This is a genomic window from Shinella sp. SUS2, from assembly GCF_001262505.1.
Lineage (GTDB): Bacteria > Pseudomonadota > Alphaproteobacteria > Rhizobiales > Rhizobiaceae > Shinella.
This window is the reverse complement of sequence record NZ_KQ410731.1, coordinates 227,058-282,127: the sequence shown is the minus strand read 5'-3', so window position 1 is coordinate 282,127 and position 55,070 is coordinate 227,058. Positions and strand designations below refer to the sequence as shown.

50 protein-coding genes and 1 other RNA gene (1 of these 51 only partly in view) are annotated in these 55,070 nt (G+C 64.8%); 21 read left to right on the top strand and 30 right to left on the bottom strand.

Translation table 11 applies throughout. The features are described from left to right. The first annotated feature begins 46 nt into the window (after window positions 1-46). Entirely contained in the window at window positions 47-991 is a 945-nt protein-coding gene (locus AKG11_RS16150; RefSeq protein WP_050744596.1) for a bifunctional helix-turn-helix transcriptional regulator/GNAT family N-acetyltransferase, read from the top strand. A 10-nt stretch (window positions 992-1,001) separates the two neighbouring features. On the opposite strand, the gene AKG11_RS16145 is transcribed toward AKG11_RS16150, so the two are convergent. Then, the gene (locus AKG11_RS16145) at window positions 1,002-2,246 is read right to left on the bottom strand and encodes an FAD-dependent oxidoreductase (RefSeq protein ID WP_050744595.1); all 1,245 of its coding nucleotides are present in this window, start codon (window positions 2,244-2,246) and stop codon (window positions 1,002-1,004) included. 43 nt (window positions 2,247-2,289) lie between these two features. Next, a complete protein-coding gene (locus AKG11_RS16140; protein WP_050744594.1) occupies window positions 2,290-2,697 on the bottom strand; it encodes a winged helix-turn-helix transcriptional regulator in 408 nt (135 codons plus the stop codon). A 168-nt stretch (window positions 2,698-2,865) separates the two neighbouring features. On the opposite strand from AKG11_RS16140, the gene AKG11_RS16135 reads away from it, so the two are divergent. Then, window positions 2,866-3,753 carry an NmrA family NAD(P)-binding protein gene (locus AKG11_RS16135; RefSeq protein WP_050744593.1) on the top strand — a complete coding sequence of 296 codons (888 nt, stop codon included), beginning with the start codon at window positions 2,866-2,868 and terminating at the stop codon, window positions 3,751-3,753. Between the two features lie 43 nt (window positions 3,754-3,796). Here the strand turns inward: AKG11_RS16135 and AKG11_RS16130 are convergent, their stop codons facing one another. Then, complete coding sequence (locus AKG11_RS16130) at window positions 3,797-4,549, bottom strand: pyridoxine 5'-phosphate synthase (RefSeq protein WP_023513502.1); 753 nt, start codon at window positions 4,547-4,549, stop codon at window positions 3,797-3,799. Between the two features lie 249 nt (window positions 4,550-4,798). On the opposite strand from AKG11_RS16130, the gene AKG11_RS16125 reads away from it, so the two are divergent. Continuing rightward, a complete protein-coding gene (locus AKG11_RS16125) occupies window positions 4,799-5,896 on the top strand; it encodes a hypothetical protein (RefSeq protein WP_156334105.1) in 1,098 nt (365 codons plus the stop codon). A 328-nt stretch (window positions 5,897-6,224) separates the two neighbouring features. Then, window positions 6,225-6,902, top strand: coding sequence for a MerR family transcriptional regulator (locus AKG11_RS16120; protein ID WP_050744608.1), 678 nt, complete (start codon window positions 6,225-6,227; stop codon window positions 6,900-6,902). 79 nt (window positions 6,903-6,981) lie between these two features. Here the strand turns inward: AKG11_RS16120 and AKG11_RS16115 are convergent, their stop codons facing one another. Next, entirely contained in the window at window positions 6,982-8,109 is a 1,128-nt protein-coding gene (locus AKG11_RS16115; RefSeq protein ID WP_023513703.1) for an ATP-dependent DNA helicase, read from the bottom strand. Between the two features lie 189 nt (window positions 8,110-8,298). Here AKG11_RS16115 and AKG11_RS16110 point away from each other — a divergent pair, with 189 nt between their 5' ends. Further along, window positions 8,299-9,345: an AbrB family transcriptional regulator gene (locus AKG11_RS16110; protein ID WP_050744591.1), complete on the top strand. Its 1,047-nt coding sequence runs from the start codon at window positions 8,299-8,301 to the stop codon at window positions 9,343-9,345. Between the two features lie 6 nt (window positions 9,346-9,351). Here the strand turns inward: AKG11_RS16110 and AKG11_RS16105 are convergent, their stop codons facing one another. From AKG11_RS16105 to AKG11_RS16085, 5 genes are all read right to left on the bottom strand, one after another. Continuing rightward, on the bottom strand, window positions 9,352-9,720 hold the full coding sequence (locus tag AKG11_RS16105; protein WP_050744590.1) for a hypothetical protein: 369 nt from the start codon (window positions 9,718-9,720) through the stop codon (window positions 9,352-9,354). Between the two features lie 98 nt (window positions 9,721-9,818). Beyond that, on the bottom strand, window positions 9,819-10,181 hold the full coding sequence (locus AKG11_RS16100; protein ID WP_023513700.1) for a nitrile hydratase accessory protein: 363 nt from the start codon (window positions 10,179-10,181) through the stop codon (window positions 9,819-9,821). Beyond that, entirely contained in the window at window positions 10,168-10,827 is a 660-nt protein-coding gene (gene nthB / locus AKG11_RS16095) for a nitrile hydratase subunit beta (protein ID WP_050744589.1), read from the bottom strand. Before nthB ends, AKG11_RS16100 begins: the two co-directional genes overlap by 14 nt. Continuing rightward, on the bottom strand, window positions 10,824-11,450 hold the full coding sequence (gene nthA, locus AKG11_RS16090; protein ID WP_050744588.1) for a nitrile hydratase subunit alpha: 627 nt from the start codon (window positions 11,448-11,450) through the stop codon (window positions 10,824-10,826). Before nthA ends, nthB begins: the two co-directional genes overlap by 4 nt. 35 nt (window positions 11,451-11,485) lie before the next feature. Next, entirely contained in the window at window positions 11,486-12,079 is a 594-nt protein-coding gene (locus tag AKG11_RS16085) for a LysE family translocator (RefSeq protein WP_023513697.1), read from the bottom strand. Between the two features lie 126 nt (window positions 12,080-12,205). Here AKG11_RS16085 and AKG11_RS16080 point away from each other — a divergent pair, with 126 nt between their 5' ends. Next, window positions 12,206-13,051 (top strand): aldo/keto reductase, encoded by an 846-nt coding sequence (locus AKG11_RS16080; protein WP_050744587.1) that lies wholly within the window; start codon window positions 12,206-12,208, stop codon window positions 13,049-13,051. Window positions 13,052-13,141: 90 nt separating this feature from the next. Here AKG11_RS16080 and ilvN read toward each other — a convergent pair whose 3' ends face one another. Continuing rightward, window positions 13,142-13,714: an acetolactate synthase small subunit gene (gene ilvN / locus AKG11_RS16075; RefSeq protein ID WP_023515971.1), complete on the bottom strand. Its 573-nt coding sequence runs from the start codon at window positions 13,712-13,714 to the stop codon at window positions 13,142-13,144. Between the two features lie 19 nt (window positions 13,715-13,733). Then, the gene (locus tag AKG11_RS16070) at window positions 13,734-15,512 is read right to left on the bottom strand and encodes an acetolactate synthase 3 large subunit (protein ID WP_050744586.1); all 1,779 of its coding nucleotides are present in this window, start codon (window positions 15,510-15,512) and stop codon (window positions 13,734-13,736) included. Window positions 15,513-15,857: 345 nt separating this feature from the next. Here AKG11_RS16070 and AKG11_RS16065 point away from each other — a divergent pair, with 345 nt between their 5' ends. After that, window positions 15,858-17,906 (top strand): ATP-binding protein, encoded by a 2,049-nt coding sequence (locus AKG11_RS16065; protein ID WP_050744585.1) that lies wholly within the window; start codon window positions 15,858-15,860, stop codon window positions 17,904-17,906. 64 nt (window positions 17,907-17,970) lie between these two features. On the opposite strand, the gene miaA is transcribed toward AKG11_RS16065, so the two are convergent. After that, a complete protein-coding gene (gene miaA, locus AKG11_RS16060) occupies window positions 17,971-18,900 on the bottom strand; it encodes a tRNA (adenosine(37)-N6)-dimethylallyltransferase MiaA (protein WP_050744584.1) in 930 nt (309 codons plus the stop codon). Between miaA and serB the strand changes: the two genes are divergently transcribed. Then, window positions 18,899-19,789 (top strand): phosphoserine phosphatase SerB, encoded by an 891-nt coding sequence (gene serB / locus AKG11_RS16055; RefSeq protein WP_050744583.1) that lies wholly within the window; start codon window positions 18,899-18,901, stop codon window positions 19,787-19,789. The genes miaA and serB overlap by 2 nt on opposite strands. Next, the gene (locus AKG11_RS16050) at window positions 19,789-20,343 is read left to right on the top strand and encodes a GNAT family N-acetyltransferase (RefSeq protein WP_050744582.1); all 555 of its coding nucleotides are present in this window, start codon (window positions 19,789-19,791) and stop codon (window positions 20,341-20,343) included. The genes serB and AKG11_RS16050 overlap by 1 nt, the downstream gene beginning before the upstream one ends. A gap of 91 nt (window positions 20,344-20,434) precedes the next feature. On the opposite strand, the gene AKG11_RS16045 is transcribed toward AKG11_RS16050, so the two are convergent. The 7 genes from AKG11_RS16045 to AKG11_RS16015 all read right to left on the bottom strand — a co-directional run bounded on the left by AKG11_RS16045 (window position 20,435) and on the right by AKG11_RS16015 (window position 26,219). Next, a complete protein-coding gene (locus AKG11_RS16045) occupies window positions 20,435-21,946 on the bottom strand; it encodes a DegQ family serine endoprotease (protein ID WP_371260098.1) in 1,512 nt (503 codons plus the stop codon). Window positions 21,947-22,084: 138 nt separating this feature from the next. Next, window positions 22,085-22,273: a DUF2065 domain-containing protein gene (locus AKG11_RS16040; RefSeq protein WP_023514440.1), complete on the bottom strand. Its 189-nt coding sequence runs from the start codon at window positions 22,271-22,273 to the stop codon at window positions 22,085-22,087. Window positions 22,274-22,280: 7 nt separating this feature from the next. Next, window positions 22,281-23,207: a protease modulator HflC gene (gene hflC, locus AKG11_RS16035; protein ID WP_024270541.1), complete on the bottom strand. Its 927-nt coding sequence runs from the start codon at window positions 23,205-23,207 to the stop codon at window positions 22,281-22,283. Further along, window positions 23,207-24,334 (bottom strand): FtsH protease activity modulator HflK, encoded by a 1,128-nt coding sequence (hflK, locus tag AKG11_RS16030; protein ID WP_023516053.1) that lies wholly within the window; start codon window positions 24,332-24,334, stop codon window positions 23,207-23,209. The genes hflC and hflK overlap by 1 nt, the downstream gene beginning before the upstream one ends. 154 nt (window positions 24,335-24,488) lie before the next feature. Further along, window positions 24,489-25,010, bottom strand: coding sequence for a dihydrofolate reductase (locus AKG11_RS16025; protein WP_050744581.1), 522 nt, complete (start codon window positions 25,008-25,010; stop codon window positions 24,489-24,491). A 15-nt stretch (window positions 25,011-25,025) separates the two neighbouring features. Next, complete coding sequence (locus AKG11_RS16020; RefSeq protein WP_023516051.1) at window positions 25,026-25,820, bottom strand: thymidylate synthase; 795 nt, start codon at window positions 25,818-25,820, stop codon at window positions 25,026-25,028. 87 nt (window positions 25,821-25,907) lie between these two features. Next, the gene (locus tag AKG11_RS16015; RefSeq protein WP_023516050.1) at window positions 25,908-26,219 is read right to left on the bottom strand and encodes a DUF2853 family protein; all 312 of its coding nucleotides are present in this window, start codon (window positions 26,217-26,219) and stop codon (window positions 25,908-25,910) included. Window positions 26,220-26,457: 238 nt separating this feature from the next. On the opposite strand from AKG11_RS16015, the gene AKG11_RS16010 reads away from it, so the two are divergent. The 5 genes from AKG11_RS16010 (at window position 26,458) to AKG11_RS15995 (ending at window position 29,490) form a co-directional block, all read left to right on the top strand. Then, the gene (locus AKG11_RS16010) at window positions 26,458-27,789 is read left to right on the top strand and encodes a putative bifunctional diguanylate cyclase/phosphodiesterase (RefSeq protein ID WP_050744580.1); all 1,332 of its coding nucleotides are present in this window, start codon (window positions 26,458-26,460) and stop codon (window positions 27,787-27,789) included. Window positions 27,790-27,821: 32 nt separating this feature from the next. Next, window positions 27,822-28,182: a transfer-messenger RNA gene (gene ssrA / locus AKG11_RS33740) on the top strand. 206 nt (window positions 28,183-28,388) lie between these two features. Beyond that, the gene (locus AKG11_RS16005) at window positions 28,389-28,910 is read left to right on the top strand and encodes an SspB family protein (RefSeq protein ID WP_024270540.1); all 522 of its coding nucleotides are present in this window, start codon (window positions 28,389-28,391) and stop codon (window positions 28,908-28,910) included. 9 nt (window positions 28,911-28,919) lie between these two features. After that, the gene (locus AKG11_RS16000) at window positions 28,920-29,129 is read left to right on the top strand and encodes a DUF4169 family protein (protein WP_023514230.1); all 210 of its coding nucleotides are present in this window, start codon (window positions 28,920-28,922) and stop codon (window positions 29,127-29,129) included. 136 nt (window positions 29,130-29,265) lie between these two features. Further along, window positions 29,266-29,490, top strand: coding sequence for a ribbon-helix-helix domain-containing protein (locus AKG11_RS15995; protein ID WP_050744579.1), 225 nt, complete (start codon window positions 29,266-29,268; stop codon window positions 29,488-29,490). 116 nt (window positions 29,491-29,606) lie between these two features. Here AKG11_RS15995 and AKG11_RS15990 read toward each other — a convergent pair whose 3' ends face one another. The 4 genes from AKG11_RS15990 to AKG11_RS15975 form a co-directional block, all read right to left on the bottom strand. Beyond that, the gene (locus AKG11_RS15990; RefSeq protein ID WP_050744578.1) at window positions 29,607-33,404 is read right to left on the bottom strand and encodes an AsmA family protein; all 3,798 of its coding nucleotides are present in this window, start codon (window positions 33,402-33,404) and stop codon (window positions 29,607-29,609) included. Between the two features lie 42 nt (window positions 33,405-33,446). Then, window positions 33,447-34,868 carry an FAD-binding oxidoreductase gene (locus AKG11_RS15985; protein ID WP_050744577.1) on the bottom strand — a complete coding sequence of 474 codons (1,422 nt, stop codon included), beginning with the start codon at window positions 34,866-34,868 and terminating at the stop codon, window positions 33,447-33,449. A 264-nt stretch (window positions 34,869-35,132) separates the two neighbouring features. After that, on the bottom strand, window positions 35,133-38,309 hold the full coding sequence (locus AKG11_RS15980) for an efflux RND transporter permease subunit (RefSeq protein ID WP_050744576.1): 3,177 nt from the start codon (window positions 38,307-38,309) through the stop codon (window positions 35,133-35,135). Further along, a complete protein-coding gene (locus tag AKG11_RS15975; RefSeq protein WP_023514225.1) occupies window positions 38,309-39,484 on the bottom strand; it encodes an efflux RND transporter periplasmic adaptor subunit in 1,176 nt (391 codons plus the stop codon). The genes AKG11_RS15980 and AKG11_RS15975 overlap by 1 nt, the downstream gene beginning before the upstream one ends. A 299-nt stretch (window positions 39,485-39,783) precedes the next feature. Here AKG11_RS15975 and AKG11_RS15970 point away from each other — a divergent pair, with 299 nt between their 5' ends. The 3 genes from AKG11_RS15970 to AKG11_RS15960 all read left to right on the top strand — a co-directional run bounded on the left by AKG11_RS15970 (window position 39,784) and on the right by AKG11_RS15960 (window position 43,629). Further along, window positions 39,784-40,605: a cyclase family protein gene (locus AKG11_RS15970; RefSeq protein WP_050744575.1), complete on the top strand. Its 822-nt coding sequence runs from the start codon at window positions 39,784-39,786 to the stop codon at window positions 40,603-40,605. A gap of 48 nt (window positions 40,606-40,653) precedes the next feature. Then, complete coding sequence (locus AKG11_RS15965; protein WP_050744574.1) at window positions 40,654-41,067, top strand: carboxymuconolactone decarboxylase family protein; 414 nt, start codon at window positions 40,654-40,656, stop codon at window positions 41,065-41,067. Window positions 41,068-41,169: 102 nt separating this feature from the next. After that, complete coding sequence (locus tag AKG11_RS15960) at window positions 41,170-43,629, top strand: ATP-dependent helicase (protein ID WP_023514221.1); 2,460 nt, start codon at window positions 41,170-41,172, stop codon at window positions 43,627-43,629. Window positions 43,630-43,661: 32 nt separating this feature from the next. Here the strand turns inward: AKG11_RS15960 and AKG11_RS15955 are convergent, their stop codons facing one another. The 5 genes from AKG11_RS15955 to AKG11_RS15935 form a co-directional block, all read right to left on the bottom strand. Next, the gene (locus AKG11_RS15955; protein ID WP_050744606.1) at window positions 43,662-45,338 is read right to left on the bottom strand and encodes a methyl-accepting chemotaxis protein; all 1,677 of its coding nucleotides are present in this window, start codon (window positions 45,336-45,338) and stop codon (window positions 43,662-43,664) included. Between the two features lie 255 nt (window positions 45,339-45,593). After that, on the bottom strand, window positions 45,594-46,790 hold the full coding sequence (locus tag AKG11_RS15950; RefSeq protein WP_082342453.1) for a DUF2778 domain-containing protein: 1,197 nt from the start codon (window positions 46,788-46,790) through the stop codon (window positions 45,594-45,596). Between the two features lie 252 nt (window positions 46,791-47,042). After that, complete coding sequence (locus tag AKG11_RS15945) at window positions 47,043-48,461, bottom strand: amidase (protein WP_245290217.1); 1,419 nt, start codon at window positions 48,459-48,461, stop codon at window positions 47,043-47,045. A gap of 64 nt (window positions 48,462-48,525) precedes the next feature. Next, on the bottom strand, window positions 48,526-49,017 hold the full coding sequence (locus tag AKG11_RS15940) for an anthrone oxygenase family protein (protein WP_050744571.1): 492 nt from the start codon (window positions 49,015-49,017) through the stop codon (window positions 48,526-48,528). A 2-nt stretch (window positions 49,018-49,019) separates the two neighbouring features. Continuing rightward, window positions 49,020-49,844: an NAD(P)H-binding protein gene (locus AKG11_RS15935; protein ID WP_050744570.1), complete on the bottom strand. Its 825-nt coding sequence runs from the start codon at window positions 49,842-49,844 to the stop codon at window positions 49,020-49,022. Window positions 49,845-49,950: 106 nt separating this feature from the next. Here AKG11_RS15935 and AKG11_RS15930 point away from each other — a divergent pair, with 106 nt between their 5' ends. After that, complete coding sequence (locus AKG11_RS15930; protein ID WP_023512222.1) at window positions 49,951-50,559, top strand: TetR/AcrR family transcriptional regulator; 609 nt, start codon at window positions 49,951-49,953, stop codon at window positions 50,557-50,559. Window positions 50,560-50,563: 4 nt separating this feature from the next. Here the strand turns inward: AKG11_RS15930 and AKG11_RS15925 are convergent, their stop codons facing one another. Beyond that, window positions 50,564-51,649, bottom strand: coding sequence for a hypothetical protein (locus AKG11_RS15925; protein WP_050744569.1), 1,086 nt, complete (start codon window positions 51,647-51,649; stop codon window positions 50,564-50,566). A gap of 180 nt (window positions 51,650-51,829) precedes the next feature. Here AKG11_RS15925 and AKG11_RS15920 point away from each other — a divergent pair, with 180 nt between their 5' ends. From AKG11_RS15920 to AKG11_RS15910, 3 genes are all read left to right on the top strand, one after another. Next, complete coding sequence (locus AKG11_RS15920) at window positions 51,830-52,618, top strand: DUF1194 domain-containing protein (protein WP_037407173.1); 789 nt, start codon at window positions 51,830-51,832, stop codon at window positions 52,616-52,618. A 99-nt stretch (window positions 52,619-52,717) separates the two neighbouring features. After that, the gene (locus AKG11_RS15915) at window positions 52,718-52,948 is read left to right on the top strand and encodes a hypothetical protein (RefSeq protein WP_023512225.1); all 231 of its coding nucleotides are present in this window, start codon (window positions 52,718-52,720) and stop codon (window positions 52,946-52,948) included. Window positions 52,949-53,112: 164 nt separating this feature from the next. After that, window positions 53,113-54,312 carry an aromatic ring-hydroxylating oxygenase subunit alpha gene (locus AKG11_RS15910; RefSeq protein ID WP_050744568.1) on the top strand — a complete coding sequence of 400 codons (1,200 nt, stop codon included), beginning with the start codon at window positions 53,113-53,115 and terminating at the stop codon, window positions 54,310-54,312. 96 nt (window positions 54,313-54,408) lie between these two features. On the opposite strand, the gene AKG11_RS15905 is transcribed toward AKG11_RS15910, so the two are convergent. Continuing rightward, window positions 54,409-55,070 carry the end of an aminotransferase gene (locus AKG11_RS15905; protein ID WP_050744567.1) on the bottom strand. Its footprint extends 763 nt past the window's final position, so 662 of the gene's 1,425 nt are visible here — the last part of the coding sequence; its start codon lies off the right edge, out of view; the stop codon is at window positions 54,409-54,411.

Below are 55,070 nucleotides of genomic sequence, written 5' to 3'. Positions count from 1 at the left end.
CGCTAAGTCAAATAAATAGCAACGATGGTGATCGAAGGAGATCATCATGACGGCTGTTACCCATGAGGAAGCCAGTGCGGACACGATCGAAGCGGTCCGCGCTTTCAACCGCTTCTATACGAACCGTATCGGCGTGCTCGACCGCGCCTATCTCGACACGCCCTATACGCTGACCGAAGCGCGCGTCATCTACGAGCTCGCCAATGGCGGCGCTACCTCCGCCTCGCAGCTGACGACGGAGCTGTCGCTCGACCCCGCCTATGTCAGCCGCATGTTGAAGAGCTTCGCCGGCACCGGTGTCATCGACATCCGCAAGGACCCTACCGATGGCCGCGGACGGCTGCTGAGCCTGACAGAGAGCGGCCGGACAGTGGCAGCCGACCTCGCCACGCGGTCGCGGGCGAGCATCGCAACCCTGATCTCGCCGCTTGACGCCACCGCACGGCGCCGGTTGACGACGGCGCTCCGTGACGTCACGACCCTGCTCGCCGGGAAAAACCCTCCAGCCCCGATCGAAATCCGCCCCCACCGGGCCGGCGATATGGGCAGGGTGATTGCCAGCCAGGCGCAGAGCTATGCCGAGACCTATGGCTGGAACGAGGAGTACGAGGCGCTGGTCGCCGAGATCTGCGCGAAGTTCCTGCGCGATTTCGACCCGGCCTTTGAACATTGCTGGATCGCCGAGCGGGATGGCGCCCTCGTCGGCAGCGTCTTCCTGGTGAAGGCGAGCGAAACGACGGCCAAGCTGCGCCTGCTGCATGTCGACGGGGCGGCGCGCGGCCACGGGCTTGGCACACGACTGGTGACGGATTGCATCCGTTTTGCGCAGGGCGCCGGCTACAGGCGGCTGGAGCTCTGGACGAACGACATTCTGACCGCCGCCCGCCGCATCTATCAGACGGCCGGTTTCACGCTGGAGAACGAGGAGCCGCACCACAGCTTTGGCCAGGATCTCATGGGGCAGACCTGGGCGCTCGACCTTGCCGGCTGACAGGAGCCGGTCACGCCTCCTGCAACGCGCGCTCCAGCCAGCGGCATTCCTGAAGCCCGGCCAGTGTGAAGGGGTCGGCGAGCGTGCCGGAAACGATGGCCGCAAGGAGCTGCGGTGCCGGCGGTATTTTCGCGACCGTCGCCACCAGCCGGTCGCGCAGCCAGGCGATCGCCCGGGAATCCGACTGATAGAAGGGCGTGAACACGTAGGAGAGCAGCTGGAACAGCCGCACATGGTTGCGCCGGGCAGCCGCGTAGGCCGCCAGCCCCTCCTCCACGGAGGCGGCCGTAGACAGGGCATGCGCCAGCGCCGCCGCATCGAGCAGCGCCATGTTCGCCCCCTGCCCGAGCTGCGGGCTGGTCGAATGGGCGCTGTCGCCGATGAAGGCGATGCCGTCGGCCACGGGCGGCAGCGTGGTGCGGTGGGCATAGCGGGCGAGCGTCAGCTGGTCCCAGTCCTTGATCTGGTCGAGGAAAGGTGCGGTCTGCGGCCAGTAATCGAGGATGCGCGCCTTCCAGCGGGCAAGACCGGCCTGCTGCACCGCGTCCGCATCGGCCACCTTCAGGCTCCAGAAGAAGGCGACCTTGCGCCCCTCGCCCGGGTGCCCCCGCCCGACCGGCAGCACGCCGATCATCACCCTGGCCGCGTCATAGCGCTGCGCGAGAGCCCGAGCATCATGCGGTATGCCGTCACAATCGAGCGTCGCCCAGAAGGCACCCCAGGGCAGTTCGCGCACATCGGGCGCCACGACGGACGCGGCGGCAAGCTGCGAACGGGCGCCCGTCGCGTCGATCACCAGGTCATAGTCGCCGACGATCTCGCCCTCGGGGTCGTGCAGGGCGGTACGGGCCTGCCGCGTCTCGGCCTTGGCAAGCGCGATGCCGGTGCGGACCGGCAGGCCTGCTGCTGTCACCGCATCATGCAGCGTCGTAAAGAGTGCCGCCCGATGCACCGCAAGGCCATAGCGGCCGCCGGCCAGCGCATCATAGCGCACATCGAGCACCGTGCGGCCGCTCCGCGCATCGGCACCGTGCAGCCGGTCGATGCGGTTGCCCAGCGCATGAATGGTCGGGGAAAGGCCGAGCGCATCGAGCACGGTGAGCCCGGTCGGCTGCATCAGGAGGCCGGAACCGACGGGCGACGGCTGCTCGAAGCGCTCGATCAGTTCCACCCGGTGGCCCGCCCGCGCCAGAAACAGCGCCGCCGCAAGCCCCGCGGGCCCGGCGCCGGCGATACCGATATCGAGTGGCTTCATGGCCCTTTTCCCGCATGCAGCGTCCGGCGCAGCGGCCGAAGCGTCAGTCCTGAGCCGCGTCGTAGGCCTGTCGGGCGGTCCGGATCGCGGCGTGGTTCTCGGTAGACCACTGCACGAGGGAGCGCAGAAGCGCAAGGAAGGAATGGCCGAGCGGCGTCAGGCAATATTCGACGCTCGGCGGCTGGGTGGGATAGACGGTGCGGGTGAGATAACCGTCGCGCTGCAGATCGCGCAGCGTCTGGGTCAGCATGCGCTGCGAAATATCGGGAATGAGGCGGCGCAGCTGCGAAAAGCGGCGCGGCCCGTCGGCAAGGCCGAGAACCATCAGCGACGTCCACTTGCCCCCGACACTGTCCAGCACGTCGCGTACCGGACAATCGTCCATCGACATTGCAACACCATCGACCAGAAACACGCGCTCGCCCTCTGCGCGATCAACGATCTTGTTCATAGCCGGTTCCCTTCAGGTAACCACCGCATAAAAAACTGCCTTCTTTACAGCTCCTAACAGATTACCAGATAAGAGCAAGTCTCAATAAGAGAGCAACACGCAGCAGGTCCCGGGCGTCTCCCCGCCACGCCTGCAGGACCGGCCGCAAGGCCCCAGAAAGGCAAAGACATGACCGACACAGTTCTCGTTACCGGCGCTTCCGGCCAGCTCGGCCGCCTCGTCATCGACACGCTTCTCGCCTCCGGCAAGCTTGCGCCCGCCAACATCATCGCCACGACCCGCGACGTTGCGAAGCTCGCCTCCTATGCCGACAAGGGCATCACCGTGCGCGCCGCCGATTTCGACGATCCCGCCTCGCTCGACGCGGCCTTCGCCGGCGCCGGCAAGGTGCTCATCATCTCCACCGACGCGCTCGACACGCCCGGCAAGCGCCTCGCCCAGCACAAGGCGGCTGTCGCCGCCGCAGCGAAAGCCGGCGCGAAGCACATCCTCTATACGTCGATGCCGCAGCCGGACGATTCGCTCGTCACCTTCGCCCCCGACCATCTCGGCAGCGAGGAGGCCATCAAGGCGACCGGCATCCCCTACACGATCCTGCGCGACGGCTGGTATGCGGAAAACCTCTTCATGTCGCTGCCGCATGCGCTGCAGACAGGCGCCTGGTACACCTCGACCGGCGCAGGCAGGATCGCCCACATCACCCGCGCCGATACTGCCGCCGCCCTTGCCGGCGCCGTGCTGAAGGCCGGCAGCGAGAGCCGCACCTATACCCTGACCGGCACGAAGACGCACACGGCCGAGGAGATCGCCTCTCTCGTTTCCGCGGCGACGGGCAAGCCGCTTGCCGTCGTGCACGTCACGGATGCCCAGCTCGCCGAGGGTCTGAAGGCAGCCGGCCTGCCGGAAGGCTTCGTGCCGACCATCGTCTCCTTCGACGCCAACACGCGTGAAGGCAAGATCGCCATGGTGACGGAAGACGCACAAGCGCTTTCCGGCCGCACACTGACGTCCTTCGAGGACTTCGTCGCCGCGAGCAAGGCTGCATTTCTCGGTTGATGCGGCTATATGTGCGGCGCTCGAACGGGCGCCGCACGGATTGTCAGACGTCCTGGCCGCAGGCGCGGCAGAAGCGCCGGACGGTTTCCGCCATGCCGTATTCCAGCGCATCCGCGGTCAGGCCGTGGCCGATCGACACTTCGGCAAGGCGCGGGATGCGCGCAACGAGCGCCGGCAGGTTGGCAACGGTCAGGTCATGGCCGGCATTGACGTCGAGGCCGAGCTCGAAGGCGATATCCGCCGTCTCTCCGAGCAGTTCGGCAATCCGCACTGCCTCGGCCGGGTTGTCGTAGCAGCCGCCATAGGGGCCGGTATAGAGCTCGATCCGATCCGCACCGACCTCCTTCGCGATGGTCAGCGCCTCGCGGTCCGGATCGCCGTCGGCAAAGACGGAGACACGCAGGCCGAGCTTCTTCAGCCGGCCGACGATGTTGCCCAGAAGATTATGATTCTTGCGGAAATCCCAGCCATGATCGGAGGTCGCCTGGGAGGGATCATCCGGCACGAGCGTCACCTGCTCGGGGCGGTGCTCCTCGACGAGCTGCATGAAACTCTCTTCCGGAAACCCCTCGATGTTGAACTCGGCACCGGAAAACTCGGTGTCGATGAGGCTTCGGATCGGCGCCAGATCGGAAAAGCGGATATGGCGCTGGTCTGGCCGGGGGTGCACGGTGAGGCCGCTTGCGCCTGCCTGAAGGGCGATCCGGCCAAGGCCGGTGACGCTCGGCCAGGGTAGGTCCCGACGGTTGCGCAGCATGGCAATGGCGTTGAGATTGACCGACAGTTTCGCAGGCATGGCGACACAAACTCCTCTTGCTGGGCACAAGGTCTAGCCTGTTGTTTCCACAAGGGCAATCGCCTCGAAGGCCCGGCGCACCGCAGCCTTGCGGCTTTGTGGCGGGGGCCTGTGCATGCCCCCCTTGCCGTTGCGCAAGAATCACCGCTAGAATCCCCGTGATTTTTGGGGGATGCCGTGTGCGGCGTCCCGTCTTGGGGAACGGAAAGGAAATCGGGCAGCAGCGATGGTCTCCTCTGTGGCGACACCATGAGCAGGACCGACAGGCCGGCGTGCGAGCGTGTGCGGCGCGCGCTGGATGCCATCATCGCGAGCGAAGCATTCTCCCGGTCCGAGCGGCTGCGCTCGTTTCTTTCCTATATCGTCGAGAACGAACTCTCCGGCAAAGCAGCCCAGCTGAAGGGCTACAGCATCGGCATCGACGTTTTTGGACGGCCGCCGGGTTTCGACGCCGGCAACGATCCGCTCGTACGCGTCCAGGCCGGCAAGCTGCGAAAACTGCTGGAGCAGTATTACGAAACGGAGGGCGCTGGAGACCGCCTGCGCATCCGCGTTCCCCTCGGCAGCTACGTCCCGGAATACAGCGCCGCCGTCGACAAGCCGGAGGCCGCGGACGAAGCCCGGAACCTGCTGCCCTCCGTCACGCGGACACCCCGGCACACGCCGGACACCCGTCGTTCCTGGCTTCCCGCGCCGATCTCCTCGCCGCTCGCCCTGCTCTCGCTGCTACCGCTCTTTTTCCTGGCGCCATCGATCTATCCGGACACGTCCAGTGTGGCGATCGCCAAGGCGCAGCTTATGCTGTCGGTGCAGAACAAGCTTGCAGGACGCGTCCAGGCGCTGCCGAGCCTCGACATCCTGCAATGCTGGCCATCGGGCGGCGAGTGCAATGCGCTGGCCCGCGCCATTGCCGGAGCGGCCGGCTACCACAGAACCGTGCATCTCGTCGGTTCGCACAAGGAGGAAGAACCGCACGCGCTGTCCTATGCCATCCGCATCGAGAACCGGCCGAACGGCCAAGGCATCTATGCCCGGTTGATCCACGAACCGTCAGGCACCACGGTCTTCACACGCCACTTCTCGCGCGAACAGCTGCGCAGCGAGGGCGGCATCGCCTATGAAGCGGTCACTTTCACCGCCCGCACCCTTACGGCCGCCGGACCGCTCTATCGCCACGCCATGCGCATCGGCGTGGCCAGCAACCTCATGGAATGTCTCGCGAAGGTGGAACAGGACCCGCCGCGCGGAACACCCGTTGCCGATGAGCCCGCCGCCTGCAATCTGCTGCCTGCGGCGCTTGCCGGCGTGTCGCCGACGCAAAGCCCCTTCACCACCTTGACGCGTTGAATCTGCCGCACCCAACCGAGAGGCGTCACCAGAAAATACATCCCTAGATATAACGATAGGCACATGCCCCCCGGGGGTTTATTTTACGATGCAGGGCGGATTGGTAATGTGTGCCGCTCGGATTCAGAATCCTGCACAATTGAGTCGCATATGGGATTCAGAATCCTTGCACGATCGTATACAGTTTCATCGGCATGCACAGTCGGCGAAACGATGAAGGGCATAGTCCGCCGGCTTGTCACCCAGCCTTCACAGTGAAGCTGGTCACGGGCCGGCGACCGGGGGTTAAGCACATGACCAATCTACTTGTTTGCGAGCTGCTTTCATGATGACCAACGAGTCTAAGAAAGCCGACAGCCGGCAGGGCGCGCGCAGATCCATCCGTTTTCTGCCGGTCGCGCCCTTGCCGGAGAACCTGCCCGACGGGCGCCTTGCGATAGCGGACATGGCCAACGCCTTCGGCGTGACCCACCGCACGTTGCATTTCTACGAGGAGAAGGGCCTTTTGACCGCGGCCCGCGTCGGCCCCATGCGGGTCTACGGCCCGGATGAAATCCAGCAGATGGCGGTGGTCAACACCTGCCGCGAGACGGGTATGCCCGTCGCAGTGATCCAGGAGCTGCTGGAGCGCCTTTCCGCTGCCGAAAACCAGGAAGAAGCCGATGGCATCTTCCGCAACGCCATGACCGCGCGCAAGCGCGAGCTGGTGGCGCAGCAATCGACGATCCGCCGGCAGATGCAGCAGATCAACGAACTGCTCGACTTCAGCTCCTCCCACGAGCCGGAGACGAACGACAACACGCCCAGCGCCCATCTGACACCCGCCGAGCATCGCTGCCTCGCCCTGATGGCGGAAGGTTATCCGACGAGCCGCATCGCCCGCGCTCTCGAAATCGAGCCCGGCGAAGTGCAGGTGATGGAAAAGAACATCATCACGAAGTTCGACAGCAACAACCGTTTCCAGGCCGTCGCCAAGGCGGTCATGCTCGGCATCGTCGGTCACTGAGATCGATGAGACGGGCCGGACATAATGACCGGCCCCTTCCATCCGCTTCCTGAAGAGCGGTCCGCCGTGCGGGTCCTATCTATCGCACGATGGTAAGCGTTTCCGCGGCGCGCGTAATGGCAGTGTAGAGCCAGCGTTCGCGCGTGTCGCGGAAAGCGTAACTTTCATCGAACAGCACGACATTGTTCCACTGCGAGCCCTGCGCCTTGTGCACGGTCAGCGCATAACCGAAATCGAATTCGTCATAGCGCTTGCGGGTCGACCACGGAATCTCCTCGTCGAGATTCTCGAAGGCAGCCTTCAAAAGTTTGATCTTGGCCGCGCCGCGATCCATGTCGTCGTCTTCCGGCCGGATCATCAGGTTGATGCCGGGCTTCACCGTCTCCTTGGACGAACTCATCACCTGCCAGAGCGAGCCGTTGAGCAGGCCCTTGGCCGGGTCATTGCGCAGGCAGACCAGCTTGTCGCCCGATTGCGGATAGTCGGTGGTGAACCCCTTCAGTTCACGCAGGCGCTGATTGTAGCGCCGCCGCGTGCGGTTCGTGCCGACGAGCACCTGATCGGCATCGAGCACGAGCGATTGGTCCACCTCGTTGCGGCCGATGACGCGCGCAGCACCATAGTCGCCAAAGTCGATCTCCCGGCCCTCGCGCACCTGCATGGCGAGCTGGATGATCGGATTGTCGCGCGCTTGCCGGTGGATATCCGTCAAAAGGTAGTCCGGCTCCTGGTTGGTGAAGTAGCCGCCGCCGGACACAGGCGGCAGCTGGCCGGGATCACCGAGCACGAGGATCGGCGTGCCGAAACTCATCAGGTCCTTGCCGAGCGCCTCGTCTACCATCGAGCATTCATCGACAACCACAAGGGCGGCCTTGGCCACCGGGCTCTGACGGTTGATGGAGAACATCGGCGCGATCGAGGTCTTGCCCGTCTCTTCGTCCGATACCTCTTCCTCGCCGCGCGGACGGTAGATCAGCGAATGGATCGTCTTGGCATTGCTCGCGCCCTTGGAGCGCAGCACCTGGGCCGCCTTTCCGGTGAAGGCGGCGAACAGCACCTCGCCGTCGACATTTTCCGCAAAGTGGCGCGCCAGCGTCGTCTTGCCTGTGCCGGCATAGCCGAACAGGCGGAACAACGGTTCGCGCCCGTCCTTCAGCCATCGCGCGACGGCCTTCAGCGCTTCATCCTGTTGGGGTGCAAATTCCATGTCCGGACTTGGCAGGATTCGGCGCTGCGAAGCAAGGGGGACATGGCTGTTTCACGATACGGCGGCAGGAAACGCCCCTTCAGCGATTTCCCCCTGTTCGCAGGCGCCCTGCCGCGCTATTGAGAGCCCAATTTTCCGGAGCAATGCTTGTCCCGCGCCTCTCCTCCCGCAAAGAGCACCGTCCCGCCCATGGGGTTCGGCAAACTGCCCGCCGCCCTGCAATGGCTCGCGGTCGGCGCCCTCTCGGTTGTGACAACGGTGCCGCTGGAACTCGGCGGCTTTCCGGCCGCCCTCCTGATCGGGCCGATGCTGGCCGGCATCGCCGTGGCGCTGGGCGGGGGAACGATCCGCCTCCCGCGCATCTTCTTCTTCGTCGTCCAGGTCGTTCTGGCGCTGATGATCGCCACCACCGTCTCCGAGGATTTCCTCGGCACCTTCCAGCGGAACTGGCCGCTCATGCTGTTCGTCGTGGCCTCCGTCATCAGTGTCAGCACGTTGTGCGGCTGGCTGATCACCCGCACCGGCATCCTGCCCGGCACGACGGCGATCTGGGGGTCTTCGGCCGGCGCCGCCTCGACCATGATGATGATGGCGGAAGCCTACGGCGCCGATGCCCGGCTTGTCGCCTTCATGCAATATCTGCGCGTCGTCTTCGTCGCCAGCCTTGCTACGCTCGTCGCCCATTTCGGCGGGCACGACGGGGTGGCAATACCGCCGCATGCCTGGTTCGAGCCGGTTCCGCTGCCGCCACTCGTCTCCATGCTGGCAATCGGCATCGTCTGCGGCCTCGCCGGCCAGAAGCTGCGCATCCCGGCCGGCGCCTTCCTGGTGCCCTTCGCGCTTGCCGCCGTGCTCAATGCATCGGGCACCGTCAAGATCGAACTGCCGCAATGGCTGCTCGTCATCGCCTTCACACTGCTCGGCTGGAACATCGGCCTCGGCTTCACCCGCGCCATTCTCCTGCATGCGCGCCGGGCGCTTCTGCCCACCGTGCTCTCCATCGTCGCGCTGATCAGTTTTTCCGGCCTGCTTGCCGGCCTGCTGGTCCTCGTGCTCGGCATCGACCCGCTGACGGCCTATCTCTCGACCAGCCCCGGCGGACTTGATTCCATCGCCGTCATCGCCGCCTCCAGCAATGTCGACGTCGCCTTCGTCATGGCGCTGCAGACAGCCCGGCTCATCCTGGTGACCCTGTTCGGCCCCTGGCTCGCCCGCTTCGTCGCCGATCGGGCGTGAGAGCTTTCAAAAGCGCGAAAATCCGGTGAGAGACGGCATGATCACACCGCGCCCGTCCTCCAGGAACAGCGAAAGGCCCCGCACCACCTCATCGCTCGGATTGCCGTAGACTTCCAGCCGCTCCACGGTGCAGTGCTCGGAAACGCGCTGGATATGCGCATCCGACATTTCCCAGTGATGCAGGACATCCGCCGAATTGCGATAGAGCTGGTAGCTGACCGCCCGCATCTCCGCCTCGTCGATGAACGCCCGCACCATCAGCTGTGGCGCGTTCTTCTCCACGAAATCGACCGCGGCACGCACGGCCGCGCAGAAGGGTTGCAAGCGCCCGGTCTTGATCCTCATCACATTTCGAAAGAGCAGCTGGTCCGTCATCAGGGTCTCCATTGAGTGAATGGAGCGCCTTATGGAAGCTCAACCACGGTTGAGGTCAATAGGGGTTTGCGCCTCGGAAAAACGTCCTGCGGGCCCGGCTAGTCGCCAGGCGCATTTTCGAGGAGGATGGGGCTGCCGTGCGGCGTCGCTTCGGCGGCGCGGGCCCAGCGGTCGGACAACGCGGCCTGCTCCACCTCGCTGGCAACGCCCCGGGCGGCCAGCAGCGTGGAAAGCGCGGCGACCCAGCAATCGAAATAGTCCGCGCCATCGACCGCCCGTCCGGACCGGTGAACCTCACGCGACAGGGCTTCGGCCCATTCGCCCCACGTGAAGACGCCTCGTTCGTGGAGACGCACCGTCATGGCGAAGGCCTGTGCCTGCCAGGGCTCGGCAAAGACCGGATCGCCCTCGAGGGATTTCGGCAGGCCGGGCGAATCGGCGGGCGTTTCACACCGGCTCAAGATAGCTCTCCCAGGCGTCGATCGAGACGGTGAGACCGGGTGCGGCCCCCTCGCCCCAGATCTCGGCGCCGTCGAAGACGACGGTATAGATCCATTGCGGGTTCTCGCCCTTGCCATGCGCGCTGTCATCCGGAAAGACGAAAGCGCCCTGCACGGTCTCGACCACGCCGATCTTGCCGCGGGCATAGCGCGGCAGGCGCGTATGCGTCGCCGGATTGAAATTTCGAGTGCGCACATGCGCGCCGGCGGCAAACCGCGGCGCCGTGTCGAGTGGACGATCGCACGGCCCGCCCCGGGCGAGAACGGCCGGAACCATCTCCGCTGTCAGCACGCGCTTGGGCGGCGTGCCCTTTTCCAGCATCCGCCCTTGGGCAAGCTCCGCCCCGCTGACGAAGCCGTGGCGCTGCAGCAACGTTTCCAGCGCCCGGATCCAGATCTCGTAGTAGCTCGCGGCAAGATAGGTGGCCGGCGGGATGTTTTCCCGCGCATGGCGGCTCTCGTCGATGGTCCAGGCACCGAAGGCGCCGCAGGACAGCGTTACGCCGAGTGCCCGCTTTTCCCATTCTGCGTGAAAGTATGGCTCATTCACCTCCGGCGCAACGGGACCGAAACCGTGCAGGCCGCCGAGATCGTGTGGCCCGTTCATGTCCGCCCCTCCGGGGACAGGGCCAGCCCCGTGCCGATCATCGCATCGCGCGTCACGAGGTCGGCTAGTGCTTCCTGGTCGAGCCCCTCGCTGCCCGCCGGCCGCGCAGGCACGACGAGATAGCGCAGCTCCGCCGTCGAATCCCACACGCGGACCTTCCGGTCCTCAGGCAGCGTGACGCCGAACTCCTCCAGCACACCGCGCGGGTCCATGACGGCACGCGCCCGGTAGGCCGGCGCCTTGTACCAGACCGGCGGCAGGCCGAGCACGGACCAGGGATAACAGGAGCAGAGCGTGCAGACGACGAGATTGTGCGTCTCGCCATCGTTGAACACCGCCCGCATATGCTCGCCCTGCCGGCCGGTATAACCGAGGCTGGCGATCGCCGCCGTCGCATCCCGCTTCAGCCAGGCGGCGAAGTCCGGCTCTGCCCAGGCCTTGGCAACGACGCGCGCGCCGTTGCGCGGACCGATCTTCGTCTCGTAGGTCTCCACGATGACGTCGATGGCCTTCGGATCGATCAGGCCCTTTTCCGTCAGGATGGTTTCGAGCGCACGCACGCGCGCTTCCATCGGCGAGAAGTGGTTGTCGTGATGATGGTCGTCATGATCGTGGTCGTGCATGGCAATCCCTCCCGTCCGGCTTCCGTTGTACGCCGCTAGCGCAGCATCGGCCAGAGGCTTGCGACAAGCAGCAGCGCCATCGATATGTTGAACCACTTCAATCGTACCGGGTCTGACAGCCATTGGCGCAGCGCCGAGCCGAAGCCCGCCCATGTGGAGACGCTGGGGAAATTGACGATGGCGAAGGCGACGCCCACGATCAGCACGCTCATCGTGTAGTTGGCCGAATTCGTGTAGGTCGCCATGGCGGAAACGGCCATGACCCAGGCCTTCGGGTTGACCCACTGAAACACCGCGGCTTCGAGGAAGCTCATCGGCCGCGCGCCCGTCTTGCCCTCGCCCAGCGAGCGCGACGTGCCGATCTTCCAGGCGATCCAGATGAGATAGGCGCCGCCGGCGACTTTCAGCACCGTGTAGACCATCGGCACCGCCTCCAGGAGCGCGCCGAGCCCGAAGCCGACGGCGAGCAGCAGCACGAGGAAACCGACGCCGATGCCGCACATATGCGGGATCGTGCGCACGAAGCCGAAATTCACGCCCGAGGCAAACAGCATCATGTTGTTCGGGCCGGGGGTGATGGAGGTGGTAAAGGCAAAGACCAGAAGCGCCAGAAAAATCTCGATCTGCATGGGAGGTCCTGAATATCCCGGTTGTTTTTTCCGATTGATAGTCCATCTCCTTGCAACGACCAGCCAATTCTTGTCATGCATGCAATTTGAATGGCTGATGCATGGCCCTTGCAAGCGGAGCGCAACATGAAAGCGGAACTACCGGCAGTCACTTTCCCTGGCGGTCGGCAGGTGCCGGCCCTCGGGCTCGGAACCTGGCACATGGGCGAAGGCGATGCCTCGATGGCCGAAGAGGCGAACAGTCTGCGCACCGGCATCGATCTCGGCATGACGCTCATCGATACGGCGGAAATGTATGCCGATGGCGGTGCCGAAACCGTGGTCGGCGAGGCGATCAGAGGACAGCGCGACGCGGTGTACCTCGTCAGCAAGGTGCTGCCCTACAACGCGAGCCGCAGCGGCACGATCGCCGCCTGCGAAGCGAGCCTGAAGCGCCTCGGCACCGATCATATAGACCTCTACCTCCTGCACTGGCGCGGCAGCCATCCGCTCGCCGAGACGGTCGATGCCTTCGAGACACTGAAGGCGCAAGGCAAGATCGGCGCCTGGGGCGTCTCCAACTTCGACCAGGACGACATGGTCGAACTGCTCGACGTGGCGGAGCCGGCGCGCCCGCTGGCCAATCAGGTGCTCTACAACCTCGCCCGCCGCGGCATCGAATATGATCTGTTACGCTGGAGCCAGGTGCAAGGCGTGCCGATCATGGCCTATTCGCCGCTCGACGAGGGCCGCCTCGTCGGCCACCCGGTGCTGAACGAGATCGGCCGCATCCACAAGGCGAGCTCCGCGCAGATCGCCCTTGCTTTCCTTTTGACCCGCCCCGGCGTCATCGCCATCCCGAAATCCGGTTCGCCGGACCGGGTGCGTGAAAACGTCCGCGCCGCCGAAATCCGCCTGACCTCGGAGGATCTGCGCCTCCTTGACGAAGCCTTCCCGCCGCCCACACGCAAGCGGCCACTGGAGATGATCTAGGAACGAAAAAGGGGGCTTCGCGCTGTGGCGGAAGGCCCCTGTGATGTTTTTTCCCGCCTCCAAAGCGAAGGCGGGCAGCCCGTTATCGGCTCACATGCCCTGCGGGCCGCGGTTCATCGCGGCAATGCCCGTGCGACACACTTCACTGAGGCCGAGCGGCTTCATGACGGCCACAAACTGGTCGACCTTGGACGACTTGCCCGTGATCTCGAAGATGAAGTGGTCGGTGGTGGCGTCGACGACCTTGGCATGGAAAGCATCGGCAAGGCGCAGGGTTTCCGCGCGCATTTCGCCGGACCCCGTGACCTTGACCAGCGCGACCTCGCGCTCGATCGGCCGCTCCTGGCCCATCACCTTGGCACGAACGGTGAGATCGACAACCCGGTGCACCGGCACGATGCGCTCGAGCTGCGACTTGATCTGTTCGAGAACACCGGGCGTGCCACGCGTCACGATGGTAATGCGCGACAGATGCGCCTCGTGTTCGGTCTCCGAGACGGTGAGGCTCTCGATATTGTAGCCGCGGCCGGAGAACAGGCCGATGACGCGGGCAAGAACGCCCGGCTCGTTGTCGACGAGCACGGAGAGCGTGTGGCTCTCGGCGACCTGCGTTTCCTTGGCGATGAAATAGGCAGAGCCGGTGGGCTGAAGGTGTGCGTTCATAATTGTCTCTACCTCTACATCAAACGAGCTGGCGACCCTTGGCGTCGATCGCATTGGCGACCGCTTCGTCCGTGGCCTCGTCCGGCAGCAGCATTTCGTTGTGCGCCTTGCCCGACGGGATCATCGGGAAGCAGTTGGCAAGGTTCGCCACGCGGCAGTCGAAGATGACCGGACGCTTGACGTCGATCATTTCCTGGATCGCGCCGTCGAGATCGCCGGGCTTGTCGCAGGCGATGCCGACGCCGCCATAGGCTTCCGCGAGCTTGACGAAATCAGGCATCGCCTCCGTGTAAGAGTTCGACAGGCGGTTGCCGTGCAGGAGCTGCTGCCACTGGCGGACCATGCCCATATACTGGTTGTTCAGGATGAAGATCTTGACCGGCAGGTTATACTGGACCGCGCAGCTCATTTCCTGGATGCACATCTGGATCGAGGCGTCGCCCGCGATGTCGATGACCAGGCTGTCGCGATGCGCGACCTGCACGCCGATCGCCGCCGGGAAGCCGTAGCCCATCGTGCCGAGGCCGCCCGAAGTCATCCAGCGGTTCGGATGCTCGAAGCCATAGAACTGCGCCGCCCACATCTGGTGCTGGCCGACTTCCGTCGTGATGTAGGTGTCGCGGTCCTTGGTCAGCTCGTAGAGACGCTGGATGGCATATTGCGGCATGATCACGTCGTCGCTTGCCTTGTAGGCGAACGAGTTGCGCGCCCGCCACTTGGCGATCGACGTCCACCAGTCGTTCTGGACCGTCTTGTCGTAGTCCTTGGCGGCAGCACGCCACTGGCGGACCATGTCCTCCAGGATAGCACCTACATCGCCGAGGATCGGAACATCGGCGCGGACGTTCTTGTTGATCGAGGACGGATCGATGTCGATGTGGATCTTCTTCGAATTCGGCGAGAAAGCATTCAGGCGGCCGGTGATGCGGTCGTCGAAGCGCGCGCCGATGCAGACCATGACGTCGCAATCATGCATCGCCATGTTCGCCTCATAGGAACCGTGCATGCCGAGCATGCCCAGCCAGTTCTTGCCGGAAGCGGGATAGGCGCCGAGGCCCATCAGCGTGGAGGTGATCGGGAAGCCGGTGATCTCGACCAGTTCGCGCAGGAGGCGCGAGGCTTCCGGCCCCGAATTCACGACGCCGCCGCCGGAATAGATGACCGGCCGGCGGGCCGAGCGCATCAGGCTGACGGCGGCCGCGATCTGGTTCGCATCACCCTGCAGCTTCGGCTGGTAGCTCTTCTGGATCGGCGCGGCGGACGGCGGCGTATAGGTGCCGGTCGCGAACTGGACGTCCTTCGGGATGTCGACGACGACGGGACCCGGGCGGCCGGACTGCGCGATGCGGAAGGCCTCGTGGATGACGCCGGCGAGCTCGTTGACGTCCTTGACCAGCCAGTTGTGCTTGGTGCAGGGGCGTGTGATGCCGACCGTGTCGCATTCCTGGAAGGCGTCCGACCCGATGAGCGTGGTCGGAACCTGACCGGTGAGGCAGACGAGCGGGATGGAATCCATCAGGGCGTCCTGCAGCGGCGTGACCGCATTGGTCGCGCCCGGCCCCGAGGTGACGAGCATGACGCCGACCTTGCCGGTGGAGCGGGCATAGCCTTCGGCCATATGGCCTGCGCCCTGTTCGTGGCGCACGAGGATATGCTCGATGTCCTCCTGCTGGAAGATCTCGTCATAGATCGGCAGGACGGCACCGCCCGGATAGCCGAAGATATGTTCTACGCCGTTGTCCTTCAGGGCCTGCAAGACAATTTCGGCGCCCGTCATCTGATTTTCTGTTCCGCTCATCGGATTTCCGTCCGTCTCTTTGGTATTTCAGGTGTGAATATCGAACTTCTGGGCATAAAAAAAGGCCCCTTGGAGGAGCCTGCTTACCGCGCATGGGTGCTTTCGCCGGGTGGTTACACCACCCTGCCCATGCGCCTTCCCACCACAAGAATGATAGCCGTCAGTTTTTTCATGGGCCGAAGTGTTAACGGCAAAGGCCGCGCGCGTCAACGCCTTTCCGCCTGTTTCGAAACGGCACGAATTGCGCCCCCTTTGGGAAAAGGCCCGCCGGGGACGCCCCGGGACGAAACGTCTTATTAAGCGGCAGGCGCTAGGCTTCTCCATTGATGGCAAGGAGTGCCGTGATTGCTGAACAATGATTTCCAAAGCTCCATCGTGGCTGGAGAGCAGGATCGCCGGGATGGCGTATCGACGGGCAACCGCCTGCTGGGCCGCGTCGTCGCCTGCAACGGATCGCACGCCACCATCAGCGCCGTTGCGAAAAGTGGAGAGACAGCGCTCACGGAACTGTGGGCGGTCGGCCGCCTCATTTCCATTTCCGTCGGCCGCAACCGCGTCGTCGCCCTCGTCTATTCCATGTCCACCGACCAGAAGAGCTGGGTGGAGAATCACGACACCGTCTTCCGCATCGAGGTGGAACTGCTGGGCGAGGTCCATGTCGGAGCCGACGGCCGCGAAGCGTTTTCCGCCGGCATCACCGACTACCCGCATCTCGGCGCCGTCGCTCACCGCATCCGCGCCTCGGATCTCGCCAAGGTCTACGATACCGGCAAGAACAATGTCTGCGCCATCGGGAAGCTGACGCAGGACGAGACGCTCGACGCAACGATCCACGTACCCTCCATGCTGGAAAAGCACTTTGCCGTCGTCGGCACGACGGGCGTCGGCAAATCCACCGCGGTCACATTGCTGCTGCACAAGGCGATCCAGGCCGACCCGCGCCTGCGCGTGCTTATCCTCGACCCGCACAACGAGTTCGCCTCGGCCTTCGGCGACCTCGCCGTCGTCATCGACACCGAAACGCTGGACCTGCCGTTCTGGCTGTTCAAGCTCGAGGAATTCGCCGAAGTGGTCTTCCGCGGCCGCCCGCCGGTGCACGAGGAGATGGATATCCTGCGCGACCTGATCCCGGAGGCCAAGCGCGCCTTCCGCGGAACAAGCGACAACGGCCTGATGCGCCGTACCAGCGAAAAGAGTTCGGTGACCTCGGATACGCCGGTGCCCTTCCGCATAGCCGATCTGCTGGCGCTCATCGACGAACGCATCGGACGCCTCGAAGGCAGGGCGGAAAAGCCGCATCTGCGCTCGCTCAAGGTCAAGATCATGTCGGCGATCAATGACCCGCGCTACCATTTTATGTTCTCCTCGAACACGATCACCGACACGATCCTCGACACGATCGCCCGCATTTTCCGCATTCCCGGCGACGGCAAGCCGGTCACCACCTTCCAGCTTGCCGGAATCCCCTCGGAGGTCGTCAATTCGGTCGCGTCCGTGCTTTGCCGCATGGCCTTCGAAATCGGCCTGTGGAGCAATGGCGGCGTACACATGCTCGTGGTCTGCGAAGAGGCACACCGCTACGTGCCGGCCGACATGAAGCTCGGCTTCATGCCGACGCGCCAGGCCATCGCCCGCATCGCCAAGGAGGGCCGCAAATACGGCGTCTCGCTCGGCATCATCACCCAGCGCCCCGGCGAACTCGACCCGACGATCCTCTCGCAGTGCTCGACGATCTTCGCCATGCGCCTTGCCAACGAGCACGACCAGGAGATCATCCGCTCGGCGATCCCCAACTCCTCGTCCTCGACGACCAGCTTCATCTCCTCGATCGGCAACGGCGAAGCGATCGCCTTCGGCGAGGCCGTGGCCGTACCGATGCGCATGCGGTTTTCTCGTGTCGAGGCCAGCGGTCTGCCAAAGGCGAACGGCACCGGCGTCAAGATCAACGAGGAGACGCCGCAAAGTGTGGACCTGCGCTCCATCGTCGCCCGCATGCGCGCCATCACCGGACCTGATATTTCCGGCTTCCAGAATTCTTACCTTGCCGCCCAGGGCCAGACCATGCCACTCCCGACCGGCTACGAGGATGCACCCTACGAGGACGAGGAAGGCTACGTCGAGACGCTACAAGCAGCCGCCGCGACCCAACCAGAGCCGTACCGACCCGATATGCTGCCGGGCGCCCAGAGTGTCTACGACCCATCGCCCCAGGAACGTTTCGAGGCGATCCGCCGGGAGCTGACCTCCGAACCGCAGCGCGCCGCTGCCGACCCCTACCGCCAGCCGGTAACGCGTCCTGCACCGGCCTTCGGCGAGCAGCAGGAGCCGCGGCGAGAGGGTTCCATTCGCGAACAGCTTCTCAAGAAGCCGTTGAGCAGCCTGATCCGGCGTTAAGCACCACGGCCCCTCCCAATGTCCTGCACGTCAGGACATTGGGAGGGGCCGATCGCAAAAACCTCTAAAAAACCTCACCGGGCGTGCCCGTAGGGGCCAGCGGATCGATGCGCTGCCAGCTCTCGTCGAGCTGATTGCGGAACCAGGTCATCTGGCGCTTGGCATATTGCCGCGTCGCCGCCGCCCCGCGCTCGGCGACCTCGGCCGCGCTCATCTCGCCGGCCAGCATCGCCGCGATCTGCGGTACGCCGATCGCCTTCATGACAGGCATGGCGGGAGAAAGATCGAGCGCCAGCAGCGCCTGCACCTCCGCCACCGCGCCGGAGGCAAGCATCGCGCCGAAGCGCCGGTCGATACGGGCAGCGAGCACCGCACGGTCCGGCAGGACGACGATCTTCTGCGCCCTGTCCGCATCGATGACAGCCGGTCCTGTCGCCGCCTGGAAGGCCGAGATCGACTGCCCCGTCGCCTCCAGCACCTCCAGCGCCCGCACGATGCGCTGGCCGTCCGCCGGCTTCAGCCGCGCCGCCGTTTGCGGATCGCCGACCTCTAGCGCGTGGTGAAGGGCTTCGGCCCCCTCTTGCACAAGCCGGGCACGCAGGCGCGTGCGGACGGCCTCGGGGATCGCCGGCATGTCGGAGAGCCCGCCCGTCAGCGCGCGAAAATAAAGTCCCGTTCCGCCGACGAAGACCGGCAGCTTTTCCCGCTGCCGCAACTCCGTGACGACCGCAGTCGCCTCACGCAGCCAGTCGCCGGTCGAGTAGGTCGCGCCGGCCGGCACATGGCCGTAGAGCCGGTGCTCGATGCCCCCCATGTCGTCCGGCTGCGGTCGGGCGGTGAGGATATCGAGCGTGTCATAGACCTGCATGCTGTCGGCGTTTACCACCACGCCGCCGTGCTCGGCCGCCAGCCGCACGGCGAGCGCGGACTTGCCGCTGGCCGTCGGGCCCGTTATCAGGATCGCGTCCCGCTTTCGATCAAGGTTTCTCATCATGGCTTTCGTTGCCACGCTTGTCGCCAATCCGTCAAATCCTGTCCTGACGCCCGCCCTCGCCGAAAAGGCTGCCGATGCGGTCAAGGCGTCCGGCCTCTACTGGCTTGCCGACGGCATTGCCTGCGATATCGCGCTGCGCGACGGCAGCGATCTCGAGGCATCCGAGGCGGCCATCCGCGCTGTCATCGGCAGCGAACCGGTCGACCTTGCCATCCAGGAAGCGGAAACGCGGCGCAAGAAGCTGCTGATCGCCGACATGGATTCGACGATGATCGGCCAGGAATGCATAGACGAGCTCGCCGCCGAAGTCGGCCTCAAGGACAAGGTCGCGACCATCACGGCCCGCGCCATGAACGGCGAGATCGCGTTCGAACCTGCGCTTCGAGAGCGTGTCGCCCTGCTCAAGGGGCTGCCGGTCTCCGTTATCGACGAGGTCATCGAAAAGCGCATCACGCTGACGCCGGGCGGGCGCGAACTGATCACGACCATGAAGGCAAAGGGCTATTACACGGCGCTCGTCTCCGGCGGCTTCACCGTCTTCACGAGCCGCATCGCCGCGACACTCGGCTTCGACGAGAACCGCGCCAACCTGCTCATCGATGCCGACGGCAAACTGACCGGCGAAGTGGCCGAGCCGATCCTCGGCAAGCAGGCCAAGGTGGACGCCCTGATCGAGATTTCCGAACGGCTCGGCATTTCGCCTGACGACGCCATGGCCGTCGGCGACGGCGCCAATGATCTCGGCATGCTGCATCTGTCGGGCGCCGGGGTCGCACTGCACGCCAAGCCGGCCGTCGCGGCAGAGGCGAAGATCCGCATCGACCACGGCGACCTCACCGCGCTGCTCTACCTGCAGGGCTACCGCAAATCCGATTTCGTTGCCGGCTGATGCCTATCGCCACGACCAGCCGCCTCACGCTCCGGAACTGGGAGGAGAAGGACCGGGACCTCTTCCACGAGATCAATTCCGATCCCGTGGTGATGGAGTTCTTCCCGTTCCTGCGCACCCGCGCCCAGTCCGACGAACTCTTCGAGCGCCTCCGCGACACCATCGCCGAGACCGGCCTCGGCTTCTACGCGCTCGCCGAGCGGGAAAGCGACGCGGCGCTCGGCTTCTGCGGTCTCGCGCGCACGACGGAACGGCTTGAACCGCACCTGCCGGCCGGCACGGTGGAAATCGGCTGGCGGCTGGCCCGGCGTCACTGGGGCAAGGGCTACATCACCGAGGCCGCCGAACGGCTGCTCGCCTTCGGCTTCACAGAAAAGAACCTCGGCGAGATCGTCTCCTTCGCAGTCGCCGGAAACACGCGCTCGATCGCCGTCATGCAGCGCATCGGCATGCGCGCGGCTCCCGAGCGGAATTTCGACATGCCAGGCCTCGACGATGCGCTGCGCCCGCACGTGCTCTACACGCTGGATCGTGCAACCTGGTACAATCGCTAGCCACGGCCATGAAAACGGCCGTTGAAGCAATGCTCCAACGGCCTGAATCCGTTTTTCGGCTTTCGCCTGCAAACCCTTGGCGGGACTCGCCTTAATCGATGCGCACGGTGATGTAACGCAGCGCTCCGGTGCGGTTGGCGATCATCATCAGCGCGTTGCGGCGGTCTTCGGACTTCAGCTTGGCGATTCGGGCCTTGACCTCTTCCGCCGTCGCTACCGCCTCCTGGCCGATCTCGACGATGACGTCGCCGGGCACGATGCCGCGTTCGGCGGCAGCCGAATCGGGCGCCACCTCGGTGATCACGACGCCCTTGACGCTTTCGACGATCTCGAAGGTCTTGCGCGCCTCCTCGCCGAGGTCGCTGATGCCCATGCCAAGCACCATGTCGGCCTTGCTGGGCTGGGCTTCGCCGGTCTCGGGCGTCGTGCCTTCCTCCGTCGTGCCCTCGTCCTGGGTCACCTCGTCATCCTCGGCCTGCTTCTCGCCGTCCTCGAGGCGGCCAAGCGTGACCTTGACGGTCATCTCCTTGCCGTCGCGCAGCAATACGACGTCGACCGCCTTGCCGACCGGGCTTTCGGCAACGACGCGCGGCAGGTCGCGCATCTCGTCGACATCCTTGCCGTCGAAGCGGGTGATGACATCACCGGTCATGATCGAGCCGTTGTCGACCGGCCCGCCCTTGATGATGCCGGCAACGAGCGCGCCCTTGGCCTCGCTCATGCCGATGCTTTCGGCAATGTCGTCGGTGACCGGCTGGATGCGTACGCCGAGCCAGCCGCGCCGCGTCTCGCCGAAATCGCGCAGCTGCATGAAGATGTTCTGCGCAAGCTCCGTCGGCACGGAGAAACCGATGCCGATCGACCCGCCGGAAGGCGAAATGATCGCCGTGTTGATGCCGATGACCTCGCCCTTCATGTTGAACAGCGGACCGCCGGAATTGCCGCGGTTGATGGCGGCGTCCGTCTGGATGAAGTTGTCGTAGGGGCCAGCATTGATGTTGCGCCCCCGCGCGGAAATGATGCCGACGGTCACCGAGCCGCCAAGGCCGAACGGGTTGCCGATCGCCATCACCCAGTCACCGATGCGCATGGTGCGGGAATCGCCGAACGGCACCGCCTTCAGCGGCGATTTCGGCTCGACCTTCAAGAGCGCCAGATCGGTTTTCGGGTCGGTGCCGACGAGTTTTGCCTTCAGCTTGGAACCGTTGGCGAAATTCACCTCGATGTCGTCGGCTCCCTCGATGACATGGTTGTTCGTGGCGATGAAACCCGAAGGGTCGATGACGAAGCCGGAACCGAGCGAGTTGACGGTCTGGCCCTGGTTGGAGCCCTCGCCCCCCTCACCCTTGAAGAATTCGTCGAAGAAATCCTGGAAGGGCGAACCTTCCGGCACCTGCGGGATGGGCGCCTTGTCGTCGCTCTTGACGTTCTGCGAGGTGGAGATGTTCACCACGGCGTCGAGCAGGTTTTCGGCAAGATCGGCGACCGATTCCGGGCCGTTCGGCTTGACCTGCGCAGCTGCCGGCACGGCAAACGGTCCCCCCGCGACCAGCGAAAAACTCACCGCGAGTGCGAGTGCCGCATGGGCAACGCTGGACCTCATCTTCAAAGCCATGGTCGGCATCCTCTTTCGTCTGATTGTCGCGGCGAGTGTTTGCCCCGGATACGGCAAAAATCAGTCCGCCGCGCTGAATTCATGTGAAGTCTTGCCCGTCTTCGCAGGCAGCCGCAAGGGCCGCGTTCACGCGCCGCGGATGAACCACACCATGGCGACGCCGAGCGCCACGGCGACGAGCCCGGAGGCACGCAGCTGGCTTTCCGGAATCTGCGGCAGCATTTCCGCCATGCGCTTCAAAATCGAAGGGGCCAGTGCGTACACCAGCCCCTCGATGATCAGGAAGAACGCGATCCCCGTCAGGAAATCGGTCATGCCGTTCTCAGTTTGCGGTCGACGGCGTCGTCGCCGTGCCCGAGGTCACCGGCTTCGCACCGGCGGCATCCTCGAAGTAGCGGAAGAACTCCGACTGCGGCGACAGCACAAGCGTGGTGTCGGAGGTGCTCATCGCATCGCGATAGGCGATCATGGACCGGTAGAAGTCGTAGAAAGCCGCATCCTGGGAGAAGGCTTCGCCGTAGACACGGCTGCGTTCGCCGTCGCCCTCGCCTCGCAGGATTTCCGAATCGCGCTGCGCGGCGGCGACGAACTCGACGACCTGACGGTCGGCGATGGCGCGGCGGCGCTGGCCTTCTTCGTTACCACGGGCACGGATGAGTTCGGCTTCCGCCAGACGCTCGGCCTTCATACGGTCATAGGTCTGCTGCGAGACTTCCTGCGTCAGGTCCGTACGACGGATACGAACGTCGGAGATCGTGAGGCCGAGGCTCGAGGCATCGTTCGTCAGTTCGCCGCGCACTTCACGCATCATCGAGGCGCGCTCTTCGGAAAGAGCGGACTCGAAGCCGCGCAGACCGTAGACCCGGCGCAGGGCCGCGTCGAGACGGGTACGCAGGCGCGCTTCAGCCGATTCCCGGTCGCCCGAAACCGTTTCGCGGAAGCGGCGGGCATCGGTGATCTTGTAGACCACGAAGGCATCGACCTCGTAGAACTTGCCGCCCGAGACCTGGACGCGGATGTTGTCGAGATCGAAGCGCAGCGCCTGATCCTGGATGTACTGCACGCTGTCAGCATCCATGAAGCCGAAGGGCAGCTTGAAGTAGAGGCCGGGTTCGGACTTGACGTCCTGGATCTGGCCGAAGCGGATGACGATCGCCTGCTGGCGTTCGTTGACGACGAACACCGAGGAATAGACGATGAAGAGGAGAACGCCGACGGCGATCAGGATTGCCGGTATACGGTTGCCCATTACTGCGTGCCTCCCGCCTGCTGGCCGGTGGTGCGGCCGAGTTCATTGAGGGGAAGGAAGGGAACCACACCCTGGCCGCCCTGCTTCTCGTCAATGATGACCTTCTTGGAGTTCTTCATCACGTCTTCCATGGTTTCAAGGAAAAGACGCTTGCGGGTGACATCGGGCGCTACCTTGTACTGTTCGTAGATGGAGAGGAAGCGCGCCGCCTCACCTTCCGCTTCCTTGACGACACGGTCCTTGTAGGCGGCCGCCTCTTCGCGGATCTGCGCCGACTGACCGCGGGCAAGACCCAGCTTCTGGTTGGCGTACTGGTTGGCTTCCTCGACGAAGCGGTCTTCGTCCTGTTCGGCGCGCTGCACTTCGTCGAAGGCGTCGGCGACCTCGCGCGGCGGGGCCGCGTCCTCGATGGCGACGGTGTTGATCGAGATGCCGGCGCCGTAAGCGTCCATGGTCGCCTGGATCGTCGTCTTCACGCCCTCCGCGATGGCCTGACGGTTGTCGCGGAAAATGTCCTGGGCGGGGCGGCGGCCGACGACTTCGCGCATGGCGCTTTCGGAAACCTGCTGCAGCGTCTCCGCCGGGTATTCGAGATTGAAGAGGTAGGACTGCGGATCCGTGACCGAATAGAGCACCGAGAACTGCACGTTGACGATGTTCTGATCACCCGTGAGCATCAGGCCGGAATTTTCGGCATTCGACGAGGCCGAGCGGCGGCCGATATTCTGTTGCTGCTCGGTGATCTTGACGAGTTCGACGGTTTCGAGCGGCCAGAGGTGGAAATGCAGGCCGGGCATGGCGACTTCCTGCTTCGGCTTGCCGAAGCGCAGCTCGACGCCGCGTTCGTCCGGCTGAACGGTGTAGATGGCGTTCATCAGCCAGAAGACGCCGACAAGAAGCAGCGCGATGACCACGACGCCGCCATTGATGCCACCAGGCATGACGTTCTTCAGCTGATCCTGGCCGCGCCGGATGATATCCTCAAGGTCGGGCGGGCCGCCATTGCCGCTTCCGCCGCCGCCGCGGGGCCGGTTCGGACCCTGCCCCCATGGCCCCTGATTGTTTCCACCACCGCCGCTGCCGCCGCCCCAAGGGCCGCCGCCGCCGTTCTGATTGCTCCAGGGCATCAATACCTCTTTCTTTAAATCCCTACGTGCCGCGCTTCGCGGAATGTTTCACCGCGCTACGCGAGGTGAACCCGTTATAGGTATCACTCCGGCACCTTTCAACAAATCCGCGTGAGCTTGCCGGCTTGTGCGGCAAAATAGTTCGTGATCGGGGCTACAGGACCGCTTTTCGACGCCAGGTGACGAAGCGCATGGCGTGGCTGTCCTTCTCTCCCCGCGGAATCGGCTCGTCCACCACTTTTTCGAAGACTGCCGGATCGATATCGGGAAAGCGCGCATCGCCCTCCACATCCGCCTGGACATGGGTGACGTGCAGGATGTCCGCCCGGTCGAAGGCCTGCGCATAGATCTGCCCGCCGCCGATGACGCAGATCTCCTCCACGCCAAGTCCTTCCGCCTCACGGCGGGCAGCGGAAAGCCCGGCGTCGAGCGAGGAAACGACCGCAGCGCCGGGTGCGGAAAACGACACATCACGGGTGATGACGATGTTCGGTCTGCCCGGCAGCGGCTTGCCGATCGATTCCCAGGTCTTCCGCCCCATCACCACCGGCTTGCCCAGCGTCAACTGCTTGAAGCGCTTGAGATCCGACGGCAGGCGCCACGGCAGGTCGCCGTCGCGGCCGATGACGCCGTTCCTGGCGGCAGCCACGACGAGGACGATCTTGGCTTCAGTCATGCGAGTACCCGAAAATCAGACGGCGATGGGCGCCTTGATGGTTGAATCGGCTTCATAGCCAATCAGGGTGAAGTCCTCGAATTTGAAGGAGAAAAGGTCCTTCACATCGGGATTGAGCTTCATGAAGGGCAAGGGCTTCGGGCGGCGGGCCATCTGGGTGCGCACCTGCTCGAAATGGTTGGAGTAGATATGCGCGTCACCCAGCGTATGCACGAAATCACCCGGCTGCAGGCCGGTCGCCTGCGCCACCATCATGGTCAGCAGCGCATAGGAGGCGATGTTGAAGGGCACGCCGAGGAAGATGTCGGCGGAACGCTGGTAGAGCTGGCAGGAGAGCTTTCCGTCCGCCACGTAGAACTGGAACAGGCAATGGCAGGGCGGCAACGCCATCTCGTCGACCAGCGCCGGGTTCCAGGCCGAGACGATATGACGGCGGGAATTCGGATTGCGCCGGATACTGTCGACGACGGCGACGATCTGGTCGAGATGGCGGCCGTCATGGGTCGGCCAGGAGCGCCACTGGTAGCCGTAGACCGGGCCGAGTTCACCCTCGGCATCCGCCCACTCGTCCCAGATGGTGACACCGTTCTCATGGAGATAGCCGATGTTGGTGTCACCCTTCAGGAACCACAGGAGCTCATGGATGATCGAGCGCAGATGCAGCTTCTTGGTGGTCAGAACCGGAAAACCTTCCGAGAGATCGAAGCGCATCTGGTAGCCGAAGACGCCACGCGTGCCCGTGCCGGTCCGGTCGCCGCGGTCGGTACCGTTTTCCATCACATGGGCGAGAAGGTCGAGATATTGCTGCATGGTCGCCGCCGATTCGTTGTCCAGCGTGAGATACTAGAGCGGGAACGGCGGCGGCCAAAGCGTGAAATCGGGTTGTCCCGGATTTCCTCAGGCGAGCGCGCCGAGCGTGCCGAGTTCCTTTGCGGTGAGGTAATAGAAGGTGACGCGCGATTTCGTGCGGTCGTCGGCCATCGCCTTGCAGACGGCCTCCACCGCCTTGTCGGCAGCCTCGCCTGTGATGCCGAACTTCTTGGCGCACCACTTTTCCTTGACGCGGTTCAGCTCTTCCGGGTCGGAGCAGGAGACGAGCGAGGAGTCCCGGTTGCGCAGCGCGATGCCGAGATGGCTCACGATCTTCTTGACGATGGCCTCGTCCGCACCACTGTCATACTTGCGGACGTCTGCGAGATAATCGGTCATGGCATCTCCTCTCCGATTGCGCGGCCGCCGCCGTCATGGCGCACCGGCCGACGGCCATGTTTTTCAAGCCGCTCCGGCAAGTCAAGCGCTAATAAAGCGCCAGCGAAAGCCTCCACATGGCGCAGCCCCCGCTCGTCTGGGTTTTACTGCGCGATATTTTTGCACTTTCTGAAGGAATTTCCGCTACAGCTATCTGCACAAGGCCTGATGGACCACCCCACCGCGAGTACCCCCGCATGTGAGACAGACTGACGACTATTCCGATCGTTTCCGGCTCGTCTATGCCACGGCCTCCCTCGCCGCAGGCGTGTTGACGGCCGGCTGGGGCCTCGTCTTCGCGGCGATGCAGGAATGGTCGATGGTCGCCATGGACGTGGCGCTGGTCACCGTCGCGATCGCCAGCTTCGTGCTCGCCCGGCGCCGCCAGCTGACCGCTGCCATCTTCCTTTCCCAGGTCGCCTTCCTCGTCATCATCGCCGCCTTCTGCCTGCTGTTCGACGTGCCGAACGACATCGCCCCGCGGGTCTCGCATCTCTTCCTGCTCGTGCTGGCGATGATCGGCTATATCAACTACCAGCAACGCCCGTCGCGCCGGCAGCTCGCCATCGTCGCGCTCTCGCTTGCGACTTTTGTCGTCTTCGCCAGCACGCAGGTCGCCCTGCCCTTCGCCCGGCCGATTTCCAACGATTTCCGCTTCGTCGGATCGTGGGTCAACGTGACGATCGCCGTCACCATGCTGTGTGGCTGCCTCTACATGATGCGGCAGGAATTCGCCCGCAATCTCGGACGGGAGCGCGACATCACCGCCGCGCTGAAGAACCGGGAATTCGAGCTGTTCTACCAGCCGCAGGTGGACCAGACGGGCACGGTCACCGGCGCGGAGGCGCTGTTGCGCTGGCGGCGGCCGGACGGCAACTTCGTGTCGCCTGCCGAATTCATCCCCATCGCCGAGCAGGCAGGCCTGATGCCCGCGATCGGCGACTGGGTGCTGAACGAGGCTCTCAAGACGCTCTCCTTCTGGCAACAGGACGAAGCAACCCGTCACCTGAGGCTCGCGGTCAATGTCAGCGCCGACCAGTTCATGAAGGTCGACTTTGCCGACACCGTGCTCGCCCGGATCCGCGCGCAGGACATCGACCCGGCACGCCTCAAGCTGGAGCTGACCGAAAGCATGATGGCGAACGACGTCGATGCCATCGCGGAGAAGATGGGCGTGCTGCGCGCCGCCGGCCTCACCCTCTCGCTCGACGATTTCGGCACCGGCTATTCCTCGCTCAGCCATCTGCGCCGCCTGCCGATCCAGGAGATCAAGATCGACCGCTCCTTCGTCAAGGACGCCCCGGAGAGCAAACGCAACCGCCTGCTGCTCAAGAGCATCTTCGACATCGCCCGCACGCTGGACCTGTCCGTCGTCGCCGAAGGCATCGAGGCGAAGGAACAGTTCCTGCTCCTGCAATCCTTCGGCGGCATGGCCTTCCAGGGCTTCTATTTCGGCCGCCCGGTCCCGCTTGCCGACTTCCAGAAGCAATGGACGGCGGAAACCCCGCCCCCGCTCGCCGAAACCGCCTGAACCGAAAAACTTTGCCAAATCCCTGTCACAAAGCCCTTTTCTTGAAGGCCGAGAGCGCCTATATGAAGGGTGCTGCCTCGGCAGCTATGGCAATAAACGGGCGGTGTAATAAACCCATTGGACCCGGGGGCGGTACCCGGCGCCTCCACCAAAAACCGGTCTTTCCAAGCAGACCGGCTTTTGATGGGGGCGAAATAGGATCGACAAGGGCGTAAAGATCGACTTTTTGCTCGGCATTGTACCACCGTTATCGGGCTAAACTTGTAGTTGCAAACGACAACTATGCGGAAGCTCGTCTCGCTGCCTAATGGCGGTGTGACACTTCACTCAAAGTCCTGACGGGTCGCACCGGCAGGCGGGGTCCGAAGGCACCTGGCAACAGAAGCCTTCACCTTCTCCAATCCCTTGAAATGGTCTATAGCTGTGCCAGATGACTCGTGCCCTAGGGTATGAGGCCAACGCAATTCCAGCAAAAGCGTGAAGCGGTTTTGCTGGAATTGCGTTGAAACAAGAGACGGAGCCTTTCTGCAATTCGACGAAAAGCGGAAGTGCTCTCATGCAATGCCTGAACACAAAGGCTGGAAGAAAGACAGGAACGGATGGCGCAAGACCACATTCGCTATGACATTCTCGCCCAGGACGCGCTGCGCAGCGTCATCCGCAAGGTTTTGTCCGAAATTGCGGTCACCGGCCATCTGCCGGGCGAGCACCACTTCTTCATCACGTTCCTGACCAACGCCCCCGGCGTGCGCATCTCGCAGCACCTGAAGGCAAAATATGCCGAGCAGATGACCATCGTCATCCAGCATCAGTTCTGGGACCTCAAAGTCACGGAAAGCCTGTTCGAGATCGGCCTCTCCTTCTCCGACACGCCGGAAAAGCTCGTCATCCCGTTCAACGCCATCCGCGGCTTCTATGACCCGTCGGTAAGCTTCGAACTGGAATTCGACGTACCGGCCGTCGAGGAAGAGGAAGAACACTCCGCCGAGATCACCGCCTACCCCGTCGCTGCGGAAAAAACCGAAGAAACCACCGAGGACCCGACGCCGCCGACCGGTGGCGACGACAACAACAAGGGTGGTTCCGTCGTTTCGCTCGATTCCTTCCGCAAGAAGAACTGAGGCCGCGCGATGAGCGGCGACGTCGTCAATCTCCGCCAGGTTCGCAAGCAGAAGGCCCGCTCCGAAAAAGAGAAGCAGGCCGAGCAGAACCGCATCAGCTTTGGCCGCACCAAGGCGGAGAAGACACTGACGCGCACGCTGAACGACAAGGCGCAGAAGGCGTTCGAACAGGGCCAGCTGGAACGGCCGGAAGACGATCCCAAGAACGGCAAAGGCTGATCTTTCAAGCCCTTGCCGAAAGAAGCGGAATCGATCCGTCAGAAGGCTGCGGCATTTGTCGAAGCAGCAGGGCGCGCCCGTTGGCTCTCGCACATGGAGCGGCTCCAGACGGACGGCACCTTTGTGGGGGACGGGCATGATCCGCAAATATTCGACCACCCTGCACGGCCACCGTACGAGCTTCTCGCTCGAGCCCGCCTTTCACGACGAGCTGAAGGCCATCGCCGTCGAGCGCGATCTACCGCTCGCCGCCCTCATCCGCGACATCGACGACGAAAGGGGCATCGAGGGCAACCTGTCCTCGGCCCTGCGCCTTCATGTGCTGGGCTGGCTGAAACGCAAGGCGAACGGCGCGGCGTAAAGCAAGCCCCCCGCAAAACGCTGCGGCGCTCCTGATGCGCGCCTTCCGCGGCCGCAAATCCCGTTTCCGGGTCGCGCGGTGCGCCGGCATCCGGCCCTTGCCCTTCCCGGAACGGTTCAGTTCACACCGGGCAGCCCATCGAAATTGAGGTTCTGTCCACTGTCGAGCGGCGGCAGTTCACCGCCACGCTCCACGCCTTCGCCCGGCAGGACGGGCAGGCGGCGGCGCTCCGCCTCGTCCTCGGCCCGGCTGGCCTCCGCCGCCGCGCGCTGTTCGGCAAGACGGCGGGCCTGCTCCTCGGCCTCCCGCAGGCGGCGTTCGTCGTCCGCAGCCTTGCGGCGGGCACGCTCGGCGGCTTCGGCGGCCTCCCGCGCGCTCCGTTCCCGCTCGACGCGCTCGCGTGCCTCGGTGCGGCGGCGCTGCTCCTCCTCCATCTGCAGGCGCATCGCTTCGGCAAGCGCGGCGCGCGCTTCCGCACGCGAGCGATAGAGCGCGGCCTCACGCCGAAGGCGCTGCTTTTCCAGCACGTTTGCCTGCAAGGTTTCCACCCGGCGCCGCTCCGTCTCGAAGCGCCGCAGCGAGAGGAAGTTGGCAAGCGGCTGCACGTCGAGTGCCACGCCTGGCGCCTCCACGAGGCCGCGATAGTCGAGTGCCACCTCGGGTTCCGCCCCCGCCAGCGCGTCCTCGCCAGCCGCATAGGTGACGGACAGCCGACCCGCCAACATATCGCCGGCAAGATCGATATCCGCATCGCCGGAGAAGGCCGCCTTGCCGTCGCCTGCGGCCACGCTCTGGACGCGCAGTTTGCCACCGGCAAGCGCAAAGGGCAGGCGCACGGTGCCCAGCACCGCTTCGCCCGCGAGAATCGCATCCGCCGCAAACCCGGCGACGCGCTCGGGCGTGATATCGCCCTCGATGCCATCGGCCGCCTTTAGCAGCGCCGGCAACACGCCGGTATCGATCCCACGCAGGGTGAGATCGGAGATTTGCGCCTCGCCCGAACCGCTGGCGCCCTCGACCATGGCACGCACGCTTTTGCCCGAGGCATCGACAGCCAGCGTCACATCCGCCTTGCCCGTCGCGACGGCCCCAAGCGGGCCCGCCCAGACGATCTTCGCCAGATCAACACCCGACAGGTCCGCCCGCGCCTCGAACAGGCCATTCTCGTCCGCATTGGCGACCTTGAGGCGCCCGGCCAGCCGGCCACCCAGCCAGTCGCCCGCCATATCGGTCAGCGTCAACTCGCCACCCTTCCAGACGAGATTGCCCGAAAAGCCCTCCACGGCCCCATAGAGGCCCGGCCAGAAGGCCCCCGCCTCCAGCGCGACGGAGAGATCGGCGGCATCCTGAAGCGGCTGCACGAGCGGCGCCGCGTTCAGCCCGCCGTCGAGCACATCCGTCACCGGCCCAGCGACGGCTTCGGCGAGGAAGGCGAAATCCACCGTATCAAAGCGCAGCGCGCCCGTGCCCTTGAGCACCGGCGCCGTGCGATCGAGCGTGAGGCGGCCGGAAAAGGCGTTGCGGTCGGCCTCCCCGGCGATATCGGTGATCGTGATCGCCGCAGCGCTCGTCGCCACCGATGCCTGCAACGCGAGCGGAAGGCCTGCGCCGGCCTGCGGCACGGCGATACCGTTCATCATCAGATAAGGCTCGATGTCATCGCTCTTCGCCGAAAGGGCGAGCATACCGGCCGGGAAATCGGCCGCGGAGAGCGCAGCCGTGCCCTTGGCCGAGATCGTCGTACTGCCGGCGCTGAAGGCGACGGAGACATCGGCCGGTCCCTCTTCCGGCTGCTTGACACGGAAGGTGACGCTGCCATCCGGATCCGCATCAAAGGGCAACGGGTCAAGCCCGATCTGCCCGGCCAGCACCACCGACTGCGGATTGAAGATGCTGCCCTCAAGCTCGAAATTGCGCCCCGCCAGAAGGTCCGCGGGCGTCGCGGCGGAAAGCTTCATTTCGACCCGTCCGTCATTGACGGGGCCGCTGATCGTCACGGTCGCCGGATCGCCCGCCTCGCCGGAAACGGCCAGCCGAACGGCAAGGTCCGCATTGTCGTAATAGCCGGCATTGGCGAGGAAACGGGCAAGCACCGGATGCTGGGGCAGATGCCGCGCCAGAAGCTCGGCCACCGGACGCATCGCAGCCGCCTTCACCGTCATGTCGAGCCCGGCGCTCGGCGCAAAGAGCGAACCGCCCAGCGTGCCGCTGGCCGAAAGGGTAACACCATCCAGCGCGGCGATGTTCAGGCGGCTCAAGGTCAGAAGGCCGTCCTTGATGGACAGCGCCGCGCTGACGCCGGAGGCACTTTCACCGAAGGCGAGGAAACGGTCAGCCTTGATATCGAGCGCGATCGAATGGTCCAGCACGGCGGAAAGCGAGGTATCTCCCGCCACCAGGCCGACAAGCGCCTGCAGCGATTCCAGCGCAACCTCGTTGCCGCGCAACTGCAGCGACAGCGTGGGAACATCCGCACGTGACTCGCGCTCCATGCGGCCGAGCAGCGAGGCGCCACCGATGGCGATCTCGAGATTTTCGAAGCGCTGCAACTCGTCGGTCAGGTTGACCTCGGCGGAAAAACCGGCGGTCTTGAGCTTGCGGATTTCCGGATCCACGGATCCGGCAAGCCAGGTCGCCAGCCCCGAGGGCTGGTTCGAGGCGACCAGCAGATCGCCGACAAAGCCGTGGTTGGCCTTGAGCGTCAGCCGGCCCTTGGCCTCGAGCGTCGTGCGGCCGGGCAGGAGCGCATCCGCCCGGTCGATCTGCCAGCCTTCCCCATCGGGCTTCACATCGAGACGCACCTCGCGCACGGTCGTGTCACCGACCACCACGGCGGGGAGGAACAGGCTGGCGCGGCCGGGCACCTGCGGGATCGGGATATCGGCAGCGATGGCGAGCAGCGCCTGTAGCCGCTGGCGAGCGGAGATCTGCGGGTTGCGGCCCGTCTTGCCGCCCTCCCCGCTGTTGCCGATGCGTGAGACGTCGATCTGCTGGCCATCGGCGATCAAGAGGAATTCCGGCGCACGGCCGGTATCGAGCGTCGCCTCGCCGGTCACCACATAGGGATCCTCGCGCGGGCCGGCTTCAAGGCGGTATTCAGGCACGCGGATGCGCTCGTTGGAAAGTTCGAATTTTCCCGCGACACGGATCGGGTCGGCCGGCCCCTCACCCTTCGGTCGCGGCTTTTCCGAGATGGTGAAGTCGCCGCCATATTGCGGACGGAAATCGACGACCTTCAGCGCACCGTCCAGATCGGCAGTGAAGGCAAGCCGGTCGGGCACGATGCGGGCGCGCAGGGAGAGCGCACCATTCTCCACCTGTCCGCTCGAAAGCTGGAACGCCCCGCTCTCGCCATCAAGCGATGCGCGCCCGTCGATGCGCCAGGGGCCGCCGAGCGATTTCGCCGAAACCTGTGCATCGAGGCCGGTGACACGGCGGGTGCGGCCAGTCTGGGCATCGACGAATTCGATCTCTCCGCCGGATATCGCGACGCTTTCCAGGATGACGGTGCGGGCGGGAATATCGGACTTGCGGCCGCGCGCCCAATCCAGCGTGCCGTCCTCGAAAAGCTTGATGCGCGCCTTCGGCTCCTCGATGCGCATATCGAAGATCAGCGCCTCGCCGGAGAGGAACGGGGCCAGTTCCGCATCCATGGAGAAACGCGCAATCTCGACCAGCGGCTGGCCATCCTCCGGCGCGCCGACACGCACGTCGTTGAGCGTCACGGAAGGGAACGGGATCAGGCGTGCGTCGACGCTGCCATGCACCACGACGGTGCGGCCCATGATGCGGCTCGCCTCGCGTTCAAAATCCTGGCGGAAGCTGGTCCAGTCGACGAAAAGCGGAGCAAGCAGCGCCGCAAAGAGCGCCACGACCACCAAGCCGCCAACGAAGAGCATGATTCTGGAAAGCACGCCGCCTGCCTTGAATTTCGTTTCACCGCCTCAGGATAACGACTAATTGCCTGAGAGGGTCGAAAAAATCTTGCCGGGATTCAGAATGTTGTCCGGGTCGAGCGCCTGCTTGATCTGCCGCATCAGCTGGACCGTGCCACCGAGCTCACCCGGCAGAAAGGCCTGTTTGCCCTGGCCTATACCGTGTTCGCCGGTGCAGGTGCCGTCCATGGCAAGCGCCCGGGCGTTGAGCCGGCCGACGAAAGCCTCGACCTTGGCAACATGCGCCGGATCCTTGTCGTCGAAGACGAGGCTGACATGGAAATTTCCGTCGCCCGCATGGCCGACGATCGGCGCTAGAAGCCCGTGTTCCTCGATGTCGCGCTCGGTTTCCGCCACGCAATCGGCAAGGCGCGAGATCGGTACGCAGACATCGGTGGCGATCGCCTCCCAACCGGGTCGCAGCGCCTTGGCCGACCAGTAAACATTGTGCCGCGCCTTCCAGAGTTTCGCGCGCTCCTCCGCATCCGCGCTCCACTGGAAGGTCCCACCGCCGCATTCGGCGGCGATCGCACCGAACTCCTCCGATTGCAGGCGAACGCTGTCCTCATTGCCGTGAAACTCGACGAAGAGCGTCGGCTGCTCGGGCAGCGTCAGGCCCGAATAGGCGTTGCAAGCCTTGATCTGCAGCGTGTTGACAAGCTCGATGCGGGCGACGGGAATGCCGAGCTGGATGGTCATGATGACGGCATCACAGGCATCCTTCAGCGTCGGGAAGCCGCAGATGCCGCCGGCGATGACCGACGGGATGCCCTGCAGGCGCAGCGTCACCGAGGTCAGCACGCCGAGTGTGCCCTCCGCCCCGACGAAGAGCCGCGTCAGGTCGTATCCGGCGGAGGATTTTCGCGCCCGGCGGGCGGTGCGGATTTCCTCGCCGGTGGCTGTCACAGCGGTGACGGCGAGCACATTGTCCTTCATCGTGCCGTAGCGCACGGCATTGGTGCCGGAGGCGCGTGTCGAGGTCATGCCGCCGATCGACGCATTCGCGCCGGGGTCGATCGGGAAGAACAGGCCGGTATCGCGCAGATAGACGTTCAGCTCCTCGCGCGTGATGCCGGGCTCGACCGTGCAGTCGAGGTCCTCGGCATTGACTTCCAGGACTCGCTTCATGTTGCTGAAATCGATGGAAATGCCACCATTCGGCGCATTCACCTGCCCCTCCAGCGAAGAGCCCGTGCCGAAGGGGATGACGGGAACCTTCAGCTCCGCGCAAAGCGAGACCACAGCCTTCACTTCTTCGGCACTCTCGACGAAGACGACACCGTCAGGCAGCTGGGCGGGAATATAGGTCGTCGTGTGTGCATGCTGGGCGCGGATCGCCTCACCCGTCTGGAATCGCGTGCCGAAACGCTCCGCCAGGCGCGGCAGTGCCGCTGCGATGCCCTCGTGGTTGCGTGCGCCGCCCCTGATATCCGCCAAAGCCATCGTAAAATCCTCAACTCCGTGGGGATTTACTCAGCAAATTGAGGAGCGGCTGTCCAGCCGCAATTGCACAAAGGATAAAAGTCGTGGCCGCCCTCATCCCGGCCTGTCGGCCACCGTCTCCCCGCAAGCGGGGCGAAGGGGTATGCCGATCTGATTTCCACACCCCATGCCCGTTTGCGGGGCAAGTCCCCTCTCCTTGCTTGTGGGGAGAGGGTTAGTGCGAGGGTGAGGGCAAATCACGGCAAGGGATAGCACCGCCGGCCTTCACTCCGCCGCCTGTGGCAAGACAGCCGCCGGCTGCGGCAGCGCCGTGTCGTCGCGCCGCCCCAGCGTCTCGGCATGGGCAAGCTCGGCGGCAAGGCGCTTTTCTTCGTCGGCATGCGGGCTGGTGAAGCGGGCGATGACAAGATAGGCGACGGGCGTCAGGTAGAGCGTGACCACGGTCGCAAGGCCGAGGCCGCCGACGAGCACCCAGCCGAGCGAGATGCGCGCCTCTGCGCCCGCGCCGCTGGCAAGGATCAGCGGCACCGCACCGACGACCGTGGCGATCATTGTCATCATGACGGGCCGCAGGCGGATATTCGAGGCGTTCTCTATGGCGCTGCGGATATCTTGCCCGCGGTCACGCAGCTGGTTGGCGAATTCGACGATCAGGATGCCGTTCTTCGCCATGATGCCGACAAGCAGCACCAGCCCGATCTGGCTGTAGATATTGAGCGTCGTGCCCGTCACGATCATCGCGAAGACCGCGCAGGCGAGCCCCAGCGGCACCGTCACCATGATAATGATCGCGCTGACGAAGCTTTCGAACTGCGCAGCCAGCACGAGGAAGATGATGGCGAGCGCAAAGCCGAAGGTGATGAAGAGCCCGTTCGAGTTCTCCTGCAGCGTCGCCGCTTCCGCCATGGGCAACACGCGGGAGCCCTCCGGCAGCAGCGGCTCGGCCATTTCCTGAACGAGGGAAAGCGCCTCGCCGAGCGCCAGGCCGTCCTTCAGGCCGGCCGAAAGCGAGACGGCGCGCAGCTGCTGTTCGCGCGAAAGCTGCGGCGCGACGGCCTTTTCCTCCAGCGTGGCGATGGACGACATGGGCACGATCTTGCCGTCACCGGTCTTCAGGAAGATATTTTCGAGATCCATCGGGTCGTTGATCGGCTGTGTCGTCGAGGAGAGCTTGACCGGATAGGCCTGCCCCTCGACATAGATATCGACGACGCTCGTGCCTTCGAGCATGGCCTGCAACGCGGCCGAAAGGCCGGTGATGTCAATGCCGAGATCGGCGGCGCGCTCGCGGTCGACGGTTACGGAAAGCTGCGCCTGGTTGGCCTCGTAGTTCAGCCGCACGTTCTGGAAGCGGCCGCTGTCCTCGATCTTTCGCACGAGTTCAGCCGCGGCATTGCCGAGCTTGGTATAGTCGTTGCCGACCAGCGCGACCTGCAGGCCGTTGCCGGCGCCACGGATGCCGAGGCTGTTCGGCTGCATGGCGAAGGCGCGCACCGAGGGCACGGAACCGACCGCCGCGTTGATGTCCTGCACGATCGCCTGCTGCGTGCGCTCGCGCTCGCCCCAGGGCGCCAGCGTCAGCACCATGAAACCGCTGTTCGTCGAGCCGCCCTGGCCGGAGATCGAGAAGATGTTGATGATCTCGCCATCCTCGTAGAGCGGGCGCAGCTTGTTCTCGATCAGCTTCATCTGGTCCTGCGCATATTCCAGCGACACACCCTGCGGCGCGTTCACGCGCAGCATGACCATGGACCGGTCCTCGCTCGGCGTCAGCTCGGACTTGATGGTGAAGAAGGAGGTGGCGCCAGCCGCGGTGAAGAGCAGCGCGACGACGAAGACGATGAAGGGCGCGCCGAGGCAGGCGCTCAGCGTCGAGCAGTAGAAGCGCGACGCCGCTCCGCCGATACGGGCGAGAAGGCCGCTATGCCCGTGCGTCACGTCCTTGGTCAGCATGCGCGAGGCGAGCATCGGGCAGAGCGTCAGCGCGACGAAGGACGACAGGAGGATAGCGAAGGCGAGCACGAAGCCGAACTCGCGGAAAAGCCGCCCGGCCTGACCGGGCAGGAAGGAGAGCGGTACGAAGACGGCGGCGAGCGTCGCGGTGGTCGCGATGACCGCGAAGAACACTTCCAGCGTGCCGAGGATGGCGGCGGCGCGCGGCTTCAAGCCCTCGGCACGGCGGCGCACGATATTTTCGAGGACGACGATCGCATCGTCCACCACGAGGCCCGTCGCCAGCACGATGGCAAGCAATGTCAGGATGTTGACGGAGAAGCCGGCCATGTAGATGGCCGCAATCGTGCCGATGAGCGCGATCGGCATGCTGATCGTCGGGATCAGCGTCGCGCGCCAGTCGAGCAGAAAGAGATAGATGACGAGCGTGACGATGACGACGGCGACGACGAGTGCGATCTCCACCTCGTGGATCGCACCCTCGATGAAGACGGCGTCATCGCTGGTGATCTTGATCTCGGTGCCTTCGGGCAGGATGTTGTCGAACTGCGCCACCATCTGCTTTACACCGTTGGAGATGTCGAGCGTGTTGGATTGCGCCTGGCGGATGATGCCGAGACCGATGCCCTGGCGACCGTTGGAGCGCAGCGCGGTCGAGCCTTCGTCCGGCCCCATCGTCACCATGGAGACGTCACCGAGGCGAACGCGGTTCTTCAGGATGAGGTTTTCGAAGTCGGCGGGCGTCGTCAGGTCCGCGGTTGCGCGCACCGTGATGTCCTGGCTCTGGCTCTTCAGCGAGCCGGCAGGCACGTCGAAGGCGGCGGTGGCAAGCGCATTGCGCAGGTCCGCGACCGTCAGCCCGCGCGCGGCGAGCTTGGACTGGTCGACATCGACGCGAAAGATCTTCTCCTGGTCGCCATAGACGGCGACATCGGCAACACCCTCGACGGACGCGAGCCGGTCGGTGATCTCGTTTTCGGCGAGAAGCGTCAGGTCTTCGAGCGACAGCCTGTCCGAGGTCAGCGCCAGGCGCATGATCGGCTGGCTGTCCGCATCCGCCTTCACGACGCGCGGCTCGTCGGCGCCGTCGGGAAGCTGGTTCGCCACCCGGCCGAGCGCATCGCGCACGTCGTTGGCGGCCTGGTTGACGTCGGTCGTATCGGAGAATTGCAAGGTGACGCGGCTGCGTTCGAAGGAGGAGGACGAGGAGATGTCCTTGATGCCCTGGACCCGCGAGACCGCGCCTTCGATCACGTCCGTCAGCTCGCGGTCGACGGTTTCCGGTGAGGCGCCGTCGAACTCCGTCGAGACGCTGATGACCGGCTGGTCGACGGAGGGAAGCTCGCGAATCTCCACACCGTTGAAGGCGGCAAGGCCGGCGACGACGATCAGCGTGTTGAGCACGAGGGCGAAGATCGGCCGGCGGATGAAGAGCGCGGTGAAACCCGCCTTGCCGGACGTGTCGAGCGCGTTCCCCTCCCCCGACATCACGACCCCTCCGCCACGGAGGAGGTCGTCTGCTGGTCACGCTCCCGCGCCGCCGTGCGCACCGCGCCGCCCGGCCGCAGCGTCTGCACGCCCTCGGTGACGATCTGGTCGCCCTCGGCGATCTCAGCCTTCACCAGAACCTTGTCCGGATTGCGCTGCACGATGTGAACCGGCACGCGCTCGACCTTTTCATCCTTGACGCGCCAGACATAGGAGCCATCGGCGCTCCACTGCACGGAAAGCGGATCGACGCTCGGATAAAGGTCGCCGGCAAAGCGCATGGTCACCTGGAAGGACATGCCCGCGCGCAGGAGATCCTCGGGATTGTCGATCTGGGCGCGCACGCGCAGTGTTCGGCTTTCCTGGTCGATGCGGTTGTCGATCGCCTGCACCTCGCCCGTAAAGGTCTCGCCCGGCCGCGCGACCGCCGTCGCCGTCACGGCGCCACCAACACGCATGCTTGTCGCAAACCGCTCCGGAACCCAGAAATCGACGAGGATTTCCGAGCGGTCGTCGATGCGGGCGATCGCCGAGGCTGTGGTGACATAGTCGCCGGGATTGACGGAGATGATGCCGACGACACCGCCATAGGGCGCGGTGATGTCGCGGCGGCGCAGCGTCAGCTCGGCATTCTGCAGTGCCAGTTCCGCAGCCTGCACCGCCGTCTGGGCGTCCTGCAATTCGGCAATGCTCATGGTGGATTTCAGGTTCTCGATCCGCGTCAGCTTCTGCCGGGCGCTGTCGCGCGCCACGCGCGCCTGATCGGCTGCGATGCGTTGCTCGTCGCTGTCGAGGCGGGCGATCACCTGGCCCTGCTCCACCCGTTCGCCGGACTTCACCAGCACTTCCGTTAGGTTGCCGGTGGCATAGGGCGTGACGGTCACGGTGCGGATCGCCTCGCCGTCGCCGATGGCGTTCAGCCGGTCGTTGACGACCGACATGGCGGCAGGCTTGGTGGCGACAAGCGCCGGTCCGCCACCGAAACCGCCGCGGCGGCCACCTTCGCGGCCGCCCTGCGCCTCACCGTCGCCGGCCGGCGCGATGACCGCCACGAGCGACCCCGGCAGACCCGTGGCCTGCAGCGTGGCGTTTGCCCCGGGCACGAAGCGACCCCAGAGCAAGACCCCGGCCGAAAGGACGCCAAGGCTTATGAGGAGCTGTTTCCAAACCCGCATGCAATCTGTCTCCGAAGGAAGCGAACCGTCGCCTGTTGCGGCGCGACATAGGCCAAGTATCCCGCTTTGAAAATGAACGAGCAATGAAAGAATGCGTTCATTACCGAAATGTAAGATTGGCGGCCCGCTCTGTTACCGAAATGTAAGAAAAGGTGGAGAAATCTTCCCTCGCCGCGCTTTTTGCGAGCACGTGCATGACTGGACGCCTCCAACACTTGTGATAGCTTTTTCCCGGCCCCAGCGGCCGAGCCCTATTTCAGTATTCTTTCATCAACGCATTGAACGACAGGGGGAATTCCATGTGTGACGCCTGCGTCATCGATACCGTCAAGAACCGCATGCTTTCGAGGAGAAGCTTTTTCCGCGCCGCCGCCGCCGGAGCGGCAACGGTCGCTGCCGCAGGTAGCGGCGCGCTGAGCCCGGCACTGGCCCAGGCACCGACGAAGGCGACGGACCTCACCCACGAACTCTATGAGGAGTTCCCGACCTTTTTCGGGCCGCAGCAGTTCTGGCGCGAGCAGAAATTCAACTACAAGGAACACAAGTTCAACATCTTCGAACTCCGGTACAACGAGCACACCGGCACTCATCTCGATGCGCCGCTGCATTTTACCGAGGACGGCACATCCGTGGCGGAAATCCCGGTATCCGATCTGGTCGTGCCCCTCGCCGTCATCGACATCCGGGAAAAGGCCGCCGCCAATGCCGACGCGCAGCTGACGCCGGATGACATCAAGGCCTGGATATCCGCCAATGGCGACCTGCCGGAAAAGGCCTGCGTTGCCCTTCTTTCCGGCTGGGACAAGCACCTCGGTACCGACAAGTTCCGCAATGCCGATGGCGAGGGGAAATTGCACTTCCCCGGCTTCCATGTCGAAGCGGTGCAGTACCTAGCGGAAAATTCGAGCGCCGTCGGCATCGCCGTCGATACGCTTTCGCTCGACCACGGCATCTCCCCGGATTTCGCGACGCACTATTCCTGGCTGCCGTCGGGCCGCTGGGGCCTTGAAGCGGCCGCCAATCTGGACAAGCTTCCGGCCAAGGGCGCAACCCTCATCGTCGGCGCACCCAAGGTGCGCGGCGGCACGGGTGGCCCGTCCCGTGTCATCGCCCTCGCCTGATCCCTTCCGGCCGGCGGTTTTCCGCCGGCCCATTCCTCGGAGACGCTCATGAGCACCGTCAAGCCCGCCGACAATCTGGAAGCCGATCCGCGCGTCAAGGCGGTGTTCGACGACATCCGCGCCACCCGCAAGTCGGACTTCGTCAACAACATGTGGCGCTACCTCGCCTTCGACCCGGCGCTCCTGGAGCGCACCTGGGCGGAGGTGAAGGCCGTCATGGCGACACCCTCGACGCTCGATCCGCTCGTCAAGGAGATGCTCTATATCGCGGTCTCGATAACGAACGGCTGCAGCTATTGTGTCCACTCCCACACCGCGGCGGCGAAAGCCAAGGGCATGACGGACGCGCACTATGCCGAACTCCTGGCCATCGTCTCGCTTGCCGGCAAGACGAACCAGCTCGCCACCGCCCTGCAGGTGCCCGTGGACGACGTCTTCGATGCGGACCGCCGACAGGCCTGAACAGCGCCGCTTTCCACAATCTTCCGGCCATTCTTTTCCCCCGTGGAATAAAAGCAGAACGGAAAACTGGCCTTTCGGGACCGAATCACTACATTGAGCCGCATGATCAGCGGTTACGACGACATTCCCTTCTTCGACGAGGACCCGCAGCTGGCCGGCAAGCCCGCAGCACCGGCCAAGCCGACGGGCGGCATCGCCGCGCGTGCCATGGCGGCCCGCGACGCGCACCGGGCGCCGGATTATCTCTCCGGCCTCAACCCCGAGCAGCGCGAGGCGGTGGAAACGCTCGACGGACCCGTGCTGGTGCTTGCCGGCGCCGGTACCGGCAAGACGCGCGTGCTGACCACCCGCATCGCCCATATCCTCGCCACCGGCCGCGCCTTCCCCAGCCAGATGCTGGCCGTGACCTTCACCAACAAGGCGGCACGCGAGATGAAGGAGCGCATCGGCCTCCTCGTCGGCGGGGCCGTCGAGGGCATGCCCTGGCTCGGCACCTTCCACTCGATCGGCGTGAAGCTCCTGCGGCGCCACGCCGAACTCGTCGGCCTCAAGTCGGATTTCTCCATCCTCGACACCGACGATGTGGTGCGGCTGGTCAAGCAGATCATCCAGGCCGAGGGCATCGACGACAAGCGCTGGCCGGCAAAGCAGTTCGCCGGCATGATCGACGGCTGGAAGAACAAGGGCCTCGATCCCGCGCAGATCCCGGAGGGCGATGCCCGTGCCTTCGCCAACGGCAAGGGCCGCGAACTCTACATCGCCTACCAGAACCGCCTGAAGACGCTGAACGCCTGCGACTTCGGCGACCTCCTGCTGCACCCGATCCGCCTGTTCCGCGCCAATCCGGATGTGCTCGCCGAGTACCACCAGAAATTCCGCTACATTCTCGTCGACGAGTACCAGGACACCAACACGGCGCAATACATGTGGCTGCGCCTGCTCGCGCAGCGGCCGAAAGGCACGCCGCAGAATGTCTGCTGCGTCGGCGACGACGACCAGTCTATCTATGGCTGGCGCGGTGCGGAAGTGGACAACATCCTGCGCTTCGAGAAGGATTTCCCGGGCGCCAAGGTCGTCAAGCTGGAGCGCAACTACCGCTCCACCGCCCATATCCTCGGTGCGGCCGGCCACCTCATCGCCCACAACGAGGACCGCCTCGGCAAGACGCTGTTCACCGACCGGCGCGACCCCGAAGACGACAAGGTCGTCGTGCATGCCGCTTGGGATTCGGAGGAAGAGGCCCGCGCCGTCGGCGAGGAGATCGAACAGCTCCAGCGCAAGGAGCACAAGCTGAACGACATGGCGATCCTCGTTCGCGCGTCCTTCCAGATGCGCGAATTCGAAGACCGCTTCGTCACGCTCGGCCTCAACTACCGCGTCATCGGCGGCCCTCGCTTCTACGAGCGCCTCGAAATCCGCGATGCCATGGCCTATTTCCGGCTGGTCAGCCAGCCGGCCGACGACCTCGCCTTCGAGCGCATCGTCAACACGCCGAAGCGCGGCCTCGGCGACACGACGATCCGCAACCTGCACGACTATGCCCGCGCCCGCGACATCCCGATGCTCGCCGCAGCAGCCGATATCATCGAGACGGACGAGCTGAAGCCGAAGGCTCGCAAGGCGCTCTTCGACGTCGTCACCGATTTCCGCCGCTGGCAGTCGCTGCTGGAGACCATGCCGCACACCGAGCTTGCCGAGCAGATCCTCGAGGAGAGCGGTTACACCGCCATGTGGCAGGCCGACAAGTCGGCGGAAGGACCGGGCCGCCTCGAAAACCTGAAGGAACTTATCCGCTCGATGGAGGCCTTCGAATCGATGCGCGGCTTCCTGGATCACGTTTCGCTCGTCATGGATGCCGAGCAGAACGCCGAACTCGACGCCGTCTCGATCATGACGCTGCACTCGGCCAAGGGCCTCGAATTCGAGACCGTGTTCCTGCCCGGCTGGGAGGAAGGCCTCTTCCCGCACCAACGCTCGCTCGACGAGGGCGGCCGTTCGGGCCTTGAGGAAGAACGGCGCCTTGCCTATGTCGGCATCACGCGGGCCAAGCGCCGCTGCCACATCTGGTTCGTCTCGAACCGCCGCATCCACGGCCTGTGGCAGACGACCCTGCCCTCGCGCTTCCTCGACGAGCTGCCGGAAGCCCATGTCGAGGTTGCCGAAGTCGAGCAATCCTATGGCGGCTACGGTCGCGGCGGCGGTTACGGCCAGTCACGCTTCGACAAGCAGGAGCCCTTCCAGAACGCCTATTCGACGCCCGGCTGGCGCCGCGCCCAGGCGAACCGCACGGATGCGACCCGCGACAACTGGGGCTCGCGCTCCGGCCATGCCGTCGAGCGCATCGGCTATGGCGAGAGCGGGCCGCGCGCCCGCACCATCGACGGCGAGCTGGTGGCGAAATCGACGGTAAGCGAGCCATCGAAATTTGCGATCGGCGACCGGGTCTTCCACATGAAATTCGGCAATGGCAACGTGGCGGCGATCGAAGGCAACAAGCTGACGATCGACTTCGACCGCGCCGGCCAGAAGCGTGTCCTGGACGGCTTCGTCAACAAGGCCTGACGGGGCCGCATTGCCACCCCGTCCCTCGTTTTTCAGGATGCTTTGCGGATATGGCCGAGCCGGGCCGCGCGCTCTTCCGGCGTCCAGACCTCGCTACCGTCACGGCGACGGGCACGACGGTTCAGCTGGAAGCGGTTCACGAGTTCGCTCAGGGTTATTGCGCCTTCCGCCAGCGACTGGCTTGTCGCCGTCGTGTGCTCCACCATGGCCGCGTTTTCCTGCGTGATCCGGTCGACGTCGGACACGGCGGCACTGATCTCCTCGAGGCCGCTCGCCTGCTCGGCAGCGGATGTCGCGATGGCATCCACGTTGTGGTCGATCTCCGCGACGAAGCTTTCGATCTCCTGCAGCGCGCGGCCTGTCTCGCCCACGAGACGCACGCCCTCATGCACTTCCGTGCTGGAATTGGTGATCAGCTTCTTGATCTCGCGTGCCGCCTTGGCGGAACGCTGCGCCAGTTCGCGCACCTCCTGCGCCACCACCGCAAAGCCCCTGCCCGCCTCGCCGGCGCGCGCCGCCTCGACACCGGCATTCAGCGCGAGCAGGTTGGTCTGGAAGGCGATTTCATCGATGACCCCGATGATCTGGCCGATTTCGGCGGAGGCCGCTTCGATGCGCTGCATGGCGCTGACCGTGTTGCTCACGACACTGGCCGACATGTTGGCCGAGGCGCGCGCATCCCGCACGAGCTTGCGCGTTTCCCGCGTACGGTCGGTCGAGGAACGCACAGCGACGGTCGCCTCCGTGAGGGCAGCAGCCGTCTCCTCCAGCGCAACAGCCTGCTGGCGCGTGCGCTCGGAGAGATCTTCGGCCGCCTTGCGCATCTCCTGTCCGCTCCGGTTCTGGATGTAGGTCTGGTCGAGAACCTTCGAGAGGGTTTCCTGGAAGGCGCCGATCGAGTTGTTGAAGTCGCGCCGTAGCGGCTCGAACTCCGGCACGAAGGCGCGGTCGATCGTCATGCGGATGTTGCATTCCGCCAGGCGGCCAAGGCCGGCGCCGATCTCCTCGATTGACCTCACACGCTCCGTCACGTCGGTTGCGAACTTAACGACCTTGAAGACCTTGCCGTCGGCGTCGAGGATCGGGTTGTAGGACGCCTGGATATGGATCTTGGCGCCACTCTTGGTGATGCGTGTAAACTGGTCGGCGACGAAATGGCCTTCCGCCAGCCGCTGCCAGAACATCCGGTATTCCGGGCTCGCGACATGGTCGGGCATGCAGAACATCGAGTGGTGGCGACCGGTGATCTCCGTGAGATCGTAGCCGAGCGCCGCGAGGAAATTCTCGTTGGCACCGAGGATGTCTCCCTTCGGCGTGAACTCGATGATCGCCTGCGCGCGGCTGAGCGCCGCAAGCTTGCCCTCGTCCTCCATGGCCTTCAGCTTGACCGTCGTGATGTCGGTGGCGAACTTCACCACCTTCACGGGCTTGCCGCCCCGGAAGACCGGATTGTAGGAGGCTTCGATCCAGATCTCGCGGCCGCCCTTGGCAACGCGCTTGTACTGGCGCCGGTCGAAATGGCCCTCGGCAAGCCGCGCCCAGAAGGCCGCATAGTCCTTCGACTGCGCCTCCACCGGATCGACGAACATGCGGTGGTGCTGGCCGACGACCTCGGAAAGCTGGTAGCCAACGGCCTGCAGGAAATTCTCGTTGGCATGCAGTATCCTGCCGGTCAGGTCGAATTCGATGATCGCCTGGGAGCGATCCATCGCAGCAAGTACGGCGCGGGCGTTCAATCCGAAATCGAAAGCGGTCACGTCTGGTTCCTACCCTCAGTGCGGTCCCGGCTTCTCCAAGACCCCTAAAATGACACTGGCCAAATTTGACGCGAAATTCTTAGCGTTTGATAAACCAAATAGATCATTGGCATAAGATTCTTGGAAAAACGCAAGAAACCGCATTCCAATAAAAAACCGGCGCTGCAGGGCGCCGGCTCGGATTTCAGCCCATCAAGCGGAAGGCAGTCAGGCACCGGCCTTGCGGTAAAGGGCGGCAAGCTGCGTGCGGGAGGACGGCAGCTCCGGCACCACGACCATCATCGTGATGTGACCGCGCTTGAAGGCATTGAGGAACGGCTCGTAGTTCTGGAAGGCGACGCAGCCATGCGAACCCTTCTGGCCGCGCAGCAGGTTGGTGTGCGTCAGGAGGCCCGTACGGTTCTTCGGGTCACGTCCGTCGATCGACGTCATGCGGATTGCCTCGACGCCGTGGAAGCGCCGCTCGCGCATCTTCAGACGATAGATACCGGCGGGCGTCGGCCCGGTCATCTTGACATGTTCGTAGCGCGGGTTGTCGCGCATCTTGCCGATACCGGAATGCGCGCGCAGCTTCGTGCCGTCGGGCATGTAGACCGTCGCATTGGAGACGTCGTAGATCGCGACCCGCGTGCCGCGCCCCGGCCAGCCGGTGCCACTTGCGCCACCCTTGCTCTTGAAGAGATCGCCGAACAGCGAACGCTCGGGCTTGACGAGAGCGACGTCTTCCTTGTCCTTGTCCTTGTCCCTCGCCTCCTCGCGCTTGGCGCGGGCGACGGGTTTCTCCTCGACCACCGGCTTTTCGATGGTGACCGTCTCCAGCGCGGGCTTGGCCTCCGGTAGCGGGATCTCGCTGAGGAGGTTCTCCTCCTCGGTTTCCGGCTTCTGCATGACGAGGCCGAAGGGCTGGATGTCCTTGCGGGCGGAAACATCCTCGACCAGCGCGGTAACCATGGTCGGCTGGCCAGTGATCCGCTTCTCGTCCTCGACGGAGCGCTCGGCGCGGGCGATAGCCGCCTCGATCATCGCCGCCTTGGCCTTCTCGCGCTTGACGGCGGAGGCGAGCTGGATGGAGATCTTGCGCTGATGGGCGACCTGGATCGCCTCGGCCGTCAGCTGCTTCTGGCGCAGCTCGCTTTCCGAGGGCTGCGACAGCCGCGAGAACTTCGCGACCTTCACCGTGCGCTCGGCGTGTTGGGTCAGCCGCGCCGCAGGCTTGCCATGCAGCGAGGCGGTCATGATCTTCTTGCCTTCGGAAAGGGAGGAGGCCGCATCCTGCATTGCGCCCAGCGTCGAAACGACGGCCCAGGCGGATCCTGCGACGACACCGCAGGCCAGGAATGCGCTGAGAAGGATACCCCGACGGGTCTTCGACGCGGAACGCGCGGAACTGTATACAGACGCCATGATACTCGTTACCCGATACTCGTTACTCGACGCGGCCGCGGAAAACACACTCCGGAAGCCGTTACGCTTGCGGCAGGCGGCGGGATCACGCGTCCCGGGCTTCTGCCGAACGAGCAAAGAATGACGAAATATGGTAAGCAATTCCTAAACGGCGCCTCGCGTTTTGAAGGAGTCTGCCGGACGGTCCTCAACACCCGGCAAGGCTGCCTGTCACGAGAATGCGGCGCTGGCGTGTCAAAAGCCCCCGTATCCCTAGAACTGGGGATGCCGGGAGAGCCAGTCGGTCGCCGCCTCATAGCGCGCGGCAGCCGCGAGCACGTCGCGATCAGCCCGCGGGCGACCGATGATCTGGATACCTGCGGGCAGTGCGTTCACGCCGAAACCGGCCGGCATGGCGGCGACGGGAAGACCGGCCAGCGTCGGCCCGATCACCACCTCCATCCAGCGATGATAGGTATCCATCGCCCGCCCCGCGATCGCCTTCGGCCAGTCGAGCTCGGCCGCGAAGGGGAAGACCTGGGCAGAGGGAAGGACGAGGAAATCGTAGCGTTCGAAGAGGCCCATGACGTGGCGCAGCCAGTCGCTGCGGCCGAGCGAGGCGGCATAGACCTCCGCCGCGGAGAGGTTCTGGCCGTTCTTGATTTCCCAGATCATCTCCGGCTTCATGCGCGCGCGCCGGATGGGGTCTGCATAGTCGCCCGCCTGCCCATTGGCGACGAGGAAATGGCGCAACGTGCGCCAGGTCTGCCAGAGCCGCGCCATGTCGAAGCCCGGCGGTACGTCCTCGACGCGGCATCCAAGCCGGCGAAAGACGTCGAGCGCGGCGCGGCAGAGCTCCAGCACGCCGGGCTCGAAGGCAAGGTAGCCGTCGAAATCGCCCAGCCAGCCGATGCGGGCACCGGAAAGATCACGGTCGCCATCGTGCACAAGGCCATCATCGGCAAGCGACAGCGGATCACGGGGGTCATGGCCGGCCTGCGTCGCCAGCAGGGCCGCGACATCGGCGACGCTGCGCCCCATCGGGCCGTTGATGGCGAGCTGGCCGAGGAAAAGTTCGGTGTTGAGCGAGGGCACGCGGCCGAAGGACGGACGGAAGCCGACGACATTGTTGAAGCCCGCGGGATTGCGCAGCGAGCCCATCATGTCGCTGCCGTCGGCGACCGGCAAGAGCCGCGCCGCCAGCCCCGCCGCCGCGCCGCCCGAGGACCCGCCGGCGCTCCTGCCGGTGTCATAGGGATTGCGCGTGACGCCGAAGACCGGGTTGTAGCTGTGCGAGCCGAGGCCCATTTCCGGCGCATTGGTCTTGCCGATGATGATGGCGCCGGCAGCCCGGATGCGCTCGACATGGATGTCGTCGTAGTCGGGGACAAAATCCGCATAATTGGCCGAACCGAAGGAGCAGAGGATGCCCTTCGCCTCTGAAAGGTCCTTCACCGCGAAGGGCACGCCGTGCAGCCAGCCGCGATAGTCCCCCACCGCAAGGGCCCGGTCTGCCGCTTCCGCTTCGGCCAGCAGCGCATCCGCCGGACGCAGGCTGACGATGGCGTTGAGACGCGGATTGATCGCCTCGATGCGGGAGAGATAGGCCACCATGACGCTGCGGCAATCGAGCCGGCGCTCGGCGATGGCGGCGGAAAGGGCAAGGGCGGAAAGGTCGGTAATGTCCTGCAAGGTCGGCTCCGGCATTCGTCTGGAACAGAGCTAGCAGGCGGAAGGAGGGAGCGCCAGCCCGGTCCTAGCCGAGCGCGGCACCCTGGCGGAACGCGAGCGTGAAGAAACCCACGGCGGCAAGCGCGCCGAGCGTGCGCACATGGTTCCACAGCGTCCAGACGTCGAGATAGCGCTGCCAGAGCGCCGCCTGTTCGGGGCTTCCCGCCGGCGCGGCGGCAAGCGCCTCATTGAGCGGCACGCTGAAGACGACCGTCACGCCGATGACCGCAACAAGGAAGACGGTGCCGCCCGCCGCAGCCATCAGTCCGCCCGGCCCGTCCTGCAGAAAACCGAGCACCGTCAGCACCAGCGACAGCAACGCCCCGCCGAAGAAAGCCGAGAGGAACCAGGGATTCTGGATGACGGCATTGATGGCGTTCATCGCCGCCGCCCCTTCGGCCGGCGACAGGCGGGCGAAGGCCGTCATGATGCAGACCGAGAAGATGAAGAACAGCCCGGCATTCAGCGCCGCGGCGAGAATGGCGAGGAAGGTCAGGATGGGAACGGCACTTGCCATGGTCAGGTCCTCCAGAAACCGCTTTCGGCCGTATCACGGGCGAATTCGGAAAAGTCACGCGGCGGACGGCCGAGCACACGCGCAATGTCGTCGCTCAGATGCTCGTTCCGCCCGTCGAGCACCGAACCGAAGAGATAGCTGACGAGCCAGACGACCTCTTCCGGCTGGCCGGCCTGCCGCAGCATGCCGGCATAGGCTTCGATTGTGACGGGCGTATAGGCCACCGTGCGCCCGCCGGCGGCGGCGAACTCCTGAACGGCCTCGCGAAAGGTCATCAGCCGCGGTCCGGTCAGTTCGTAGGTCTTGCCGGCATGCCCCTCTTCCGTCAAAGCGGCGACCGCCATGTCGGCGATGTCGCGCGTATCGACGAAGGGCTCGCGCACGGTGGCGGACGGCAGCACCAGCTCACCGGCAAGGATCTCCTCGGCGAAGAGCCCCTCGCTGAAATTCTGGAAAAACCAGCTGCCGCGCAGCACCGTCCAGGTTACACCCGCCTCCTTCACCGCCGCCTCGCCCGCCTCCGCGGCATCCTCGCCGCGGCCCGACAGAAGCACCAGGCGACGCACGCCGGCGGCAGCTGCAAGATGCGCCAGGTGGCGCAGGTCCGCATCCGATCCCGGCACCGCAAGGTCAGGCTGATAGGCGATGTAAACGGCCGTGACGCCCTCCAGAGCCGCCGACCACCCGGCCGGGTCGCGCCAGTCGAACGGGATCGCCGCGGAGCGGGAACCGATGCGCACCGCAACGCCCCTTTCGCGAAGCCGCTCGGCAATCGGCCGCCCCGTCTTTCCCTCTCCGCCCAGAAGCAGAATGCACTCGTTCATCATCGTCTATCCTCCAAAATATGAGCAATCCTCATATTTGCAAAATGTGAGGATTGCTCGTATTTGTCAAGAGCAATCGAAACCACGTCGCAGCCGCCCGGAAAACCCGATGACCGAACCACAGATGCGCCGCGCCCCCACCCAGAAACGCAGCCGCGAGCGGGTGGACGCCATCCTTGCCAATGCGACGGACATGATCGCGCAGACGGGCAGCGACGCCCTGCGCATGAGCGAGCTTGCCCAGCGCACGGGCATCTCGATCGGCTCGCTCTACCAGTATTTTCCCGACAAGAGCGCCGTGGTGCATGCGCTGGCCGAACGCTGCAACGAGGAAAGTCGCGCCTGCATCGCCGAAGGCCTTGCCGCGGTCGGCAGCATGGACGCGCTTGCCGAGGCCTTCGGCGGCCTGATCGACACCTACTACGCAATCTTCCTCGCCGAACCGGTCATCCGCGACATCTGGTCTGCCGTGCAGGCGGACGGGGCGCTGCGGGCCATGGAAGCGGAGGAGAGCCGCCGCAACGGCGCCCTGCTCGCCGCCCGGCTGAGAATGCTGCGCCCGAAGGCCGACCCCGACCGGATCGAGGCGGTCGCGCTCCTCGTCATGCATCTTGGCGAGGCGACGATGCGCCTCGCCGTCTCGGTCGACCGGGCCGAAGGCGACAGGCTGGTCGAGGCCTACAAGCGCATGGCGATCCGGGAACTGACGGCCCTGTAGCCTATCAGGCGCGCCGCGCCTCCAGCACTTCCGCCGCCTCGAGCAGCGTGGCGAAGAGGTAGGAGATCTTGTCGCCGCGCGTATCGCCGTACCAGATCTGCGGCACCATCACGCGGAAGCGGCTCTCCAGGAGATCGGCGAGCGCCTCGGTGTCGCCCATCCATTCCAGCATGTCGGCATAGAGGTTCATCACGCTGGGCGCGGGAAACCGCGTCAGGAGATCCTCGAAGCCGCGTTTCGCCATATCCGGATCGCAGAGCGTATCGGCAAGCTCGTGGTCGCCGACATCGGTATTGGCCTGCTGGATCAGCGCATAGAAGCCGAGGCCGAAGCGGTCCTGCGTCAGCTCCGCCGCCCGACGGGCGAAATCCTCGAGATCCTGCGCGCTGCGTCCCAGCCAGCGCGGCATGATCATGCGGGCATGCGAGCGACAGAGGTCGATATTGTACCGGTCGAGCAACCAGACGCGCTCGAAGCGCGCTCTGAATTTCTCGAAATCGCCGTCGTTGGCCGAGCGGCGGTAGTCGCTCATCCGCCAGCTGAAATTTTCCGGATCGGCATGGCTGTCGAGCACGTCATCCGCCTCCTTCAGCAGCGTTTCGTAGTCCTGCCACTGGTCCGCCCGGACAAGGCGCCCATAGGCGGTGCCGCGTCGCACGAAGGCGGTGACGCGTAACGCATCGGCATAGGTGGCGGCCGAAAAGGCGGACGGGCTGCGCTGGAAGAAGGCCCGGAAGGGCTCCAGCATGTCGATATGCGCCACCGTCTCGTCATCCGGAAGCTCCAGGAACGGCTCGACGAACCAGTCCTTCACCAGCGCGTAGAGCGGCCGGCCGCTTTCCGTGATGACACCACCCACCCGCGCAGCCTCGAACGCCCGCTGGTAGGCTTCGAAATCGCCGTTGCGCCAGGCGGCGCGCATGGCGTCGCGCTGCGGCACGAGCGCCGGTATCTCGTCGTGCAGGTCGACGAGATAGAGGTCGTAGTCACGCACCAGCTGCTCCTCCGGGGACAGAAGCTCCTGCGGCGCGGCGCTCGCCCGGCCAAACACCCTGTTGCGCATGCCGGCAAGAATATCCTTGAAACCCATGTCGATCCGCTTCCTCAGCCCGGGGCATATGTGTTCCGCCGCGAGGGACGGGAACCACCGGGAAACGGCTGCAGGCGGACGGCTATTCGCCGCATCACCGATTTTTGAAGAATGCATGCCCTTTCCGCGTGCAGGTCGTGATACATTTTCCAACCCCGGATGCACGGATGGGTGATGGTCATGCTGACAACGCTTGCCTTGCTGATAAGCCTGATGCCCGGCGCGGAACTCGCCGCCGCGGACCAGGAGGTGGATGTAGAACTGGTGCTGGCGGTCGACGTCTCCGGCTCCATGGACCTCGAGGAGGCGCAGGTGCAGCGCGCCGGCTATGTCGATGCGCTGCGCCACCCGGAATTCATCGATGCCGTGCGTGACGGGCTGACCGGCCGCATCGCCATCAGCTATTTCGAATGGGCCGGCACGATCCGCGACAATTCCCTCGTGCCCTGGCAGATCATCTCCGGGCCGGAGGATGCAAACGCGTTTGCCGCCCAGCTCGAAGCCCGCCCGATCGCGACGCGCCGGGGCACCTCGATCTCGGGCGCGATCGTCTATGGCGCACAGCTTTTCGATGCCAACGGCTATAGCGGCCTGCGCCGCGTCATCGACGTGTCCGGCGACGGCCCGAACAATTTCGGCCCGCCGGTAACCCCTGCACGCGATGCGGCGACCGCGCTCGGCATCATCATCAACGGCCTTGCCATCATGATCCGCCCCTCCGCCGCCTATGGCTCGCTCGACGACTATTATGCCAACTGCGTCATCGGCGGCCCCGGCGCCTTCGTGCTGCCGGTGCAGGAGCCCGAGGATTTCGCCATCGCCATCCGCCGCAAGCTGATCCTCGAAGTCAGCGGCGCCGAGCCGCCCGCGCGCACCATACCCGCCGCCGGAGAGCCGGCCGACTGCCTGATCGGCGAAAAACTCCGGCCCAGCTACATGGAGCGCTTCTACCCGGAACTCGACCGCTAACCCCTGTTCCACCCGAAACAGCGCGGCAGGCTCCCGCATGCGACAGTCACCCTACTGGATGAAATGGTTCGTCCATTGACTGGTAGAGAGGAGACTGAAATGCGCAAGTTCATCATGTCCGCCGTTGTCGCGACCATCGCAGCGGTGTCCTTCGCCGCCCCCTCCCAGGCCGGCGGCTTCTATATCGGTTTCAGCCATGGCTGGGGCGGCCATCACCACGGCTATGTCAGCCACGACTACGGCCATCACCGCCATTGCTTCTGGAAGAAGATCAAGCGCTACAACAAGTGGGGCCATCTCGTCGTCAAGCGCGTGAAGGTCTGCCGGTAAGCGCCGGTACTGGCGCGATTTTTCGCGAGGAATCCGCCCTGCCCTGGCCGCTTTGCGGCCGGGGTTTTGCGATTGGCAGGATACACAACTTTCGCAACCTATTCCTTTTGAACGGAAATCGTGCTTATATTGAATGAACGTTCAGCAAAATATAGGGGAGTGACATGAACGAGATGATCCGCGATATCAACGTTCCGAACGACTGGGACAGAAGCGGACTTCCCGGTTGGTGTTATCACAGCCCTGCCCTCCTCGAACTCGAGCGGCAGCACGTCTTCCGCGAACACTGGCAGATCGCCTGCCACGTCTCCGACATTCCCGAGCCCGGCAACTATCTCGCCATGGACGTCGTCGGCGAACGGGCGCTGATCCTGCGCGGGCAGGACGGCGCGGTGCGCGCCTTCCACAACATCTGCCGCCATCGCGGCTCGCGCCTCGTCGCCGACGAGAAGGGCAGCTGCCGCAACGCGCTCGTCTGTCCCTTCCACGGCTGGGTCTACAATCTCGACGGCACGCTGCGCGGCGCCGCCCGCCCCCGCAGCTTCCCGCCGCTCGACAAGAACGAATTCGCGCTGAAGGCGCTGGAATACGAGATCTGGCAGAGTTTCGTCTTCATCCGCTTCGCGCCCGGCCCGCAGCCGTCCGTCGCCGCGCTGATGAAACCTTTTGAAGCGGAGCTGGCGCATTACCGCACCGGTGAGATGATCCCTGCCGGCGCCATCTGGACGCAGGAAACGCCGGTCAACTGGAAGTCCGTGCGCGATGTCGACAACGAGGGCTACCATGTTGCGATGGCGCATCCCGCCCTGCAGGACCTCTATGGCTCGACCTACTATGACGAACCCTTCGTCGATGGCCTCTGCCGCTCCTTCGCCACCTACAACCCGCATGCCGGCCGGCGCTGGAGCGTGCGCAACTATGTGAAGATCTCGCCGGAAAACCATGCGCTGCCGGAGCGGCTGCGCAAGGCATGGATCTATTTCGGCCTGTTCCCCAACGCCGTCATTGCCGTCACGCCGGAAACCGTGCAGTTCTACCAGGAGTTTCCGCTCGGCGTCGGCAAGACGCTGCTGCGTGGCGGCATCTACCGTTACAGGCAGGAGGAGCGTGCCCATCGCCTTGCCCGCTACCTCGCCTTCCGCATCGACCGTGATACCCAGGCCGAGGATGTGCAGCTCACCGTCTGGTCGAACGAGGCGATGACCTCCAACGCCTTCGCCGGCTTCTACCTCTCCGACCTCGAATATGGCGTGCGCACCCACCACGACCATCTGCGCAAGGTGGTGCCGGTGATGACGCTGAAGGACGCGCCGGAGGAGAAGGATATGGCTGGCGCCAATGCCGGGCTCGCCGAAGGCCGCTGACCACGGGCATCCGGCGAGAAAAAGGGAGGCCCGCTTGCGCGGGCCTCAAGCGTGCGAGGCGGGGAATGTCGCCGCGCACATCTGTTAACTGACGGATCAGCCCCGCCAAAGGCCTTCGCGGACGAGATCGTCCATCGTCAGCTCGATCCCCTTGCGCAGGATCGCCGTCATGTCGTCGATCTGGGCGGTGGAGATGGTGAGCGGCGGCGACATCACACACATGTTGATGAGCGGGCGCACCAGCAGGCCCAGTTCCTGGCAATGCCGGTCGATACGCTTGCCGACCTCCAGGTCGAGCGTCAGCGGGTTCTTGCTGACACGGTCGGCGACGCATTCCACACAGGCCATCAACCCGAGACCGCGCACCTCCCCGACCAGCGGCAGGTCCTCCAGCGCCTTCAGGCTCGCCTGGAAATGAGCGGTAACGGCGCGCGCATGGTCGAGCAGCCCGTCCTCCAGGATGTCGAGGTTCTTCAGCGCCACCGCGCAGCCGACCGGATGACTGGAATAGGTCAACCCATGCGCGAACATCGCCTCCGAATGGTTCGAGCGGCGCAGTTCTTCGAAGAGGCGCCCGGCGATCATCACCCCGCCAAGCGGGAAATATCCCGACGTCACCCCCTTGGCGAAGGTGATCATGTCCGGGTCGATGCCGAAAACGTCCTGCGCGGCGAAGACATGGCCGAGGCGGCCGAAAGCCGTCACCACCTCGTCGGCGATAAAGAGGATGTCGTTGGCGCGGCAGAGCGCGTGCATGC

Excerpts from the sequence above, each read along its gene's own strand:
- AKG11_RS16085 (WP_023513697.1), bottom strand. The coding sequence starts at position 12,079 with ATGCAGATCGAGATTTTTCTGGCGCTTCTGGTCTTTGCCTTTACCACC.
- AKG11_RS16125 (WP_156334105.1), top strand. The coding sequence starts at position 4,799 with ATGAGCAGGACCGACAGGCCGGCGTGCGAGCGTGTGCGGCGCGCGCTG.
- AKG11_RS15910 (WP_050744568.1), top strand. The coding sequence starts at position 53,113 with ATGAACGAGATGATCCGCGATATCAACGTTCCGAACGACTGGGACAGA.
- AKG11_RS15935 (WP_050744570.1), bottom strand. The coding sequence starts at position 49,844 with ATGATGAACGAGTGCATTCTGCTTCTGGGCGGAGAGGGAAAGACGGGG.
- AKG11_RS16140 (WP_050744594.1), bottom strand. The coding sequence starts at position 2,697 with ATGAACAAGATCGTTGATCGCGCAGAGGGCGAGCGCGTGTTTCTGGTC.
- AKG11_RS16020 (WP_023516051.1), bottom strand. The coding sequence starts at position 25,820 with ATGCAGCAATATCTCGACCTTCTCGCCCATGTGATGGAAAACGGTACC.
- serB (WP_050744583.1), top strand. The coding sequence starts at position 18,899 with ATGGCTTTCGTTGCCACGCTTGTCGCCAATCCGTCAAATCCTGTCCTG.
- nthB (WP_050744589.1), bottom strand. The coding sequence starts at position 10,827 with ATGAACGGGCCACACGATCTCGGCGGCCTGCACGGTTTCGGTCCCGTT.
- AKG11_RS16015 (WP_023516050.1), bottom strand. The coding sequence starts at position 26,219 with ATGACCGATTATCTCGCAGACGTCCGCAAGTATGACAGTGGTGCGGAC.
- AKG11_RS16130 (WP_023513502.1), bottom strand. The coding sequence starts at position 4,549 with ATGCCTGCGAAACTGTCGGTCAATCTCAACGCCATTGCCATGCTGCGC.
- AKG11_RS15940 (WP_050744571.1), bottom strand. The coding sequence starts at position 49,017 with ATGGCAAGTGCCGTTCCCATCCTGACCTTCCTCGCCATTCTCGCCGCG.
- AKG11_RS16105 (WP_050744590.1), bottom strand. The coding sequence starts at position 9,720 with ATGACGGACCAGCTGCTCTTTCGAAATGTGATGAGGATCAAGACCGGG.
- AKG11_RS16005 (WP_024270540.1), top strand. The coding sequence starts at position 28,389 with ATGGCGCAAGACCACATTCGCTATGACATTCTCGCCCAGGACGCGCTG.
- AKG11_RS15965 (WP_050744574.1), top strand. The coding sequence starts at position 40,654 with ATGAGCACCGTCAAGCCCGCCGACAATCTGGAAGCCGATCCGCGCGTC.
- AKG11_RS16040 (WP_023514440.1), bottom strand. The coding sequence starts at position 22,273 with ATGACCGATTTCCTGACGGGGATCGCGTTCTTCCTGATCATCGAGGGG.
- AKG11_RS16070 (WP_050744586.1), bottom strand. The coding sequence starts at position 15,512 with ATGAGCGGAACAGAAAATCAGATGACGGGCGCCGAAATTGTCTTGCAG.
- AKG11_RS15950 (WP_082342453.1), bottom strand. The coding sequence starts at position 46,790 with ATGGCGTCTGTATACAGTTCCGCGCGTTCCGCGTCGAAGACCCGTCGG.
- AKG11_RS16150 (WP_050744596.1), top strand. The coding sequence starts at position 47 with ATGACGGCTGTTACCCATGAGGAAGCCAGTGCGGACACGATCGAAGCG.
- nthA (WP_050744588.1), bottom strand. The coding sequence starts at position 11,450 with ATGCACGACCACGATCATGACGACCATCATCACGACAACCACTTCTCG.
- AKG11_RS15975 (WP_023514225.1), bottom strand. The coding sequence starts at position 39,484 with ATGCGGGTTTGGAAACAGCTCCTCATAAGCCTTGGCGTCCTTTCGGCC.
- AKG11_RS16080 (WP_050744587.1), top strand. The coding sequence starts at position 12,206 with ATGAAAGCGGAACTACCGGCAGTCACTTTCCCTGGCGGTCGGCAGGTG.
- AKG11_RS16135 (WP_050744593.1), top strand. The coding sequence starts at position 2,866 with ATGACCGACACAGTTCTCGTTACCGGCGCTTCCGGCCAGCTCGGCCGC.
- hflK (WP_023516053.1), bottom strand. The coding sequence starts at position 24,334 with ATGCCCTGGAGCAATCAGAACGGCGGCGGCGGCCCTTGGGGCGGCGGC.
- hflC (WP_024270541.1), bottom strand. The coding sequence starts at position 23,207 with ATGGGCAACCGTATACCGGCAATCCTGATCGCCGTCGGCGTTCTCCTC.
- AKG11_RS16000 (WP_023514230.1), top strand. The coding sequence starts at position 28,920 with ATGAGCGGCGACGTCGTCAATCTCCGCCAGGTTCGCAAGCAGAAGGCC.
- AKG11_RS16045 (WP_371260098.1), bottom strand. The coding sequence starts at position 21,946 with ATGAGGTCCAGCGTTGCCCATGCGGCACTCGCACTCGCGGTGAGTTTT.
- AKG11_RS15915 (WP_023512225.1), top strand. The coding sequence starts at position 52,718 with ATGCGCAAGTTCATCATGTCCGCCGTTGTCGCGACCATCGCAGCGGTG.
- AKG11_RS15925 (WP_050744569.1), bottom strand. The coding sequence starts at position 51,649 with ATGGGTTTCAAGGATATTCTTGCCGGCATGCGCAACAGGGTGTTTGGC.
- ilvN (WP_023515971.1), bottom strand. The coding sequence starts at position 13,714 with ATGAACGCACACCTTCAGCCCACCGGCTCTGCCTATTTCATCGCCAAG.
- AKG11_RS15960 (WP_023514221.1), top strand. The coding sequence starts at position 41,170 with ATGATCAGCGGTTACGACGACATTCCCTTCTTCGACGAGGACCCGCAG.
- AKG11_RS15970 (WP_050744575.1), top strand. The coding sequence starts at position 39,784 with ATGTGTGACGCCTGCGTCATCGATACCGTCAAGAACCGCATGCTTTCG.
- AKG11_RS16120 (WP_050744608.1), top strand. The coding sequence starts at position 6,225 with ATGACCAACGAGTCTAAGAAAGCCGACAGCCGGCAGGGCGCGCGCAGA.
- AKG11_RS15930 (WP_023512222.1), top strand. The coding sequence starts at position 49,951 with ATGACCGAACCACAGATGCGCCGCGCCCCCACCCAGAAACGCAGCCGC.
- AKG11_RS16050 (WP_050744582.1), top strand. The coding sequence starts at position 19,789 with ATGCCTATCGCCACGACCAGCCGCCTCACGCTCCGGAACTGGGAGGAG.
- AKG11_RS16110 (WP_050744591.1), top strand. The coding sequence starts at position 8,299 with ATGGGGTTCGGCAAACTGCCCGCCGCCCTGCAATGGCTCGCGGTCGGC.
- AKG11_RS15955 (WP_050744606.1), bottom strand. The coding sequence starts at position 45,338 with ATGGATCGCTCCCAGGCGATCATCGAATTCGACCTGACCGGCAGGATA.
- AKG11_RS15920 (WP_037407173.1), top strand. The coding sequence starts at position 51,830 with ATGCTGACAACGCTTGCCTTGCTGATAAGCCTGATGCCCGGCGCGGAA.
- AKG11_RS15995 (WP_050744579.1), top strand. The coding sequence starts at position 29,266 with ATGATCCGCAAATATTCGACCACCCTGCACGGCCACCGTACGAGCTTC.
- AKG11_RS15980 (WP_050744576.1), bottom strand. The coding sequence starts at position 38,309 with ATGTCGGGGGAGGGGAACGCGCTCGACACGTCCGGCAAGGCGGGTTTC.
- miaA (WP_050744584.1), bottom strand. The coding sequence starts at position 18,900 with ATGATGAGAAACCTTGATCGAAAGCGGGACGCGATCCTGATAACGGGC.
- AKG11_RS16145 (WP_050744595.1), bottom strand. The coding sequence starts at position 2,246 with ATGAAGCCACTCGATATCGGTATCGCCGGCGCCGGGCCCGCGGGGCTT.
- AKG11_RS15985 (WP_050744577.1), bottom strand. The coding sequence starts at position 34,868 with ATGGCTTTGGCGGATATCAGGGGCGGCGCACGCAACCACGAGGGCATC.
- AKG11_RS16115 (WP_023513703.1), bottom strand. The coding sequence starts at position 8,109 with ATGGAATTTGCACCCCAACAGGATGAAGCGCTGAAGGCCGTCGCGCGA.
- AKG11_RS16025 (WP_050744581.1), bottom strand. The coding sequence starts at position 25,010 with ATGACTGAAGCCAAGATCGTCCTCGTCGTGGCTGCCGCCAGGAACGGC.